50 protein-coding genes, 1 pseudogene and 1 riboswitch (2 of these 52 running past the window's edge) are annotated in these 57,016 nt (G+C 72.2%); of the genes and pseudogenes, 8 read left to right on the top strand and 43 right to left on the bottom strand.

Going from position 1 to position 57,016, the window contains the following annotated elements:
• The 3 genes and pseudogenes from ACFWZ5_RS05545 to ACFWZ5_RS05535 all read right to left on the bottom strand — a co-directional run.
• A protein-coding gene (locus tag ACFWZ5_RS05545) for an FUSC family protein (protein WP_384789568.1) crosses the window boundary here: on the bottom strand, positions 1-728 show its start. 769 nt of this gene lie to the left of the window's left edge; 728 of the gene's 1,497 nt are visible here — the first part of the coding sequence; it begins with the start codon at positions 726-728; the stop codon falls past the left edge of the window.
• Positions 729-924: 196 nt separating this feature from the next.
• Positions 925-1,092: pseudogene (locus tag ACFWZ5_RS05540) on the bottom strand (MFS transporter); the annotation flags it as partial.
• 47 nt (positions 1,093-1,139) lie between these two features.
• Positions 1,140-1,643, bottom strand: a complete 504-nt coding sequence (locus tag ACFWZ5_RS05535) for a potassium channel family protein (protein WP_384789570.1) — start codon at positions 1,641-1,643, stop codon at positions 1,140-1,142.
• Positions 1,644-1,820: 177 nt separating this feature from the next.
• Between ACFWZ5_RS05535 and ACFWZ5_RS05530 the strand changes: the two genes are divergently transcribed.
• Complete coding sequence (locus ACFWZ5_RS05530) at positions 1,821-2,162, top strand: hypothetical protein (protein WP_384789573.1); 342 nt, start codon at positions 1,821-1,823, stop codon at positions 2,160-2,162.
• A gap of 105 nt (positions 2,163-2,267) precedes the next feature.
• Here ACFWZ5_RS05530 and ACFWZ5_RS05525 read toward each other — a convergent pair whose 3' ends face one another.
• Positions 2,268-4,247 (bottom strand): APC family permease, encoded by a 1,980-nt coding sequence (locus tag ACFWZ5_RS05525; protein WP_384789576.1) that lies wholly within the window; start codon positions 4,245-4,247, stop codon positions 2,268-2,270.
• 236 nt (positions 4,248-4,483) lie between these two features.
• Here ACFWZ5_RS05525 and ACFWZ5_RS05520 point away from each other — a divergent pair, with 236 nt between their 5' ends.
• Entirely contained in the window at positions 4,484-6,196 is a 1,713-nt protein-coding gene (locus ACFWZ5_RS05520) for a hypothetical protein (protein WP_384890458.1), read from the top strand.
• Here the strand turns inward: ACFWZ5_RS05520 and ACFWZ5_RS05515 are convergent.
• The 30 genes from ACFWZ5_RS05515 to ACFWZ5_RS05370 form a co-directional block, all read right to left on the bottom strand.
• Positions 6,193-8,718, bottom strand: coding sequence for an NB-ARC domain-containing protein (locus tag ACFWZ5_RS05515; protein ID WP_384789582.1), 2,526 nt, complete (start codon positions 8,716-8,718; stop codon positions 6,193-6,195). The genes ACFWZ5_RS05520 and ACFWZ5_RS05515 overlap by 4 nt on opposite strands.
• Before the next feature lie 133 nt (positions 8,719-8,851).
• Positions 8,852-9,805, bottom strand: coding sequence for an NAD-dependent epimerase/dehydratase family protein (locus tag ACFWZ5_RS05510; RefSeq protein WP_384789585.1), 954 nt, complete (start codon positions 9,803-9,805; stop codon positions 8,852-8,854).
• The gene (locus tag ACFWZ5_RS05505; protein WP_384789588.1) at positions 9,795-10,283 is read right to left on the bottom strand and encodes a flavin reductase family protein; all 489 of its coding nucleotides are present in this window, start codon (positions 10,281-10,283) and stop codon (positions 9,795-9,797) included. The genes ACFWZ5_RS05510 and ACFWZ5_RS05505 overlap by 11 nt, the downstream gene beginning before the upstream one ends.
• The gene (rfbB, locus tag ACFWZ5_RS05500) at positions 10,277-11,242 is read right to left on the bottom strand and encodes a dTDP-glucose 4,6-dehydratase (protein ID WP_384789591.1); all 966 of its coding nucleotides are present in this window, start codon (positions 11,240-11,242) and stop codon (positions 10,277-10,279) included. Before rfbB ends, ACFWZ5_RS05505 begins: the two co-directional genes overlap by 7 nt.
• Positions 11,227-12,297, bottom strand: a complete 1,071-nt coding sequence (locus tag ACFWZ5_RS05495; RefSeq protein ID WP_384789594.1) for a glucose-1-phosphate thymidylyltransferase — start codon at positions 12,295-12,297, stop codon at positions 11,227-11,229. Before ACFWZ5_RS05495 ends, rfbB begins: the two co-directional genes overlap by 16 nt.
• Before the next feature lie 50 nt (positions 12,298-12,347).
• Entirely contained in the window at positions 12,348-13,175 is an 828-nt protein-coding gene (locus ACFWZ5_RS05490) for an NAD(P)H-binding protein (protein ID WP_384789597.1), read from the bottom strand.
• Positions 13,172-14,002, bottom strand: a complete 831-nt coding sequence (locus ACFWZ5_RS05485; RefSeq protein WP_384789600.1) for an SDR family oxidoreductase — start codon at positions 14,000-14,002, stop codon at positions 13,172-13,174. The genes ACFWZ5_RS05490 and ACFWZ5_RS05485 overlap by 4 nt, the downstream gene beginning before the upstream one ends.
• Before the next feature lie 54 nt (positions 14,003-14,056).
• Positions 14,057-15,172 carry an acyl-CoA dehydrogenase family protein gene (locus ACFWZ5_RS05480; RefSeq protein WP_384789603.1) on the bottom strand — a complete coding sequence of 372 codons (1,116 nt, stop codon included), beginning with the start codon at positions 15,170-15,172 and terminating at the stop codon, positions 14,057-14,059.
• A 29-nt stretch (positions 15,173-15,201) separates the two neighbouring features.
• The gene (locus tag ACFWZ5_RS05475; protein ID WP_384789606.1) at positions 15,202-16,986 is read right to left on the bottom strand and encodes an FAD-binding oxidoreductase; all 1,785 of its coding nucleotides are present in this window, start codon (positions 16,984-16,986) and stop codon (positions 15,202-15,204) included.
• Position 16,987: 1 nt separating this feature from the next.
• Positions 16,988-18,580 carry an MFS transporter gene (locus tag ACFWZ5_RS05470; protein ID WP_384789609.1) on the bottom strand — a complete coding sequence of 531 codons (1,593 nt, stop codon included), beginning with the start codon at positions 18,578-18,580 and terminating at the stop codon, positions 16,988-16,990.
• Positions 18,581-18,664: 84 nt separating this feature from the next.
• Positions 18,665-19,651 (bottom strand): Gfo/Idh/MocA family protein, encoded by a 987-nt coding sequence (locus ACFWZ5_RS05465; RefSeq protein ID WP_384789612.1) that lies wholly within the window; start codon positions 19,649-19,651, stop codon positions 18,665-18,667.
• Entirely contained in the window at positions 19,648-21,084 is a 1,437-nt protein-coding gene (locus tag ACFWZ5_RS05460) for an NDP-hexose 2,3-dehydratase family protein (protein WP_384789615.1), read from the bottom strand. The genes ACFWZ5_RS05465 and ACFWZ5_RS05460 overlap by 4 nt, the downstream gene beginning before the upstream one ends.
• Before the next feature lie 60 nt (positions 21,085-21,144).
• Positions 21,145-22,455 carry a lipopolysaccharide biosynthesis protein RfbH gene (gene rfbH, locus ACFWZ5_RS05455; RefSeq protein WP_384789618.1) on the bottom strand — a complete coding sequence of 437 codons (1,311 nt, stop codon included), beginning with the start codon at positions 22,453-22,455 and terminating at the stop codon, positions 21,145-21,147.
• A 20-nt stretch (positions 22,456-22,475) separates the two neighbouring features.
• Complete coding sequence (locus ACFWZ5_RS05450) at positions 22,476-23,072, bottom strand: dTDP-4-dehydrorhamnose 3,5-epimerase family protein (RefSeq protein ID WP_384789621.1); 597 nt, start codon at positions 23,070-23,072, stop codon at positions 22,476-22,478.
• 6 nt (positions 23,073-23,078) lie between these two features.
• Complete coding sequence (locus ACFWZ5_RS05445) at positions 23,079-24,338, bottom strand: nucleotide disphospho-sugar-binding domain-containing protein (protein ID WP_384789625.1); 1,260 nt, start codon at positions 24,336-24,338, stop codon at positions 23,079-23,081.
• A gap of 2 nt (positions 24,339-24,340) precedes the next feature.
• Positions 24,341-25,645, bottom strand: a complete 1,305-nt coding sequence (locus tag ACFWZ5_RS05440; RefSeq protein ID WP_384789628.1) for an NAD(P)/FAD-dependent oxidoreductase — start codon at positions 25,643-25,645, stop codon at positions 24,341-24,343.
• A 35-nt stretch (positions 25,646-25,680) separates the two neighbouring features.
• Complete coding sequence (locus ACFWZ5_RS05435; RefSeq protein ID WP_384789631.1) at positions 25,681-26,451, bottom strand: SDR family oxidoreductase; 771 nt, start codon at positions 26,449-26,451, stop codon at positions 25,681-25,683.
• Positions 26,452-26,461: 10 nt separating this feature from the next.
• Complete coding sequence (locus tag ACFWZ5_RS05430) at positions 26,462-27,928, bottom strand: FAD-dependent monooxygenase (protein ID WP_384789634.1); 1,467 nt, start codon at positions 27,926-27,928, stop codon at positions 26,462-26,464.
• A 5-nt stretch (positions 27,929-27,933) separates the two neighbouring features.
• On the bottom strand, positions 27,934-28,881 hold the full coding sequence (locus ACFWZ5_RS05425) for an aromatase/cyclase (RefSeq protein ID WP_384789637.1): 948 nt from the start codon (positions 28,879-28,881) through the stop codon (positions 27,934-27,936).
• 35 nt (positions 28,882-28,916) lie between these two features.
• On the bottom strand, positions 28,917-29,699 hold the full coding sequence (fabG, locus tag ACFWZ5_RS05420; RefSeq protein ID WP_384789640.1) for a 3-oxoacyl-ACP reductase FabG: 783 nt from the start codon (positions 29,697-29,699) through the stop codon (positions 28,917-28,919).
• A gap of 90 nt (positions 29,700-29,789) precedes the next feature.
• Entirely contained in the window at positions 29,790-30,050 is a 261-nt protein-coding gene (locus tag ACFWZ5_RS05415) for an acyl carrier protein (RefSeq protein WP_384789643.1), read from the bottom strand.
• 29 nt (positions 30,051-30,079) lie between these two features.
• On the bottom strand, positions 30,080-31,294 hold the full coding sequence (locus ACFWZ5_RS05410; protein ID WP_384789646.1) for a ketosynthase chain-length factor: 1,215 nt from the start codon (positions 31,292-31,294) through the stop codon (positions 30,080-30,082).
• Entirely contained in the window at positions 31,291-32,547 is a 1,257-nt protein-coding gene (locus ACFWZ5_RS05405) for a beta-ketoacyl-[acyl-carrier-protein] synthase family protein (protein ID WP_384789649.1), read from the bottom strand. Before ACFWZ5_RS05405 ends, ACFWZ5_RS05410 begins: the two co-directional genes overlap by 4 nt.
• A 49-nt stretch (positions 32,548-32,596) precedes the next feature.
• Positions 32,597-32,926 (bottom strand): TcmI family type II polyketide cyclase, encoded by a 330-nt coding sequence (locus ACFWZ5_RS05400; protein WP_384789651.1) that lies wholly within the window; start codon positions 32,924-32,926, stop codon positions 32,597-32,599.
• 105 nt (positions 32,927-33,031) lie between these two features.
• Positions 33,032-34,030 carry an acyltransferase domain-containing protein gene (locus ACFWZ5_RS05395; protein WP_384789654.1) on the bottom strand — a complete coding sequence of 333 codons (999 nt, stop codon included), beginning with the start codon at positions 34,028-34,030 and terminating at the stop codon, positions 33,032-33,034.
• Positions 34,031-34,043: 13 nt separating this feature from the next.
• On the bottom strand, positions 34,044-35,090 hold the full coding sequence (locus ACFWZ5_RS05390) for a ketoacyl-ACP synthase III family protein (protein ID WP_384789657.1): 1,047 nt from the start codon (positions 35,088-35,090) through the stop codon (positions 34,044-34,046).
• Between the two features lie 14 nt (positions 35,091-35,104).
• Positions 35,105-35,296: a ferredoxin gene (locus tag ACFWZ5_RS05385; RefSeq protein ID WP_384789660.1), complete on the bottom strand. Its 192-nt coding sequence runs from the start codon at positions 35,294-35,296 to the stop codon at positions 35,105-35,107.
• 58 nt (positions 35,297-35,354) lie between these two features.
• Positions 35,355-36,545 (bottom strand): cytochrome P450, encoded by a 1,191-nt coding sequence (locus ACFWZ5_RS05380; RefSeq protein ID WP_384789663.1) that lies wholly within the window; start codon positions 36,543-36,545, stop codon positions 35,355-35,357.
• A 30-nt stretch (positions 36,546-36,575) separates the two neighbouring features.
• On the bottom strand, positions 36,576-38,060 hold the full coding sequence (locus ACFWZ5_RS05375; protein WP_384789666.1) for an FAD-dependent monooxygenase: 1,485 nt from the start codon (positions 38,058-38,060) through the stop codon (positions 36,576-36,578).
• Positions 38,061-38,221: 161 nt separating this feature from the next.
• A complete protein-coding gene (locus ACFWZ5_RS05370) occupies positions 38,222-39,778 on the bottom strand; it encodes an acyl-CoA carboxylase subunit beta (RefSeq protein WP_384789776.1) in 1,557 nt (518 codons plus the stop codon).
• A gap of 277 nt (positions 39,779-40,055) precedes the next feature.
• Between ACFWZ5_RS05370 and ACFWZ5_RS05365 the strand changes: the two genes are divergently transcribed.
• The gene (locus ACFWZ5_RS05365) at positions 40,056-40,922 is read left to right on the top strand and encodes a hypothetical protein (protein WP_384789669.1); all 867 of its coding nucleotides are present in this window, start codon (positions 40,056-40,058) and stop codon (positions 40,920-40,922) included.
• Positions 40,923-40,951: 29 nt separating this feature from the next.
• Here ACFWZ5_RS05365 and ACFWZ5_RS05360 read toward each other — a convergent pair whose 3' ends face one another.
• The 3 genes from ACFWZ5_RS05360 to ACFWZ5_RS05350 form a co-directional block, all read right to left on the bottom strand.
• Positions 40,952-41,962, bottom strand: coding sequence for a sensor histidine kinase (locus ACFWZ5_RS05360; protein WP_384789672.1), 1,011 nt, complete (start codon positions 41,960-41,962; stop codon positions 40,952-40,954).
• 1 nt (position 41,963) lies between these two features.
• Positions 41,964-42,224, bottom strand: coding sequence for a hypothetical protein (locus tag ACFWZ5_RS05355; RefSeq protein WP_384789675.1), 261 nt, complete (start codon positions 42,222-42,224; stop codon positions 41,964-41,966).
• Between the two features lie 113 nt (positions 42,225-42,337).
• The gene (locus ACFWZ5_RS05350) at positions 42,338-43,009 is read right to left on the bottom strand and encodes a response regulator transcription factor (RefSeq protein WP_384789678.1); all 672 of its coding nucleotides are present in this window, start codon (positions 43,007-43,009) and stop codon (positions 42,338-42,340) included.
• 775 nt (positions 43,010-43,784) lie between these two features.
• Here ACFWZ5_RS05350 and ACFWZ5_RS05345 point away from each other — a divergent pair.
• Positions 43,785-44,288 (top strand): Lrp/AsnC family transcriptional regulator, encoded by a 504-nt coding sequence (locus ACFWZ5_RS05345; protein WP_384789681.1) that lies wholly within the window; start codon positions 43,785-43,787, stop codon positions 44,286-44,288.
• A 25-nt stretch (positions 44,289-44,313) separates the two neighbouring features.
• Positions 44,314-45,000 (top strand): HAD family hydrolase, encoded by a 687-nt coding sequence (locus ACFWZ5_RS05340; protein WP_384789684.1) that lies wholly within the window; start codon positions 44,314-44,316, stop codon positions 44,998-45,000.
• A 525-nt stretch (positions 45,001-45,525) separates the two neighbouring features.
• Here the strand turns inward: ACFWZ5_RS05340 and alaS are convergent.
• From alaS to tsaD, 3 genes are read right to left on the bottom strand one after another with little or no spacing between them, the layout of a single operon-like run.
• Positions 45,526-48,186, bottom strand: a complete 2,661-nt coding sequence (alaS, locus tag ACFWZ5_RS05335; protein WP_384789687.1) for an alanine--tRNA ligase — start codon at positions 48,184-48,186, stop codon at positions 45,526-45,528.
• 23 nt (positions 48,187-48,209) lie between these two features.
• Positions 48,210-48,782 carry a GNAT family N-acetyltransferase gene (locus tag ACFWZ5_RS05330; RefSeq protein WP_384789690.1) on the bottom strand — a complete coding sequence of 191 codons (573 nt, stop codon included), beginning with the start codon at positions 48,780-48,782 and terminating at the stop codon, positions 48,210-48,212.
• Positions 48,782-49,915, bottom strand: coding sequence for a tRNA (adenosine(37)-N6)-threonylcarbamoyltransferase complex transferase subunit TsaD (gene tsaD, locus ACFWZ5_RS05325; RefSeq protein WP_384789693.1), 1,134 nt, complete (start codon positions 49,913-49,915; stop codon positions 48,782-48,784). The genes ACFWZ5_RS05330 and tsaD overlap by 1 nt, the downstream gene beginning before the upstream one ends.
• A gap of 137 nt (positions 49,916-50,052) precedes the next feature.
• Positions 50,053-50,270, top strand: a riboswitch (cobalamin riboswitch).
• 154 nt (positions 50,271-50,424) lie between these two features.
• On the opposite strand from tsaD, the gene metE reads away from it, so the two are divergent.
• On the top strand, positions 50,425-52,749 hold the full coding sequence (gene metE / locus ACFWZ5_RS05320; RefSeq protein ID WP_384789696.1) for a 5-methyltetrahydropteroyltriglutamate--homocysteine S-methyltransferase: 2,325 nt from the start codon (positions 50,425-50,427) through the stop codon (positions 52,747-52,749).
• Positions 52,750-52,789: 40 nt separating this feature from the next.
• On the opposite strand, the gene ACFWZ5_RS05315 is transcribed toward metE, so the two are convergent.
• Genes ACFWZ5_RS05315 through ACFWZ5_RS05305 form a run of 3 tightly spaced genes read right to left on the bottom strand, consistent with a single transcriptional unit; the run spans position 52,790 to position 55,023 of the window.
• The gene (locus ACFWZ5_RS05315) at positions 52,790-53,362 is read right to left on the bottom strand and encodes a TetR/AcrR family transcriptional regulator (RefSeq protein WP_384789699.1); all 573 of its coding nucleotides are present in this window, start codon (positions 53,360-53,362) and stop codon (positions 52,790-52,792) included.
• Positions 53,363-53,378: 16 nt separating this feature from the next.
• Positions 53,379-54,791 carry an amidase gene (locus ACFWZ5_RS05310; RefSeq protein WP_384789702.1) on the bottom strand — a complete coding sequence of 471 codons (1,413 nt, stop codon included), beginning with the start codon at positions 54,789-54,791 and terminating at the stop codon, positions 53,379-53,381.
• Entirely contained in the window at positions 54,778-55,023 is a 246-nt protein-coding gene (locus ACFWZ5_RS05305) for a hypothetical protein (RefSeq protein ID WP_384789705.1), read from the bottom strand. The genes ACFWZ5_RS05310 and ACFWZ5_RS05305 overlap by 14 nt, the downstream gene beginning before the upstream one ends.
• A gap of 147 nt (positions 55,024-55,170) precedes the next feature.
• Here ACFWZ5_RS05305 and ACFWZ5_RS05300 point away from each other — a divergent pair, with 147 nt between their 5' ends.
• Both ACFWZ5_RS05300 and ACFWZ5_RS05295 read left to right on the top strand, forming a co-directional pair.
• Complete coding sequence (locus ACFWZ5_RS05300; protein WP_384789708.1) at positions 55,171-56,073, top strand: MBL fold metallo-hydrolase; 903 nt, start codon at positions 55,171-55,173, stop codon at positions 56,071-56,073.
• Between the two features lie 84 nt (positions 56,074-56,157).
• Positions 56,158-57,016: the 5' portion of a chitinase gene (locus ACFWZ5_RS05295; protein WP_384789711.1), read on the top strand. 203 nt of this gene lie beyond the right edge of the window; 859 of the gene's 1,062 nt are visible here — the first part of the coding sequence; the start codon lies at positions 56,158-56,160; its stop codon lies off the right edge, out of view.

The following is a 57,016-nucleotide window of genomic DNA, read 5'->3' as shown; positions in this document are numbered from 1 at the left end:
ACGACCGTACCGGCCACGCGGCGGAAGCCCCGTACGAGGGTCTCGCCGCGCGAGGTGGTGTTCACGAACACCCACCAGGTGGCGCCGACGGCCCAGTACCAGCGCTCGTGCGACAGGGCCTGGCCGAGCGCCAGGGCGAAGGCCGCCCCGACGGTCGCCTGGACCGCCTGCCGTGTCGTCGCGCGGGCCAGGCCCCTGCCCGCCTCCGGAGCGGGCGCCACCGCCGGCGGAAGCCCGCGCTCGTAGCACCACAGACCGAACCGGACGGCCGACGACGCGCACAGCGAGAGGCCCACGGCGGCGAACAGCTCGGGCAACTGGCCGACCTGCGCGTGCAGGAACTGCGCCGCGAAGAAGGTCATGAAGGCGAACACGCCGAGCGAGTGCCCGCGCGGCCCCCACCGCCGTGCGTAGACGCCGGCGCCGGTGACGGCGAGGAACGCCGCGTCCCGCACCAGCGGCAGGTCGTGCAGCGACGCCGCGAGCGCGAGGACGGGGAAGCCCACGGCGGGCAGCAGCAGCGTGGTCACGGCCTGCCCGCGCACCGTCGTGTCCATGACGGTGAACAGGGCGAGCAGCGCCGCGAGGCCACCGATGATGGCCGCGACGAGGGAGTGCCCGACCAGGCCGCACAACGCGACGGCGGCTCCGATACCGAGCACGGCCCGACAGGCGCTGCGCAACCGCAGTCGACCTGGATCGGGCGCGACGAACACTGTCTTCAGCACCAGCGTGGTGACCCCTCTCCGTACCCGTTCCCGCACCGGCGATTTCCCGCCTGCATGACAAAGGCGCCGCGGGATCCGCAGCGCCATCGACGGGTACATCACATCATCAAGAGGCCCGATGGCTCAACCTGACCTGGTTCGACTGAGCCATTGGCATACTTGGACGTCCACATATTCCGCCATGAACAAGCCAACGGGTCAGCTCACACCCGCACGAGCGGCCGAGCCAGTACGTGCCGTTGATCGCGAGGTCGGTGCGGCCCCGGTAGCGGGCCGGGATCATCTCGTCGATCGCGGAGTTGATGGCCGCGTACTCGCCGCCGATGCCGAGCGCGATCACCATGCGGGTGTGGAACCGCGACCAGGGCAGCCGGTCGATGCGGGCGGGCACCGCGCTGCGGATGACGCCGTTCATGAAGTGCCTCCGTCGGGGTCGCCGTCGTGGCGGGCCTGTTCGGTCACCAGGCGTTCCAGGCGGTCGAAGCGGGCGTGCAGGGCCTCGGCGGTCTCGTCGCACAGGTGGTGCGCGGCCCGCTCGGCGTCGCGGGCCAGGTGATGGCGCCGCTTCTCGTCGCGCCCGACGAACCAGGTGGCCAGGGCGGCGGTCACCATGCCGTACGTGGTGATGCCGACGACCATCACGACCGTGCCCACGACCCGGCCCCACAGGGTCACCGGGTAGAAGTCGCCGTACCCGACCGTCGTCGCGGTCTCGACCGACCACCACAGGGCCTTCGGGTACGACGTGAGGTTGGCGTGCCGCGCGCCGTGCTCGGCGGCGACGACCGCCCACGAACCGACGAGCATCGTGACCCCGAGCACGGCCGTGGCCACGCCCGCCGCCCGCACGTGCAGCGAGCGCCCTTCCCGGCCGAGCAGCAGTTCGACCGCCCTGGTCCAGAATCCCGGCAGCATGGCCGGATTCTGCGCGGCGGGCGGCACCGGCCCGGTCCGGACGCGCGGCCCGGCGCCACGGGTCATCCCTTCGGCGGGCCGGACCCCGCGCCGCCGAGTTGCCGGACCTCGGCAGCCGATGTGATCTGGACAGAGCGACGAGCCACGGGGGAACACGCCGACCGGAGGACCGAGCGCATGACGGCGGAGCCCATCACGGAGACCTTCGCGTTCGCCTGCGGCGACTGCGGCCACGTCTGGAAGGCCTCCTTCCAGGTCGTGTTCTTCACCGACCCGACCGGCCAGAACACACAGGAGTACGTCGACGAGGCGGGCAGGGCGATCAGGACGCCGCTGTCCGACGCGGTGTGCCCCCGGTGCGAGGGGCGCAAGGTGCACGTCATGGCACCCGAGTTCGTGGACCGCGCGAACGCCGCGGAGCACGCCGAGCGCCCGCAGGGGCACCACCACCTGAGGCTCCCCCACCGCCACCACGACGCACCGCACGACGGGCCCACCGACGTACCGCCGTCCGCCTGACCCACGCCCCGGGAGACATCCGCGATGAACCCTCCGTACCGCCCCCGAACCTGACCGGGACTGACGTCTGACCGGAGCTGATGTGTGACCAGGGCTGACGTCGCCTCAGCCAGCCCCCTCCCGCGGCGGTCGCGCGCCCTTGACGCCGGGCCTCACCCGGTAGGGCAGCACCGTCACGGCCACGGACGGCAGGTCCTCCAGGACGTGGGCGAGGTGCTCGGCGGTGCCGCGGTGCAGCAGCCGCCCGAGGACCGTGCGGTAGGCGCGGTGCGGGATGAGGAGGGTGAGGGCGGTGTGCCCGTCGACGGTGGTGTCGGCCGCGAGGCCCATCACGGCCCGCTCCAGGCGCCGGTCCGGGCAGTCGACGATCTCCAGGGGTACGTCCGTCGCCCGGGTCTTCGACCACCGCGCCGCGAGCCGCTGGGCGCGCGGCGTGTCGACGGCGACGTGCACGGCCCGCACCTCGTCGGGGCGCAGCTCGTGCGCGTACCGCAGCGCCTGGAAGACGGCCGGGTCGAAGGCGTCCACCAGGATCTGCACCACGTGCCGCTGCCGGCGCGGCCGGTCGCTCTCCTCCGCGGGCGGCAGCGCCTCCAGGGCGGCGGCCTCGGCGCGGTACTCGCGGTTGATGCGTACGAGCAGCCACACGCCGAGCGGGAAGACCACGACGACCAGCCAGGCGCCCTCGGTGAACTTGGTGACCGCGAAGATCAGGACGACGGCCGCCGACACGACCGCGGCGGTCGCGTTGACGGCGATCTTCCAGGACCGGCCGGGTTCCCTGCGCCGCAGGTGGTAGGCGGTCAGACCGGCCCCGGCCATGGTGAAGGCGGTGAACACGCCGATCGCGTAGAGCGCCACCAGCTTGTCGACGTTGGCGTTGGTGACGAGCAGCAGGGTCAGGGACACCGCGGCCAGGCAGACGATGCCGTTGGAGAAGACGAGCCGGTGGCCGCGCCGGGTCAGCTGCCGGGGCAGGAAGCGGTCCTCGGCGACGAAGCTCGCCAGGTACGGGAAGCCCGTGAAGGGCGTGTTCGCCCCGGTGTAGAGGATCAGCGCGGTGGCGAGCTGCACGAAGACCAGACCCGCCGTGCCCGCCCAGCCCTCCCCGAACACGAAGTGCGCCTCCTGCGCGATCACCGTGGGGGTGCCGTCGGTGTACGGGATCGCGTGGGTGAGGTGGGCCAGCCAGGACACCCCGAGCACGAGGACCCCGAGCACACAGCTCATCGTGATCAGCGTGCGCCGGGCGTTGCCGCCCTGGGGCTCGCGGAACACGGAGATGCCGTTGGAGATCGCCTCCAGGCCGGTGAGCGACGAGCCGCCGTTGGCGAACGCGCGCAGGACCATGAACAGCGAGGCCCCGTACAGCCAGCCGTCCCCCGACTCCCCCAGCGGCACGGCCCCCGCGGCCCGCACGTCGGCGTGCGGCAGCTCCCCGAGGGCCCAGCGGACCGCGCCGACCACCATCATCAGGCCGACCGCGGTCATGAACAGGTACGCGGGCGCGGCGAAGACCCGGCCCGCCTCCCTGAGGCCCCGCAGATTGCCGTACGCCAGGATGAGGACCACGCCGACGCTGAAGGGCAGTTGGAGGTGGTCGATGCCGGTCCAGTCGTCCCCGACCAGGTGCGCGAGCGAGATCAGCGCGTTCGTGCCCGCCGAGACCTGCACGGCGACCGTGACGACGTAGTCCACGAGCAGCGCGACGGCGGCGATCTGGGCGACGTCCGGGCCGAAGTTCTCCCGCGCCACCACGTAGGAGCCGCCCGCGCGAGTGTAGATCATGACGACGTCGCTGTAACACAGCGTCAGCAGGACCAGGATCAGCAGGATCGCGCCGGTCACCGGCATGAGCAGTGTGAACGCGGCGACGCCGACGACGGGGACCAGGACGCGCAGTATCTCCTCGGAGCCGTACGCCGACGAGCTGACGCAGTCCGAGGCGAGCACGCCGAGCGCGGTGCGGTTGTCGAGCTTCTCCTTCCGGATGCGCGCGGTGACCAGAGGCGGACCGAGCAGCAGCCGCTTCAGGCGGTAGGAGAGCGGTTCCGGGATACCTGCGGCACGGTCGGTCGTGGACATGTGACCATGACACCGGCGGGCGCTCCCGAAACCGAGCGGCCACCCCGCCCGAGGGCCGATCGAGCGACGGCTTGATCGCATCATCGTTACCGTGTACCTGCCCATCCCGAGTCCACTCGCCCGAGAGGTTGCCAACCCCGTTGAACTGCGATAGGGCGACCGAACCGCGAACCGCGAACCGCGAACCGCGAACCGCGAACCGCGAACCGCGAACCGGCTGACGGGCGGCGGGGGCCGTGGTGTTCGGTAGCCGCCCCCTGCGCGTCCCCGTAGGACAGGACGCCCACCGCTGGAGCACGTTCCAAAGCGAACGGCTGCTCGTCGTCGCCGCCCGTACGGTCACGTCGACCGTGCGCGTCCTCGAGTCGCTGCCCGCCCTCGTGCGCGGGGACAGCCGCGTGGCCGTCGTCTTCGCGCACGACCCCACGTCCGCGTTCAGCGACGGTGTGCTCGGACTCCTGCACGACGCCGGCTGCCGGGTCATGCCGTGGGAGCAACTGGGCCGCGCCGCGCCCGACCTGATCCTCACCGCGAGCGAGAACATCGACGTGCCCGAGGGCGACTGCCCGGTCCTGGTGCTGCCGCACGGGGTGGGGTTCCAGAAGTACGTGCCGGACTCCCGCAGTTCGGGCGAGCGCCTGTCCGGCGTCGTACCGGACGCGCTCCTGGAGTCCGGCCGGGCCTGGCTCGCGATCTCGCACGCGTCCCAGGAGGAGCAGCTGCTCGCCACGTACCCCAAGGCCGCCGGGCGGACGCTGCTCGTCGGCGACCCGTGCTTCGACGAGCTGCACGGCAGCGCCGCGCGCAGGGCGGCGTACCGCGAGGCCCTGGGCGTCACGGAACGGCAGCGCCTGGTCGTGGTCAGCTCCACCTGGGGACCGACGTCGCTCCTCGGCCGCCATCCGGACCTGCCCGCCCGGCTCCTCGCGCAGCTGCCGTACGACAGCCACCGCGTCGGCGTCATCGCCCACCCCAACGTGTGGTCGGCGCACGGGGCGTGGCAGCTCAGGACCGCGCAGGCCGCCGCGCTGGACGCGGGCCTGCTCCTGCTGCCGCCCGTGCACGCGTGGCGGCCCGCGCTCGTCGCGGCGGACGTCGTCGTCGGGGACCACGGTTCGGTGACGCTGTACGGCGCGTCGCTCGGCACGCCGGTGCTGCTCGCCGCGTTCGGCGGCGACGCGGTGCCGGGGACGGCCGCGCACGACTTGGCGGCCGCGGCGCCCCGGCTCGACCCGGACGCCGACCTGCGCCGACAGATCGAACACGCCGCCCACGCGCACACGCCGCAGCGGTACGCCGATGTCGCCGCGCGGGCCTTCGGCGAGCCGGGGCAGGCGCTTGCCCGGCTGCGTACGGCCCTCTACCGGCTGCTCGGCCTCCCCGAACCGGACTCCGCACCGCCGTCCCCGCAGCTCCTGCCCGCCCCGGACCCGCCCGCCGAGCCGGTCACGTCCTGGCTCGTGACCACGGAGGTCACCCCGGTCGGCGAGGACGGCGGGCAGCCGGCCGTCTCCGTGCGCCGGTTCCCCGCGACCGTCGCGGGGCCCGTCCCCGAAGGGCCCTCGGTGTTCACCCATCTCGCGTGCGCGGACGACGAGGACGACCGGCACCTCACCGAGAGCGCTTCGGTGCTCCTCCACCATCGGCCCGCGGCGACGGCGGTCGGCGCGGTGCGCCGCCTCCAGGAGGCGCTGGCCCGGCTGCCCGGCGCTCTGCTGGCGGTGACGCCCGTGCGGGGCGGCGGCTTTCTGGCCGGGCTCCGGGACGGACGGGTCGTCGAGGCGACGGTCACGGGCGCCGCGCCGGACCCCGGTCTGCCCGCGGCGGTCGTCTACGCGTGCCTGCGCGCCGGGCGCCCGCTGGACGACGCGACGGTGACGCTCCGGGTCGACGGGGCACGGGACGCGGACGTCGCGCTGCGCCTTCGCCCCTCGTTGCCGCTGCGCTAGGGAGCGTCGTCCCCGCGTGCGAGCCGCTGCCGCAGCCGGTCCGCCGCGGGGTCGCCGCCCGCCTCGTAGATCTCGGCGGCCTCCGTCAGCCAGGCGCGCACGTCGGCTCCGGGGCCGCCGGTCCGTTCGGTGATGTCGGCGAGGCGCACCAGGGCCTGCGCCTTGTAGTGCGTCGCGTCGCGGGCGTCCAGGACGCGGACCGCCTCGCGCAGTTCGCGTACGGCCGACTCGGTGTCCCCCAGGTGGTCGTGGACGGCGCCGATGGCCGCCGTGGCGCGCGCCGCCATCCGCAGGTCCGGTTCCCGGCCGGCGAGCAGGTCCCGGCGTGCGTCGCGCAGGGTGGTGAGCGCGAGCGCGTGGTGGCCCGCGGCGTCGTGGGCGCAGCCGAGGAAGAAGGCCGCGATGGCCGCTCCGCGTGGTTCCTCCGCGCGTTCGTTGAGTGCGCGTGACGTCTCGTACGCCGCGACGGCCCGGAGCGGGTCGTGGCGGTCCCAGTACCGGCCGTAGAACTCCTGCACCGAGGCGCGCACGACGAGGTGGTCCGCAACCTCCGCGCAAGCCACGGCCGCTTCGAGCTCGGCCCGTGCCAGGTCGTCCTCGCCGAGGTCGAGCAGCGGCCGGGACAGCAGGCTGCGCAGCCGCGCCTCCGCGGCGGGCTCCACCGCGGCGGCGGCCGCCGCCGCGCCGAGTTCGAGCGACTCCCGCCACGCGCCGAGGTAGCGGTGGTGGAGGAACAGGGCCGAGAACGCCTCCGCGAGCGCCCACACCAGCGGATGGAACCCGTGCCGGGCCGCCGCCCGCAGCACGGCGAGCACGGCGTGGCGCTCGGCGTCCAGCCACTCCAGCGGGGGCGGTCCTGCCGCCGGTCCTTCTGTTGTGGCGAAGGGGTCGGTGCTGTCGCGCAGCAGCTGCGACAGGTCGGCGATCCGCAGCCGGTTCTGCCGCAGCGCCCGGTCCGCGAAGGCGGTGAGCGCCAGATAGTGCGTGCCCACGCGCAGGGTCAGCGCGGCTTCCGCGGTGGCCGGTTCCTCCGCGGCCGCCTGCTCCCGGGCGTGCAAGCGCACCAGTGCGTGCATGCGGTACCGGCCGTCGTCCGTCCGCTCCAGGAGGTGCGCGGCGACCAGCGCGGACAGCAGGGGCCGCACCCGCTCCACGTCGAGCTCCGCGGCAGCGGCGGCCACGCCCGCGTCGGCGGTGCCCGTCGGGAGCAGGCCCCAGAGCCGGTAGAGCCGGGCGGCGTCCGGCGGCAGCTGTCGGTAGGCGGGACCCAGGGCGGTGGACACCGAACGCTCCTCCCCGTGCAGGGACATTCCGGCCAGTCTTGCGGCTTCGTCGTCCAGCTCCGCGGCCAGCGACGCCATGGTGAGGGCGGCGTCGGTGAGCAGCCGGGCCGCCACGACCTGGAGGGCGACGGGCAGGCCGCCGCACAGCTCCACCAGGCGCTCGGCGGCGGCCCGTTCGGCCGCGACGGCCTGCTCGCCGCAGCGGTCGGCGAGCAGGGCGAGGCCTCCGTGGGCGTCGAGCGGCTCGACGGAGATCAAGCGGGCTCCGTCCAGGGCCAGTTCGCCGAGCCGTCCGTGGCTCGTGACGAGGACGGCGCTGCCCCGGCCCTTGGGGATCAGCGGCCGCACCTGCGCGGGACCGCTGACGTCGTCGATGACGACCAGGACGCACCGGTCGGCGGAGCAGGACCGGAACAGGCCCGCCCGCTCGGCGAGCGACGCCGGGATCCACGCGTCCGGGACGCCGAGGCCGCGCAGGCACCAGGCCAGGGCCTCGGAGACGTCCGCGCCCAGGGCCGCGGCGTCGCCCACCTGGCGGCGGAGCGCCGCGTAGTCCACGTACAGCTGCCCGCCGGGGAACCGGTCCCTGGCCCGGTCCGCCCAGTGCCAGGCCGTCGTCGTCTTCCCCACGCCGGGCATCCCGTCGAGCGCCGACACCCTGACGCGCCCGGACCCGTCGTCCTCGACGGCGAACGCCTGGTCCAGGACGGCCAGTTCGGCGGACCGGTTGCTGAAGGCGAAGGTCAGCGCGGGCACCTGGTCGGGCCGGACCACGGTTCCTGACGGCGGCGCGGGCGGGACGTGGAAGGTGATGCTGTGGACGTGGGCGGCCTGGACGACCGGGCCGTTGACCACGCCGCCGCTGATGGTGTTGGCGTGCGCGGGGGGTGTGTCGTGCCGGGGCGGGGCCGCGAGGTCCGCGAGGAGGCGGCGCAGTTCGTCGGCCGCGGCGGGGTCGGCCTGCAGCACGGCGAGCAGGCGCAGCCGCCAGGCGTCCTCGATGCGGGCGGCGGCGGTCGTGTCGCCGGCCGCGAGGGCGTGCTCCAGGCCGGCGCGGGCTTCCTGGAGGTCCGCCTCGGCCTCCGCGGTCTCCGCCGGGCCTCGTCGGCCGAGGAGCCGGACGAACCGGGCGAGGCGGGACTTCGCCCCCTCCCGTGCCTCCGATGACGCCGCCGACGCCATGAGCCCCACCACCGCGCCCGCTCCCTGCGCCGCGAGTGCCGCCAACTCGGCTTCCACACCGTCCCCTTCACGTCGCTTCCCGCCGGACCGGTCGGACCGGTCACGCGGGTCGGGTCGGGACCCCACCGTAGAGAGATCTTCGCGCCTTGGACACCCGGCTCACCGCGTGCCGCCCGTGGCACGAACCAGATCACGAGACGCCGGGGCGTGTCTCCCACATGTCCCGCAGGGACCGGCGGACGGAGGTCCTCGGGGCCCAGCCCAGAAGGTGGTGGGCGAGGCGGATGTCGGCCTGGGTCCAGTCGCCTCCGTTCGAGCGCACCGGGCCGCCGGTCAGGTCGAGCACGTCGGCGTCGTGTCCGGCCTCGACGACGAGCAGCTCGAGCATGCGGCGCATGTCGAGGGCCTCGCCCCGGCCGATGTTGACGATCCGGCCGACGAGCGAGGGCGAGGCTTCCGCCGCGCGGACGACCGCGTCGGCCAGGTCCCGTACGTCGACGTAGTCCCGCGCGGCCGCGCTCACCTTGAGCCGCAGCCGACCACCGGCCGGAAGGTCGCGCAGGCCGCGCACCACCGAGCCGAGGAAGCTGTCGGCGGCCACACCCGGACCGAACACGTTGACCGCCCGCAGCACGACGCCCTCCACGTGGCCGGCCCGGGTCGCGCGCAGCACGGCGTTCGAGCCGGCCAGCTTCGACCGTCCGTACGGACTGTTCGGACGCGGCTCGTACCACTCGTCGATCACCGTGCCGTGCGGCACCGGACCGTATTCGTGGATGGAACCGATCTGTACGAAACGGGGCGGTGCGGGCAGCAGGGCGGCGGCGTCCAGCAGGCGCTGGACGAGGTCGACATGGGCCCGCTGGTTCTCCGCCGTCGTGGCGAGCCAGCCTCCGGTGGCGTTCACCAGGAGCCGCGCACCGGCCGTGGCCAGGATCTCGGCGATCTCCGCACCGGAGGTCGCCGAGAGGTCCCGTTCGACGAAGAGGCGCCCGGCGGTCGCCGGTGGACGGTTCCTGGCGATCGCGAGGACCCGGTAGCCCGTCTCCTCGAAGGCCGAGGCGACGAGCGAGCCGACGCAACCCGTGGCGCCCAGGACCGCGACGACCGGTCGCGGTCCGTCAGCAGCAGCGTCATTCCGCACGTGCTCGCTCCCTCAGGCCGGCGTAACGGCCGGAATGGAATATCAGCGGGCTCACGTCCGCTCCGATGGACCAGTTCGTCGCCTCGGCGACCACCAGTTCGTGGTCGCCCTCGATCTGGACCGTTCTGATCCGGCAGTCCAGCCAGCCGAGTCCGTCGACCGGCACGGGCCGCCCCGCCGGGGTCCGGACCCACTCCACTCCTGCGAACCGGTCGGCGCCGCGTGCCGAGAAGGTGCGGCAGACCTCCTCCTGGGCATCGCTGAGGATCGTGACGGCGAAACCGCCCGTCGCCCGGACGGCCGGCCAGGTGGTCGAGGTCAGCGCCGCGCACAACGCGATCAACGGCGGGTCCAGCGACACGGAGGTGAAGGAATTCACCGCCATGCCCGCCGGCCCGCCGTCCGTCTCCGCGGTCACCAGCACCACTCCGGTGCCGAAACGTCCGAGCACGTCGCGGAAACCGCGCTGGGTCAGCACTGGTTCGTCCCCTGCCACCAGGAGGTGTTCGTGGTGTACCAGCGGACGGTCTCGGCCAGCCCCTCCTCGAACGGGACCCGGGGCGCGTAGCCGAGTGCCCGCAGTTTCGCGTCGGTCAGGGAATACCGGCGATCGTGACCAGGGCGGTCCGGGACCTTCTCCACCTTGCCCCAGCCCGCTCCGCAGGCAGCCAGGAGCCGGTCCGTCAGCTCCAGGTTGGTCAACTCGCGCGTGCCCGCGATGTGGTAGACCTCGCCGACCGCGCCCCGCTCGGCCGCGACCTGGATGCCGGAGCAGTGATCGGTGACATGGATCCAGTCCCGCACGTTCCCGCCGTCCCCGTAGAGCGGCACCGTGCCCCCGGTGAGCAGTCGGGTCACGAAGAGCGGGATGACCTTCTCCGGGAACTGGTAGGGCCCGTAGTTGTTGCCGCACCGCGTCATGACCACGGGCAGCCCGTGGGTGACGTGGTAGGCGCGCGCGAGCAGATCGCCGCTCGCCTTCGAGGCGGCGTACGGCGAGCTCGGCTCCAGGGGCGCGGTCTCGTCCCAGGAGCCGGAGTCGATGGAGCCGTACACCTCGTCGGTGGAGACATGGACGACGCGCCTGACCCCGGCGTCCAGACAGGCGTCGAAGAGCCGCTGCACCCCGAGCACGTTGGTGCGCACGAAGTCGGCGGCGCCCGCGATCGAGCGGTCCACGTGGGACTCGGCCGCGAAGTTCACCACCACGTCGTGTCCCGGCACCACCTTCTCCAGCAGGGCGGAGTCGCCGATGTCGCCGTGCACGAAGGTGAACCGCCCGTCCACCGGCGCCAGGTTCGCGAGGTTGCCCGCGTAGGTGAGCAGGTCGAGCACGGTCACCCGGGCGTCCCGCCAGGCCGGGTAGGCGCCGGTGAGCAGTTCTCGTACGTAGGCCGATCCGATGAAGCCGGCGCCGCCGGTCACGAGTACGCGCATATCTGCACCTTGCTGTGATCGCCGAGGACCAGGCGATGCGCCCGGGGCGTCCGCGGCGCCGGGGTCACCTCCACCTCGTGGCCGATGAGGGATGCCTCGATGCGCCGCACCCCGCGGATCGCGGCTCCGCGCAGGACGACGGAGTACTCCAGTTCGCTGTCGATGATCTGGCAGTCCTCGGCGACTGAGGTGAACGGCCCCAGGTAGGAGTCCTGCACCACGCTGCCGGGCCCGATGACGGCCGGACCCACGATGCGCGAGTTGCGCACCACGGCGCCGGGCGCCACCGTCACCCGGCCGATCAGCTCCGAGTCCCGCACCACACCGGCGAGGTCGGGTTCCATCGCCTCCAGGACGAGTCGGTTCACCTCCAGCATGTCGGCGACGTTGCCGGTGTCCTTCCAGTAGCCCTCGGTGACCGTCGCCGCGACCGGGTGACCGGCGTCGATCAGCCCGGAGATGGCATGGGTGATCTCCAGCTCGCCCCGGTCCGAGGGGGTCAGCCCGGCCACGACGGGATGCACCGCGGCAGTGAACATGTAGACCCCGACCAGCGCCAGATCGCTCTTGGGCTTCTCGGGCTTCTCCTCAAGGCCGATCAGCCGCCCGGCGTCGTCCAGCTCCGCCACGCCGAACGGACGCGGATCGGCGACCCGGGTCAGCAGGATGTGAGCGGCGGAGCGCTCCTCGCGGAAGCGGTCCACCAGCTCCGAGATGCCGCCGATCAGGAAGTTGTCCCCGAGGTACATGACGAAGTCGTCGTCGCCCAGGTACGCGCGGGCGATCAGCACGGCGTGCGCCAGGCCGAGCGGGGCCTCCTGCGGCAGGTAGGTGACGTTCAGGCCGAAGGCGGATCCGTCGCCGACGGCGCGCCGAATCTCCTCGGCGGTGTCGCCGACCACGATGCCGACGTCGGTGATGCCGGCTTCCGAGATCGCCTCCAGGCCGTAGAAGAGCACGGGTTTGTTCGCCACCGGTACCAGCTGTTTGGCCGATGTGTGCGTGATCGGCCGTAGCCGCGATCCCGCACCTCCGGCGAGGACCAATGCCTTCACTTCATCTCCCCTTTCCGTTCCACCGCACTGACGTCCGCACAGGGCCGAGTTCACGGGCGGAACGCGGCCGCGTTCTCCCTCGCCCACTCGGCGAAGCTCCGCGCCGGCCGACCCGTGACCGCCGACACCGTGTCGTGGACCTGGACCTCGGCGGGCTTAGGGCTGCCGAGGAAGTCCAGCGTGGCGTCGACGATGTCGGCCGGCATGTACGCGGTCATCTCCGCCCTGGCCTGCTCCGCGCTGATCTCCTCGTGCCGCAGCGGTCGGCCGATGGCCCGGCCGATCTCGGCGACCTGCGCCACGGGCGTGATCGCCGCGGGGCCGCTCAGCGGGTGGACGGCACCGTCGTGTCCGTCCTCGGTGAGCGCGACCCGGGCCACCGCCGCGATGTCGGCGGGGTCCACGGCGGCCAGCCCGACGTCCCTGAACGGCGTGCGCACCACGTCGCCGTGGGCGAGCTGTGCCGCCCACGCCCTGGTGTTGGACATGAACTGGCCGGGACGCAGGGACGTCCACTCGAGGCCGGAGTTCTGAGCCGCGCGCTCGGCCTCGGCGTGCAGCCGGCCGATCATGGAGTCCGGCCGGGTCTCCACCGCGATGGTGGACAGCACGACGACCCGGCGCACCCCGGCCTGCTTCGCCCGGTCCAGGACTTCGGCCTCCTCGCCGCACCTCATCAGGAAGAGGGCCTCCACCCCGGACAGCGCCGCAGTCAGTGACTCGGGGTCGCTCCAGTCCCCCTGGGCCACCTCCACACCAGCGGGGAATCCGGCCTTCGCGGCGTCCCGGGTGAGGGCCCTGACAGGAATGTGGGCGGTGCGCAGCTGCCGTAGCAGCGCACCGCCCACATTGCCGGTGGCTCCGAAGATCAGAATCACGCCTTCTCCCTCCGGAACGCGTCGGCGTGGTCCGATACCCACTGAGCGAAGGTGAGCCCCGGCCTGCCCAGGTAGACGTCGACCGGGGAGATCGGATGCGGTTGGCCGACCAGCTTCGCGAACATCCGCAGCCGGGCCTCGACGGCGTGCGGGGGAATGCCGACCTTGAGCCACTCCCCCCGCGCCTCGTCGTGGGTGAGCTCCTCGAAGCGGACCGGCTCGCCGAGGACGTCGCCGATGACGCGGGCCCGATCGGCGTAGCTGAGCGATTGAGGCCCGCTGAACAGCGGGGCGGCGCCGACGAGTTCGTCGGTCAGCAGTGCCTTGGCGGCCACCGCCGCGATGTCCTTCTCGTGCACCGGGGCGGTCTGTGCCTGTCCGAACGGAGACCTGGCCACGCCGGTGGCGCGGATCTGCCCGGCCCACTCCAGCGCGGTCGCGGCGAATCCGCCGGCCGGCCGCAGGAAGGTCCACTCCAGGCCGGACTCCTCGATCTGCCGCTCCAGATCGCGGTGCCTGACGGCGATCTGGTTCTTCGGATCGTCGTCCAGCACCGAGTACGACGACAGCGCGACGATGCGCCGGACCCCGGCCTGCTTCGCCCGCGCGATCACCTCGGCGGGACCGTCGGGGAACGCGGCCGTGACGAGGAAGACCGAGGTCACTCCGTCCATGGGCAGGTCGGCGGTGGCCGCGACCTCGGCTTGCCCGGGCAGGCCCGCCCGGTCCGGGTCGCGGGTCAGCGCCCGCACCTTCCGGTCGGCCGCGAGAAGTTCGGCCACCAGTGGCCGGCCGACGCGGCCAGTGGCTCCAGTCACCAGGATCACAGCTGTCTCCTCGTTGTTTCTGTGCTGTTTCTGCACGGGGGTTGCGGCGCCGGGTCAGGACTGCCCGGCCGTCAGTCCCTGGACGAATTCCAACGCGGCGGGTTCGAACTGCATCACGGCGTGGCCGGCGACCGAGTGCACGTCCCGCCAGAACCGCTGCAGCGGATGGCCGTCCTCCTGCGCCCGGGTGCCGCCGATGCGCGTCAGCCGGTCGGTGGCGTCCACCAGCATGCCCAGCGCCTGTGCGCCGTCCCTGCGGTTGCGGCGCACCAGCTCGGGTGTGACGGCGCCGCCGTCCAGCACGGCGGCGGCCCGCTCAAGCAGCAGCTGGGCCGCGTCGATCTCCGCGGCCGCCCTGGCCAGTTCCACCTGGTAGGCCTGGCCCGCGGCGGCCCGGGGTCCGGTCGGGGCGATCGCGATGAGCTGCGTGGCCACCGCGAGCGCACCCCGGGCCGCTCCCAGCACCGGGGCGACGAAGGTCTGCCCGTTCACCGCGACGTTGGGCACCGGCGGACGGGCCGCGCCCGCGACCACCCCGCGCATCGCGTCCTCGCGCAGACAGACCCGGTGTTCGGGCACGAACACGTCATCCAGGAGGAGCGTGTGGCTGCCGGTGCCACGCATCCCGAGGGAGTTCCAGGTGTCCTCGAAGGTGTAGTCCTGGCGTGGCACGGCGAACAGCCGCATCGGCTGCCCGCCGGACTTCGGCCCCGGGGCCGGGCCGGTGAGCAGCGCCCAGTCGGAGAACTCGACGCCGCTGACGTAGCTCCAGGACCCGGAGAGCCGGAACCCGCCGTCCACCGCGACCGCGGTACCCAGCGGCTTGATGACGGCCACCATCAGCGTGTCGGGGGTGTCGCTCCAGATGTCGGCCTGGGCCTGCTCGGGCAGGCAGACCGCGTACCGGGCGGAGTAGGCGGACAGCGAGGCCAGCCAGGCCGTCGAGGCGCACTCCTCGCCGATGCGCGTGATCGCTGAGGTCAGCTCGGCGTAGCTGCCCTCCGCGCCGCCCCAGCGGGTGGGCACCAGCCACCGGGCGAACCCGGCGGCCACCACCTCCCGCATCAACTCGGGGCTCACTCGCCGCTCCGCGTCGGTCTGAGTGGCCTGCGCCCCGGCGAGTTTGGCGACCTCGATCACTGCCGCAGACGTCTCTGTCGTGGATGACATGTCGATCCTTACCTCATTTCGTAGGCCGTTCAGGATCGGGTGGGTTCACCGCCCCTGGACGGTGGGATGTGGTGATTGACACGGAAGAGGTCGTTCGGGTCGTACTCGGCCTTCAGCTCGGCCAGCCGCCGGTAGTTCGCCTCGGTGTAGGCCAGCCTGACCCGCTCGGGGGCCGAGTCGTAGTCGAACAGGAACCCCGGGAGCATGGCGCCGGTGTCCCAGTGCCGCAGCCGTTCCAGCACCTCGTCGATCGTCTTGCGCGCGGCGTCGGCCTGCTCGGCCGGAGCCGGCAGCCGGGTCCACAGGTGAAAGGCCGCGCCCTGGGTGCTGGCCGCGTGCGGGTGGCGCGGCGCCCGGTCGAGCGCCCCGCCCAGGTAGCGGAGCTCGATGTTGGGGAACGGGCCGTCGCCGGGCACCGCCGGATCGATGAACGAGACCAGCTCCTTGACGGCCTCGTCGTCGAGTTCGCGCAGCAGCGCGCTGCGTAGGTGTGCCATGACGGGGAACTTGGGGTCGTGGTAGATCTCGGTGATCTTCGAGTACGGCAGGGCGCCGCAGGTGTCCTTCTCCGGGCCGAGCGCGCGCAACGGCTCGATCAGCCGCGCGCCCTCGGCCACGTCGCCCGTGTGGACAAGGCGGAACTGGACGTGCGAGCGCCCCCGGAACTCGTCGGGCAGCTGCGGCGCGTCGGGGAAGCGCAGCAGCGCCATCGTGGCCGACATCTCGTCCGGCTGTTCCTTGAGCCAGGCCAGGTAGGAGCTCACCACGTGGGCGGCATGCTCGGGGTCCTCGCCCGGGTAGTAGAGCTCACCGGCGTAGACGGTGCGCAGCGGCAGCAGCTCGATCTCGGCGGCGACCACCACGCCGAAGTTGCTCTTGCCGCCTCGTACCGCCCAGAAGAGGTCGGGTTCCTGGGTGGGCGAGACGGTGCGCAGCCGGCCGTCGGCGGTGACGAGGTCCAGCGAGCGGACGTAGTCGGCGGCGAAGCCGTAGGTACGGCAGGTCAGCGGGAGCCCGCCGCCGGTCAGATAGCCCATCACCCCGACCAGTTCGGAGGAGCCGTTGAGCGGCCCGAGGCCGTGCTCGGCCGCGGCCTCGACCACCGTGTCCCACTGCAGCCCGGCTCCGATCCTGGCGGTGCGGGAATCCGGGTCCACCGACAGTTCGCGCAGCTCCCGGGTAACGATGAACACGGCTCCGTCGGAGGGCACCGACTTGCCGTGTCCGGTCGACTGCACCGCGACCGGGCGTCCCGTCCGCGCCGCGAACCGGACTGCGGAGGCCACGTCGTCGCCGTCGTGGGCGATGACGACGGCCGCGGGCCGATGCTCGACCGTCAGCAGCCAGCCGGAGATGGTCTCCTCGAAGCCCTCGTCACCGGGGTAAAGGGTGCGCCCGCGGACCGGCGTGGCCAGGCTCACCACGTCGTGCCAGGCCGCCGGCTCGTCACGGACGCGGTCGCCGGTGAACTCGGCCGATGTGGTGTGCACCAGCGCGCCGTCGGCGCCGTACACCTCGGCGTCGGCGCTCCCGTGGTAGCGGGCGCCCTCCAAGCGGGCCTCGACACGGATCCGCACATGGCCCGACTGACCGGAGGCGGCGGTGAAGGTCTCGGTGAACTCGTAGGAGAACCGGTCGGGTTCCCCCGTGCTCCAGACCCCGGTGCCCACGCTGACGGGAGTGCGCAGCGCGACCGTGCCGTCGGTCGCGAAGGAGAGGGTCCAGTGGTCCGTCTCGCCGTCGCGGTGAACCTCACCGGTCCAGACGCCCACGGGCGTTCGGACCGCTTCGGCCGAGTTGTTCGTGTCGTGCATGTCAGCTTCCCGCCTTCTCGAAGGACTCCGCCGCGTCGTCGCCCGTCTCCGGGACCGGCGGAGGGGCCGGCATCCCGGCGTTGCGCAGCAGGGCCGCGGCGCCCACGGCCAGCAGCACGGCGAGCACCGAACCGACGATCGCGATCGCCTGCAGGCCGTCCACGAAGGCGTCACGGGCCACCGAAAGCAGCCGGGATCCGACCTCGGCCGGCAGCTCGTGCGCGACTTCCACCGCGGCGGCGAGGGTGTCCTTGGCCGTGTCGCCGCTCGCGGCGGGCACCCCGTCGGGGAGGGAGTCCTCCAGATGGGTGCGGTAGACCGCGAAGCCGACACTGCCGATCACCGCGATGCCCAGGGCGCTGCCGAGCTCGGTGCCGGTCGAGGCCATCGCGGACGCGGCACCGGCCCGCTCGGGCGGTGCGGATCCCACGATCAGTCCGGTGCCCATCGAGACCATCGGCCCGAGCCCGAATCCGATGACGGCCGCTCCGGTCACCGCGATCCACAGGTCGGAGGGACCACTGACCTGGCTCAGCACCACCATGCCGAGCGCGCTGACCACCAGGCCGCCGGCGAGCAGCATGTTCATCTTGATGCGGCCCGCGAAGGCCGGGGCCCCCATGGCGCCGATCATGACCGCGACAGTGGTGGGGAGCGACCAGAGGCCGGCTTCGAGCGGGGACAGCCCGCGCACCAGCTGCAGGTACTGCATGACGAAGAACTGTGAGGCGGCGGAGAGCAGGGTCGCCAGGACGAGCATGCTCAGGGCGATGCCGAACAGGCCGTTGCGGAACAGTGCGAGGTCGACCAGCGGCTGTTCGATCCGGCGCTGGCGGGAGACGAAGAGGAACGCCAGCACCACGCCGAGGACGATGGCGATGCCCGACTCGACCTCCAGGCCGTCCTCGGCGATCCGCTTGAGGCTGAAGACCAGGGCGAGGATCCCGACGATGGACATGATCGCGCTGAGGAAATCAGGGCGGGCGACCGACTCGTCCCGGTACTCGGGCAGCACTAAGGGGCCGCACACGATCAGCAGCACCATGATGGGGACGCCGAGCAGAAAGACCGAGCCCCACCAGAAGGCTTCCAGGAACGCGCCGCCGACCAGCGGTCCGATCACCGTGCCGAGGCCGAAGAAGCCGGTCCAGGCCCCGATCGCGACACCCTGCTGCTTGGGATCCCGGAACATGATCCGGATCAGGGAGAGGGTGGACGGCATCAGCGTGGAGCCCGCGATGCCCAGCAGCGCCCGAGCGGCGATGAGCATCACCGGGTTGACCGCGAACGCCGTGAGCACCGAGGCCACGCCGAAGGCGGCCGCGCCGAGCATCAGCAGCCGCCGACGGCCGATCCTGTCACCGATCGCGCCACTGGTGATGAGGCAGCCGGCAATGATGAATCCGTAGATGTCCACGATCCACAGCAACTCGGTGTTGCCGGGCCGCAGATCGGCGGTGAGCGCGGGCAGTGCCAAGTGCAGGACGGTCAGGTCCATGGCGATGAGTAGGGTGGGGAGCGCGAGAACCGCCAGCCCCAGCCACTCCTTGCGGGTCGCTCGCGGCGCTGCCGTCGAATCGACTTCGGTACTCAACGGGAGTCTCCTTGGCGTTGTCTGCGGAACGCTGGACGACGGAACCGTAGAACCTCAAGCGAAGTTGAGGTCAAGGCCTGGCGGCTACCCCGGGAGCGATCCCGTGGACACCTCGCGTATTCGCTTCAGCAACTGCGCTTGCCGCAGACAGTCGGGGTCCTGGTAGGCGCCGTCCCGTACCGCCGCCGCGAAAGCGTCCACGGCGTTGGCGACCTGGTCGTCGACGGCGAGCCGGAGTTCCTCCACGCTCGACCCGCGTGCCACCCTCAGCACCGGGACATGGTCCGCGGGCGGAGTGAAGGCCCGGTCCACGGTGATGTCGCCCTCACTGCCCCGCACCTGATACGACGACAGGTAGGCGTGCTCGAGGCCGAAGGCGAGCTGCGCGGTGGCCCCGGACGGGGCCGCAAGCAGGGCGGCCCCCGAGGTGTCCACCCGACGGGCGGCGCCGGCCGTCAATACCGCGCCCGCCACCCGCAGTTCGGGCCCGAACAGGTGGAGGGCCGCCCGGACCGGGTAGACACCCACGTCCCACAGGGCGCCGCCGCCCAGCTCGGGCCGGTAGCGGATGTCGCCCTCGGGGAGCGCGGGGACGGTGAACGTGGCACACAGGGACCGCGGCTCGCCGATGACACCCGCGGCCAACAGGCGTCTCACCTCGCGATGTTGGGCATGGTGCACGAACATCACGTTCTCCATCAGCACCAGACCGCGCGCGGCGGCCTCGTCGAGCAGCCGCTCGGTCAGCGCCACGTCCGTGGTAAGCGGCTTCTCCGCCAGTACGTGCTTGCCCGCCCGCAGCGCCGCCGCCACCCACTCGGCGTGCAGCCCCGTCGGCAGCGGCACATACACCGCGTCCACGTCGTCGCGGTCCAGCAACTCGGCGTAGCCGCGTGCCGCTCGGCAGCCGTACCGGCGGGCCTGCTCCGCCGCCCTGGCCGGGTCCCGGCTGGCGATCGCCGCCAGCTCGACGCCGGGCCTGGCGGCCATCGCCGGCATCATCCGGCGCAGCGCGATGTCGGCGCAGCCGAGCACGCCGATCCGCACCGGCGCTGCCGCGCGCCCGGTCACCGCTCCCCCGCCAGCATGCCGTTGAGACACGCGAGCAGACTGCGGGCTTGCACATTAACGTAATTGCTATGGCAAACGAGAGAGGTCAGCTGACCCACCGTCACCCAGACGAAGCCGGGCGGCGGCTCTAGCGGAACCTGAGTCTCCGCGGGCTCCACCACCAGGTAGCGGCTCACGGCGTTCAGGAAGCGGCCGCCCTCCTCGGAGTGCACCGCCTCGTACCTCACGGTCGCCGGGGCGGCGGAGAGCACCAGGTCGAGGAAGTCGGGGCGGTCCTCGGGCGGCAGGTCGTCATGGTTGCCCGGCACGCACTGCACGGTGGGTCCCAGCTCCACCGCGTCCAGGAAGCCCGCCTCCGCCCGGGCCCGCATCAGCACATGCAACACCCCGTCGATCCGCCGGGTGACGAAGGCCGTGACGCCCAGGCCCCGCGGCTCGATCAGCGGCTGGGTCCACCGGCTCACCTCGCGGCTGCCGGCCTCCACGGACAGCGCCACCACCCGGAAGAACCGGTTGTCGGGTCGGTCGATCGCGTACGCGCCCCTGACCCACCCGGGCAGCCCGGCCAGCGGCACCCGTTCCGCCCGTACGCCTTGCCGCGCGCGCTCCTGCGTGAACCACGACAGCAGCTCGACGTCGGAGTTCAGCGCCCCGGCCTGCCGGGACCGGGCCAGCGCGGCCACGAACGGGTCGCTCGCCCGCTCGAGGTCCACGCCTCCGACCGGGGCGCAGGCCAGCACGGTGCGGGCGTCCATGTTGACCACGTTGTCCAGGTGCAGCAGCTCGCCGATCTGCCCGAGGGTGAGCCAGCAGAAGTCGCCGTGCGGCTCGATGTCCTCGTCGACCTCGACGATCATGTTCCGGTTGTTCTTGCGGTGGAACCAGGCGCCGTGCTCGGACTGCAGCACATCGGCGAGGACCCGCCCCCGTCCCGGCTGCACGAAGTACTTCAGGTACCGCACCGGCGCGCCCCGGTGGACCCGGGTGTAGTTGCTGCGGGTGGCCTGCACCGTCGGCGACAGCTGGAGCAGGTTGGGGTTGCCGGGCTCCATCTTGGCCTGCATGAGGCAGTGCAGGACCCCGTCGAACTCCTTGACCAGGATGCCGAGGATGCCCACCTCGGCCTGCTTGATGATCGGCTGGTGCCACTCCCGGCGCGGCCCGACCTCGGTGGTGACGTGCAACCCCTCGACGGTGAAGAAGCGGCCGCTGTCGTGCACCAGGTTGCCGGTGTCCCGGTGGAAGGACCAGCGGTCCAGCTCGGCGAAGGGGATGCGGTCCACACGGAACGCGTGCGCCCGCCGGTGCTCGGCCAGCCAGCCGGAGAACTCCTCGGTGCGCATCCCCGCGCCCTGCGTGACGGTGAGCGATTCGGCCAGCCTACGGGGCAGTTCGACGTCGGCGCGGGGGCGCAGCAGGGCGTTCTGGGACATGGGAGGACTCCCTAAGCAGGTGAGGGTCGTGGTCGAAGTGGTGTCGCGGGAGCGGCACGCTCAGCCGCGGGCGGCCACGAACTCCTGAATCGAGGCGATCACGAAATCGAGCATCTCTTCGGTGAGCCCGGGATAGACACCGACCCAGAAGCTGTGGTCGGTGACGATGTCGCTGTTGGTGAGTGCTCCGACCACCCGGTGCGGCTGATCGAGGTAGGCCGGGTGCCTGGTCAGGTTCCCGGCGAACAGCAGCCGGGTGCCGATCCTGCGGTCCTCCAGGAACGCGACCAGCTCGCCCCGGGTGAAGCGGGCCTTCGGGTCCACGGTGATGACGAACCCGAACCAGCTGGGGTCGCAGCCCGGGGCCGCCTCGGGCAGGAGCAGCCCGGGGGTGCCGTCCAGACCGTTGCGCAGCCGCCGCCAGTTGCGCCGCCGCGCGTCACAGAAGTCGTCCAGCTTGGCGAGCTGGGTCAGCCCCAGCGCGGCCTGGAGGTCGGTCGCCTTCAGGTTGTACCCCACGTGGGAGAAGACGTACTTGTGGTCGTAACCCTCCGGCAGCATGCCCATCCGGTACGAGAACCGCTTGAGGCACTTGTTGTTCTCGCCCGGCTCGCACCAGCAGTCCCGGCCCCAGTCGCGCATCGACTCCACGATGCGGGCCAGCGCCAGGTTCGAGGTGAGGACACAGCCGCCCTCGCCCATGGTGAGATGGTGTGCGGGATAGAAGCTGACCGTACTCAGATCGCCGAACGTACCGGTGAGGCGCCCGTCGCAGAGCGAGCCGACCCCGTCGCAGTTGTCCTCCACGAAGAACAGCTCGTGCTCGTCGGCGAGTTCGGCGATCTGCCCGGCGGGGAACGGGTTGCCCAGCGTGTGGGCCATCATGATGGCCCGGGTGCGCGGCCCGATGGCCTCCGCGACCCGTTCGGCCGTGGTGTTGTAGGTACCCAGCTCCACGTCCACGAAGACCGGCACGAGACCGTTCTGCAGGATCGGGTTCACGGTGGTGGGGAAGCCCGCGGCCACCGTGATCACCTCGTCACCGCGCCGCAGCCGCTGGTCCTCCAGCGCGGGGGAGGTCAGGGCGGACAGCGCAAGCAGGTTGGCCGAGGAGCCCGAGTTGGTGAGGTGCGCCTTGCGCCGCCTCAGTTTGCGGGCGAACCGCGACTCGAACGTGCGGGAGCTGGGCCCGGCCGCGATGCGCATGCCCAGCGCGGCCTCGACCAGCGCTGCCCGGTCGTCCTCGTCCAGCACGGCGCCGGACGGCCAGATCTCCGTGACCCCAGGGACGAAGCCCGTGTCCTGCTGGGCCTCCCTGTGGTACTTCCGGGCCATTTCCAAGAGCTGCTGCCGCAGCTGCTCCGTCTCCATGTCTGCCCCCCATTCCGTCATCAGTGCCCGCTGGTGCTTTCCAGCGCGGCGTCCCGCCATGACGCGAGCACCCCGGCGACGAGTGCCTCGCACATCCCCTGCGCCCGTGCGTCCTTCTCCGACATCAGCGGCGGTTCGGTGGTCCCCCAGGGGAGCGCCAGGTCGGGGTCGAGGGGGTTGATGTCGATCTGGGTGCCCGGCACGTACCGCGTGGAGACCACGTAGCAGATGCAGGCGTCGTCGGTGAGCGTCAGAAATCCGTGCCCGACGCCCTCCGGCACGAACACACACCGCCCGGACTCGGCGTCCATCTCGGTCACGTGGTGCTCCCCGAAGGCGGGCGACCCCACCCTCAGGTCGACGACGATGTCGCGGAGCGCCCCGCGCACGCACGTGACGTACTTGGCCTGCCCTGGCGGTACGGCCACCCCGTGGATGCCGCGCAGGGTGTTCCGGCGGGACACCGAGTAGTTGATCTGTGCGGGCCGGAACGGCCGCCCGGTGACCGCCTCGACCTCGTCGCAGCGGAGCGCCTCGAAGAACGAGCCCCGCTCGTCGCGGATCTGCTTCGGGGTGAACACGAACGCGCCGGGCACTCGGGTCTCGATCACGTCCATGTCCGGTCAGTCCCGGGTGCGGTACTGCCCGGCCAACCGCTCCAGGATCGGCACGATCTCACCGGGGCCCGGAGCGGCGGTCATGTCGGCGTACACAGCGGCGGCGCCCTGCCGGAACGACGGCTCGGTCAGCATCCTGGACAGCTCGCCGCCCACCTGCGCCGCGGTCAGCCCCTCGACGGGAAGGGCCACACCCGCGCCCCTGCTCTCCAGGTAGGGGGCGCTGCACAGGGCGCTGCCGATGTTCTCCTTGATGATCATCTGGGGCACCTGGCACGCGGCGGCGGCGAAGAGCGTGCCGAAGCCGCCGTGGTGGATGATCGCCGAGCAGGTCGGCATCACCTGGGTGAGCGGGACGTAGTCCAGGATCCGCACGTTGTCGGGGACCTTCATGTCCTCCCCCAGCTGGTCGGCGTTGACCGTGGCCACCACCTCGACGTCCATGTCGGCCACCGCCTCCAGCACGGCCACGATCCGCTCGTCCCGGCCGGCGAAGACCGTCCGCGCGGTGATGCCGAGCGACAGACAGACCCGGGGCCGCGACGGCGGCTGCACCAGCCAGTCCGGCACCGGGGCCGACCCGGTGTACGGCACCCAGCGCATCGGCAGGGTGCGGTGTCCCTCCGGCCTGGGCAGCTGCCGGGGGATCGGATCCACGGTGAGGTCGCCCAGGAGCATGTCCTCGGAGAAGTCGTAGCCGAACCGCCGGAACACCGGCGCCATCAGGTCGGCCAGCGGGTGCGTCCGTATGTCGCCCCGCGACAGGCGTTCGGCCAGGCGCCACTGGGCCAGGCCGAAGTAGTCGGGACCCCACATCAACCGGGCGGACGCGGCCCCGGACTCACGTGCCGCGACCGACCCGATGGGGCTGGCCGGGTCCCAGATCACCAGGTCCGGGCGCCAGTCCCGGGCGAACTCGACCAGGTTGTCGGCGAGTCCCTGTCGTCCCTCGGCGTCCGGGTGGTAGCGCGTCACGTTCAGTGCCACGTAGGGCGCGACCGACTCCCAGAGCAGGCCGTGGTCGGATCCCGGCTCGAATCCGAGCGCCTCGGTGAAGCGGTCCCGTTCCTCCTGGGGGAAGGACGGCGGCGCCGTGGCCGCCTCGCCCAACCGGACCGCGGTCAGACCGGCCGCCGTGATCCGCTCCGCCATCGACGTGTTGCCGGCCAGCCTTACCTCGTGCCCGGCGCTCTGCAGCGCCCACGCCAGCGGAACGCTGGGATAGAGATGGGCCGTGAACGGTGCCACGGAAAAGAGAACCCGCATGGTCACTTCCTTCTCATCGTTCGTGATGTGTCGTGATCGTCAAGAGGGACAGCGCGGCCGGACCCCGTCAGTGATCGATCAACCACCGAACTCGCCGCGGGAGCTGCCGAGTCGGCGACGAGCGTGACGGCTTCGTGCCAGGTCGCCCGGCGACGGATCAGAGCGCGGAGCCTCATCGTCAGCGCCCGCCGGTTCACCACGAGGGCGCCGACCAGGCGGTCCTCGTCCCGGTAGAGCGCCACGCACCGGCCGTCGGAAGGATCGCCGAACACCTCGGTCTTCTCGGCCTCGGGCAGGCCGACGAACTGGAGGCGGGTGCCGTACCAGTCCGACCAGAAGTACGGAACCGTCTCATAGGTCTCCGGGGGCGCGACGGCCACGGCGTTGCGCGCCGCCACCGCGCCCTGCTCCGCCGCGCTGGTCCAGTGCTCCAACCGCATACGGCGCATCAGGGCCCGGTTGTGCCAGCGGGCGACGTCCCCCGCGGCGTAGACGCCGGGACTGTCCGTGGCGAGGGTCTCGTCGCAGACGACACCGTCACTCAGCTCCAGGCCGGAGCCCTCGAGCCAGCCGGTGACGGGATCGGCACCGACGCCGATGACCACCACGTCCGCCGGCACGACGCCGCCGTCCGCCAGCAGCACCCGTTCCACCCGGCCGTCGCCCTCGACGCCGGTCACCGTCACGCCGCAGCGGACCGTGGTGCCGTGGCGGGCATGCAGCCGCGCGCACAGCGCGCCCATCTCCGCTCCGAGCGCCCGGATCAGCGGTGCGGGCCGGGCTTCCAGGACGGTCACCGGCAGCCCGCGTGCACGTGCGGCCGACGCCACCTCCGAGCCGATGAACCCACCGCCGATCACGGCCACGCCGCTGCGCGCGTCGTCCAGCGAGGCACGCAGCGCGCGGGCGTCGTCCGCCGTACGCAGGCAGTGCACGCCGTCGAGGCGGTCGACACCGCCCGGCCGACGGGCCCGGGCGCCGGTCGCGATCACCAGAGCGTCGTAGCCGAGGGGGGCGTCCCCCACGGTGACGGTGCGCCCCGCGGTGTCGAGTCCGGTTGCCGGGGTTCCGAGCATCAGCTCGACCCCCAGGCCGTCGACGAGGTCGCGGCGTTCCCTGAAGGTCGGCAACGGCCGCACGCCGCCCCGGCCGAGAAAGGTCTTCGACAGCGGGGGGCGGTCGTAGGGCAGGTGTTCCTCGGCTCCCACCAACACGATCCGCCCGTCGAACCCGGCCGTGCGTGCCGCCTCCACCGCACGCAGGCCTGCGAGCGAGGCCCCCACCACGACCAGTCGCCGCTGCGCCACGACTTCCTCCTCTGTGCGTCGGTGATGCGCTGGGCCTACAGGCTCTGGCCGAGTAGGGTGCCGCCGGTGGCGTCGATCCACGCACCGGTGATCCAGCGGGCCTCCTCGGAAGCCAGGAAGCCCACGACATCCGATATGTCCTCCGGTTCACCGAGCCGGTCGAAGGTCGAAAGACGGGCCAGCAGCTCCCGGAGTCCGGGGGCCTGCAGGAAGGGATCCCCGGTATCCACCACACCGGGCGCGACGGTGTTGACGGTGATGGCGCGCGTCCCCAGGTGGCGGGCGAAGTGCAGGGTGATCATCTCCAGCGCGGCCTTGCTCATCGCGTGGGCCACTTCCTGCGGGTTGGCGAAGCGGGTGAGCCCGGTGGACACGTTGATGATGCGGCCGCCGTTCGGCATCATCGGCAGCGCTCGCTGGACGGTGAAGAACGGGGCCTTGGCGTTGACGGCCATGAGCCAGTCGAAGTCCTGCGGGCTGACCATCTCCGGCGGCATGGTGCTCAGGATCGCCGCGTTGTTCACCAGGATGTCGAGGCGGGCGTCGCCGGCGTGCTCCTTCAGCCCGCGCTCCAGGCCCGCGAACAAGGTGTCCACGTCGTTGGGCACGCCCAGTTCGGCCAGTACGGGGAAGGCCCGGCCACCGGCGTTCGCGATGGCTTCGACGGTCTCCGCCACGCCCTCGGTGTCGGTCCCGGAGTGCACGGCGACCAGCGCGCCGTCCCCCGCCAGCCGCTCGGCGACGGCTCGGCCGATGCCTCGGCTGGATCCGGTCACCAGCGCGGTACGCCCCGTCAGATCCGCCATCTGCTCCTCCTCATCTCGACAGCGGCACGCCGAACCAGCGCCGCAGGGCCTCTTCGACGGACGTCCCGTCGGCATCGGTCCAGACGACATGGCCGTCCGGACGCAACAGCACCGCCCCGGCGTCAACCGACGGTGTGCCGGTGGTGGCCGCCACCGGTTCGGCCACCACCGCGTCGACCCGGTCCGCCCACCGGTCCGCGGCCTTGGCCCACCGGCCCGCGCCGAGGTCGAGCAGCACGCCGTGCGCCGGGTGGAGCAGGCGCGCGGTGTCGGTGCGGCCCGCCCGGGTACGCAGCCCGGTCGGCGGCATGCGCAGGCCGAGCAGCGGATCCTGGCCGGACCCGGTGTCGTAGCGGACATCCAGGCCGCTGACCATCGAGGCCAGATGCCCTCGCACGGAGTCCAGCTCCATGAGTTCCGCGAGGAGTTCACGCACGGGACGCACCTCCTGCGCCCCGAGCAGGACCAGCGCCTGGGCTCCGATGTTGGCCAGGACGCGACGGCCCACGGCGTGCCGCTCACTGTGATACGTGTCCAGCAACCCGTCGGCCGCGTCGCCCCGCAGCTCGGCAGCCAGCTTCCACCCGAGGTTCACCACGTCCTGAAGGCCCAGGTTCAACGCCTGGCCGCCCACCGGCATCTGCACATGTGCGGCGTCGCCCGCCAGCAGGATCCGGCCCTGCCGGTAGCGGGCGGCCTGCCGGGCGGTGTCGTCGAAGGCGTTGACCCACAGCGGTGTGCCGGCGCCGATGTCCTCACCGGTGACCGTGGCCCACTCCTTGACCACCTCCGCGAACTCGGGCTCCCCGACACGCCGGGCCGGCCGGGCGCCGAACCGGTGCACCATCACCCGGGTCACTCCGCCCGGCAGGCGGCCCGCGACCGCAAGACCGCCGGGCAGCCGCTCGAAGCGACGGTCGGGGATGTCGACGCCGGCCACATCGCAGCGCAGCATCTCCCGGCCCGCCGGCCGGCCCGGAAAGTCGAAGCGGGCCAGTCGGCGCACCGTGCTGCGCTCTCCGTCGCAGCCCACCAGGAAGGCGGACCGGATGCGCGACGAGCCCTGCTCAGCGGCCAGTTCCGCCTCGACGGCGTCCCCGACGGCAGTCATGCCCGTCAGCTCGCAGCCACGGAGCACCACGGCGCCGAGATCGCGGACCCACTCCTCAAGCAGGGGTTCGAGCCGGGTCTGCGGCACCTTCCACAGACCGGCGTACGGACTGGGCAGCGCGGAGAAGTCCAGCGGGATGCCGCCGAAGTGTCCCTTCGGCTCCCGCGGCCGTGCGCCAAGACGCTCGAGCAGCCCCCGCTGGTCGAGGACCTCCATGGTGCGGGCGTGCAGGGTCGACGCCCGCGACTCGGTGGTGGGCCGGGCGAGCCGCTCCACCACCGTCACGTCCGCGCCGCCGAGCCGTAACTCGCCGGCCAGCAGCAGTCCCACCGGGCCGGCACCGACGACGATCACCTGTGTGTCCATGGGGATTACGCCCGTGCCTCGGCGTAGTCCGTGGCATGCCCGAGGGTCGCCAGGCTGTTGTTGCCCAGCGCGTTCCGCACGAACGCCTTGGCGTCGGCCACGCTCGCCCCGGGGCCGAGGACCGCGGCGATGCCGGCCGGGTCGATCACGACGGTGTGCTGGGAGGTGGCGGCGACGCCGTCGTCGTCCTCCTCGATCCGCCAGAACCCGGTGTGCAAGGACATCAGTGCCGGCAGGGAGATCTGCTTGTAGACGATGCGGTGGTGCGGGAAGCACACGCGGATCGACTTGGTGGTGTGCAGGGACCCGTCCTTGGTCCTGGTGTCCATCTCCAGGACCTGGAGCCCCGGCGTTTCCTCCTCCAGGAGCACCCGCGCCACGTGCGGCAGCCGCTCCTCCCACAGCTGGGCCTCGTCGAGGAAGGCGTAGACGTCCTTGCCGCGGCCCTTGATCCGCACCGTGTCCTCGAACGACACCAGCAGGTCCTCCCCGGTCGCCAGCGCGGACTCCAGGTTGGTCTTCAGCGCGGCCAGTTCGGCGCGGCTGTTGCGGTCCACCGCCCGGTCGATCCAGGCCAGCCCCTCGGGATCGTCGTCCACCGCTCGGTAGTCGTGCCGAAGCCGGACTCTCGACCGGCCCTCCTCCAGCGACTCGATGATCCATGCCCCGCCCATGGCCGCCACGGGCGGGGCGGAGACCTCCTGCCGGAAGTCGATCCGCTGCGCGGCCGGGTCCAGCACACGGCGCGAGGCCCAGCTCTTGACCTGGTCGTTGGCCGTGGCCCAGATCCGGATCCGCTCATGGGCGCCCGCACGTTCCACGATGTCCACGTGGATCGTGGGCGGGAACACGCGCGGCCAGTTCTCCACTTCCGCGATCATGCGGTACACGTCGGCAGCCGAAGCGTCGACCGTCACCTCGTGCTCGACCTCGCGCACACCTGTGTGAGACATCCTGCACCTCCGTGGGTTTCGCCGCCCGAGGCGGATCAGAAGTTGCCGAGCCCGCCGCAGACGTTGATCGCCTGCGACGTGATGGACGCCGCGATGTCGGAAGCCAGGTAGCCGACAAGCCCGGCGACCTCCTCGGGAGTCGAGTAGCGGCCCAGCGGGATCTTCGACACGAAGCGCTGCAGGATCGCCTCCTCCGTGGTGTCGTAGAAGGCGGCGTAGCGGGTGCGGACGCCCTGCGCCGTGGGGGTCTCCACATAGCCGGGGCAGACCGCGTTCACCGTGATGCCGGTGGGGGCCAGCTCATTGCCCAGCGCCTTGGTGAAACCCACCACGCCGTGCTTGGACGCCGAGTACGCGGCGCCCAGCACCACTCCCTGCTTGCCCGCGGTCGAGGCGATGTTGATGATCCGTCCCCGCTTCCTGTCGCGCATGCCGCCGGCGGTCAGCACCTCGCGCGTCATCAGGAACACGCTGTTGAGATTGGTGTCGATCACGTCGAACCACAGCTCGTCGGGGAGCTCGGCGGTCGCCCCGCCACCGCCGCGTCCGGCGTTGTTCACCAGCACGTCCACCGGCCCGAAGCGGTCGACCGCGGCGGCCACGAACGCACGGATCTGCTCGAGGTCGGTGACATCGCAGGGGCCACCGTCGATCTCGATGTCCTTCCCAAGGCGCCGGACCGTCTCCTCGACGGCATCGGGCTTGCGCGCGCAGATGAAGACCCTGTGTCCCTGGAGGCCGAGGGTCTGCGCGGCGGCCAGACCGATCCCGCTCGTCGCGCCGGTCACCAGGGCCACGCGCTTGTGTTCCGCTGTCATGTCTTCTCCTCCTGTGAACTCGGCGAATGACAGCGCCGCCGCCGTACGAAGGGGTACGACGGCGGCACCGGGCGGTGTCTTCGCCCTGGGTCAGACCGATCCGGCGGTCAGCCGCCCGTTGATGACGCCGAGCAGGTCACGCGGGGTCTCCACGTCGGCGAGGGTCTCGTCGTCGATCTCCACGTCGAACTCGCGCTGGATCCGGCTGCTGGTCTCCAGCAGGGCGAGCGAGTCGTACCCGAGCTCGTCGAAGGTGGTGTCCAGGACGTTGCCGTCCCGGCCGAGCTCCTCGTCGGCTCCGGCGGCTTCGCGCAGGATGCGCTTCAGGTCGTCGATGGTGACTTCAGCCATGTGGCCTCTTCCCTTCGGGTAGTGGTGTTTCACTGGGCGGCACGGACGACGACGGCCGAGTTGAAGCCGCCGTGGCCGCGTGCGACGACCAACGCCGTGCTCACCGGTCCGGGCCGGGGTTCTCCGACGACCAGGTCGAGGCCGTAGTCCTCGGCCGGTGACACGTTGATGGTCGGCGGGATCAGCGCGTCGCGGATCGCCAGCAGGGCGGTGGCCACGTCCAGCGCTCCCCCACCGGAACTGAGCCGCCCGGTCATCGTCTTGGGTGCGGTCACGGCGACGTTCCGCTGCCCGAAGACCGCGGTGATCGCCTCGGCCTCGACCCGGTCGAGCTCCGGCACGGCCGCGGCGTCGGCGAACACCACATCGATGTCCGCGGCGTCGACGCCCGCGTCCGCCAGCGCCAGTTCGATCGCCCGGCGCAATGCGGGCGGCCGTCCCGCGCCGGGGCGCGGGTCGAGGGACGCCCCGTGCCCGGCGATCTCGCCGTACACGCGGGCGCCGCGGTCCTGGGCCGACGCGGCGTCCTCCAGGATGAGCATCGCCCCGCCCTCGCCCGGCACATGTCCGGTGGCACCGGCGTCGAACGGCAGGTAGGCCCGGTCGGGGTCGTCGCTGGTGCTGAGCCGGCCGCTGGCCAGGTGAGCGACCCAGCCCCACGAGCAGATCGAGGAGTCGACGCTGCCGGAGACCATGAGCCGGGTGCCCTTGCGGATCTGCCGGCGCGCCTGCGCCAACGCGTCCAGGCCGCCCGCCTGTTCACTCACCAGCACCCCGCTGGGCCCGCGCATGCCGTTGCGGATCGACAGCTGGCCGCTGTTGACCGCGTAGAACCACGCGAAGGACTGGTAGGCGCTGACGTACTGTCCGCCCTTGCTCCACATGTTGCGCAGCTCACGCTCGCCGAACTCGTATCCGCCGGCCGAACTCGCCGTGATGACGCCCATGTCGAACTCCGGCCACTCGGCGGGACGGACGTCCGCGTCGGCCAGCGCCCAGTCGCCCGCCACCAGGGAGAGCCGGGTCATGTGGTCGGTCTGCGGCAGCATCCGGCCGGACAGGTACGCGGCGGCGTCGAAGCCCTTGATCTCGCCCGCCAGCCGCGCCGGATACGACGCGGGATCGAACCGGGTGAGGCGTCCGATGCCACCGCGCCCGGTGCGCGTGGCGTCCCAGAAGGGGGCCGTCCCCAGGCCGTTGGGCGCGGCGACGGCCATCCCGGTCACCACGACGGGCGCGCTCACGCGGCCCTCCGCAGCACCATCGCACTCTGGAACCCACCGAAGCCACTGCCGACCGTCAGCACCGCGTCGGTGCGGTTCTCCCGTGCGGTCAGCGGCACGTAGTCGAGGTCGCACTCGGGGTCGGGCTCGTGCAGGTTCGCGGTCGGCGGCACCACGTCGTTCTCGATCGCCAGCACGGACGCCGCGATCTCGATGGTGCCGATCGCCCCCAGCGAGTGACCCACCATCGACTTGATGGAGCTCACCGGGGTGCGGTACGCGTGGTCCCCGAGGCTCCGCTTGAAGGCGGCGGTCTCGTGCCGGTCGTTCTGCTTGGTACCGGATCCATGCGCGTTGATGTAGTGGATCTCCTCGGCGGTCATCCGGGCCTCGGCCATGGCCGTCCGGATGGCCTCGGCCATCTCCCGGCCGTCGGGGCGCAGTCCTGTCATGTGGTGGGCGTTCGACCGGGTGGCGTAGCCGGCGATCTCCGCGTGGATGTGTGCGCCCCGGCGCCGCGCCGTCTCCATCTCCTCCAGGACCAGCATCGCGGCGCCCTCGGCGAGCACGAACCCGTTGCGGGTGGCGTCGAAGGGCCGGGAGGCGTGCTCGGGGTCGTCGTTGCGCGGGGTGGTCGCCTTGATCGCGTCGAAGCAGGCGACCGTGATGGGGGAGATCGGTGCGTCGGTCGCGCCGGCGAGCATGATGTCGACCGTTCCCTCACGGATCAACTCGCAAGCGTAACCCACCGAGTCCAGGCCTGACGTGCACCCGGCCGACACCACGGTCGCCGGGCCCTCGGCGCCCGCCCGCCACGCCACCTCGGTGGCGAACGAACTGGGCACGAAATGGTCGTACAGGTGGGGCACCGCGTAGGCGTGGTCCACCACCTCCAGGCGACCGCCGTCGCTGGTCACCCGGTACTCCGCCTCCAGGCTCATGGTCGCGCCGACCGCGCTGCCGACCGCGACCCCGATCCGGGCCGGGTCGAGCTCGGCGAACTCGAGGCCGCTGTCGGCGACCGCCTCGTCGGTGGCGACCACGGCCAGCTGCGCGGCCCGGTCCATCCGCCGTATCTCCTGCGGGCCCAGGCGGTGCGCCTCGGGCCCGAAGTCGATCTCGGCGGCCACCTGCGAACGAAACGGTGTGGGATCGAAAAAGGTCAACGGCCTCGTCGCGGTACGGCCGTCGACCAGCATGTTCCAGAAGTTCTTCACTCCGACGCCGCCCGGCGCCAGTACACCGATGCCCGTGACTCCTACTCGACGCGCCATGGGCCTGCACCTCCGTCCAGTGAGATCTGCGAGAGCCGACAGCGCGCGTTCAGGTGGCCGCGGTCCAGTGGTAGAACCGGGTCGCCAGGGCGTCGTCGGGGGACCGCCAGGTCTGGGGGTCGTAGGGGTCGATGAAGGGGCGCAGGTCGGAGCTGATCCCCTGGAAGAGCGGGTGCGAACGGGCCTCGCCGATGGCCTTGTGGCCCTCCTCGGAGTCGAAGCCCTGGAGGTGGAAGTACAGGCCCTGGTAGCTGAACAGCTCCCGCCGGCGCGTGCCCATCAGGTGCGGCATCTCACTGGCGTCGAAATCGGCGAAGAGACGGACGACGTCATCGGCCGACTCGGGCTTCATCCGCGCGACGATCAACGTGCTGTACATGGCGTCCTCGCTTATGTGTACGTGATCCATCAGGGGCCCATCAGAGGGCCCATCAGGGGGGTCCATCAGGGGTTTGCGGAGCGGCGGGCCGGGAGCGCGGCTCCTTCATCCGCGCGACCGTTCCCGGGGCCCGGCGTCCTCCGCGAGCCGCTCCAGGCCGGCCTGCCAGACCGACCAGACGTCCCGGTTCCGCGCCGGCAGCAGCGCGCACACCTCGCTCCGGCCCTCGCGCACCGAGGGGTGGTGACGGGCGACGACGGACAGACTCCTGGGTCCGGCGTCCGCGAACAGGAACGTGCCGTCGGCGGGCAGCGCCATCAGCGCCGACCAGAACAGGACCGGGCCCGACATCAGCCCCGCCCAGAAGGCGGGATCCAGCGCGTCGCCCGGCTCGACCGTCGAAGCGGTCCGCGCCGACATCACGGGGATGCGCGGCGCGCTCAGGTTCTCGGCCCCGATCGCCTTCGCGAACACGGCAGCGGCAGGGTCGAGGACCGGCGAGTGGAACGGCTGCAGGGCCTTCACCCGCCGACAGGTGAGCCCCGAGTCCCTCAGGAACCGCTCGGCCAGGGCGAGTTCTCGCTCCGCTCCCGCCAGGATCGTCTGTGCGGGGGCGTTGACGGCGCCGACGGCAAGGCCCCGCTCGGTCCAGGAGGGGTCGAGCAGCGGTGTGAGGGCATCCGGCGCCGCCGCCACCGCCAGCAGCCCGCCGGGTGGGGCGTCGTCCAGGACCTCGGAGCGGGCGCGCATGATGCGGGCGGCGGCGGCGAGGTCGTAGACCCCGGCGAGCGCCGCCGCGGCGAGTTCGCCCACGCTGTGCCCGAGCAGCAGCGCGGGCCGGATGCCCCGGCTCTCCAGGACCCGACCGATCGCGTAGCCGACGGCGAACAGCAGCGGTTGCGCCCGCGGACCGTCGTCGATCGGGACCTTCGGCACCTCGGCCAGCCAGTCGTCGCGCAGAGTCCGCCCCTCGCCCCCCATGTGGGCGAAGAACTCGTCCATCACCGCGGTGAAGACCGGCTCCCGCTCGTACAGCGGGACGGCCATGCCCTGGTACTGCGCTCCCTGCCCGGGCAACAGCAGAACGAGCTGACGTTCGCCCACGGGACCTTCCTCTCTATCGGGGCCTGACATCCGTGGCCCAGTGCGGGCGTTCGAGCACCTCGACGACCGCGCACGACCAGCTGAACCCCGCGCCCACCCCGAGCAACAGGCAGCGGCTGCCCGGCCCCGCCTTGCCGGAGGTGACCAGGTGGTCAAGGCCGGCGAACTGGTCGCCCGCGCCCAGGTGGCCGACGGTGCGGCTCCACGGCCATGTGGTGCGCTCCGGATCGGCGCCGAGCGGCCTGAAGTAGCTGGCGTTCAGCCGTCTGCGTCCCATGTGCGGCAGCACGAACCAGTCGATGTCGGCCAACTCGATCTCGGCGTCGGCCAGGGCCTGCTTGAGCGCCTGCCGCTGCCCCGCCGTCACGCGCGACACCGTGAAGGACTTGCCGACGGACGACAGGAAGGCCCGTTTCTGCGTCTCCATGTCGATGACCGGGCGCGTGCTGAACGGCGCAGGACCGAAGGCGTCGTCACCACGGTGCATCCCTTCCAGGTCCGACCGCGAGACCGTCACCACGCTGCGCAGCCTGGCGAATCCCGCACGGCGCGAGAGCACCAGCGCGGTCCCGCCGTCGGCGTAGACGGTTCCGGGGTCGCTGTTCCAGCGGTCGAACCCGGGGCGGCCGAACCGATCGCCCGTGGTCAGCAGCGCGGCGGTACGTCCCTCCCCGGCCAGCAGGTAAGGGGCGGCGAGTTCGATCGCGCCCATCCCTCCATTGGACACCTGGTGGATGTGCATGGCGGGGCAGTCGTTGCCGACCGCCCTCCGGTGTACGTAGGACGCGGGGGCCCAGAGGTCGTGCCCCTGGTGGTAGAAGCACGCGTGCAGGAGCAGGTCGATCTCGGCGGGACCGTGCGCGGCGCGGTCCAACGCCGTGCGTGCGGCCTCGGCGGCCATCTGAGGACCCGACTCCTCCCCCGCGACGGTCACCGACGTCATGTCGACGGCGGCCGCCATCGCGGGGGTGCAGAGTCCGTCGGCCAGGGCCTGTTCCACGCTCACGGCGTGCGGCAGCCATGCCGCGCACCCCGCCACGAACAGGTCGTCAAACATCATCGGCGTCCCCCGGTTCAGCTGGTCTTGAGGGCGCCGACCGGGCAGATGCGGACCGCTCCGGCCGCCCGGGCCTCCTGCCCCGGCGGCACCGGCCCGTCGAACAGCACCTCGAGGTCACCCTCGTCGTTGAGGCGGAACAGGTCGGAGGCGGCGTCCTCACACAACCCGTGTCCCTCGCAGCGGGCACGGTCGACGGCTATCTCCACTGTGTTGTCTCCTTGCGCGTCGGATCGGGGCTGGTCGGGGCTGATCGGGCGGCGGTCGTCAGGCGGGCTTCAAGGTGGTGGGCAGGGCGGAGATCGCCCGGATGGTGTTGTGCACCCGGTAGGAGGGCTCACCGACCTCGATCGACTCGACCTTGTCGGCCAGCGCGGTGAGCAGCGCATGGCCCTCAAGGCGGGCCAGGCCCTGCCCCAGGCAGCCGTGAATCCCGTGGCCGAACCCGACGTGGGTGCCGGCGTCGGGACGGGTGATGTCGAACGTGTCGGGCGAGTCCCAGTACCGCTCGTCCCGGTTGGCCGAGCCGTAGAGCATCAGCACCCGCGAGTCGGCGGGCAGCAGGACGCCACCCATGTCGTAGTCACGCGTCACCACCCGGGACAGGCCGCGGATCGGCGTCTCGTAGCGGATGACTTCGTTGAGCGCGTTGGGGATCAGCGAGTGGTCGTCACGGATGGCCCGCCACTGCTCGGGGTTCCGGCCCAGCAGCAGCATCGCGCTGGACAGCGCCGAGACGGTGGTGTCCAGCGAAGGAACCAGGTAGTCCCCGACCAGCGCGGGAAGCAGCTGCTTGCTGACCGTGCCCGCCTGCGCGGCCGCCACGAGGTCCGCTCCCCAACTGCCCGGGCGCAGCCTGCCGGGCTGGACGATCTCGGACATCCAGCCCCACATCCCGGCCAGCGTGGGGATGTCGGCCTTGGCGCGGTCGTTCATGGGGCCCAAGGTGTTGAACCCGGCCGAGGCCCAGCCCAGGAAGTGTTCCCGTCCCTCGGTCGGCCAGCCAAGGAGGTCGGGGACGACCGACAGCGGGAAGAGCTGGGCGAAGTCGACGACGGCATCGAAGGAACCACGTTGCAGGAGGCGGTCGACGAGGTCGTCGGCGAGCTGCTGGAACTTCTCCCGGTGCCCGCGCAGCGCCTTGGGCGTGAGCGGTGCCGCCATGACGCCCCGCACATGGTCGTGGTACGGCGGGTCGCTGACCAGGGCACTGCCCTTCATCTTCTGGTTCAGCTGCTCGTTGAGCGCGACACCGGACCCGGAGACGAAGGTCTCGTGGTCGTGCAAGCTCTCGTACACCTCCTGGTACCGCGACACCGCGAACACGCCGTATCTCTCCAGCCACGCCGCCGACCCGAGATCGCGGAGTTCCTTGTAGGCCTCGTACGGAGAGAGGACCACCGCCTCGTCCCACAGGTCGATGTCGGTCCGGGGTACCTCAGAGCTGATCAACGTCACGATGGGCTTCCCTTCCTGGAATGCGGAGTCTCACCCGGCCACCGCGTCGCGCGGCGCTCCGAACCACCGACGCAGCGCTTCCCCCGGTCCGGCCCCGTCGTCCGGGGCGCACCAGGCGATGTGGCCGTCGGGCCGCACCAGCAGCGCCTCGACGTCGGTGAGCGGGTCACCCGGCGCGGCGTCGGGCTGCGTGGCGACGACGGTGTCGACCCGGCCGTCCCAACCTGCGGCCTCGGCGCGGACCTTCGCGCCGTCGGCGAAGTCGAGCAGTACGCCGTGCCCGCGTCGCAGCAATTCGAACGTGCCGACCTTCCGGTCGCCGACGATCAGTTGGCGGTCGGGCAGGCGCCGGCCCAGCATCGGATGGCTGCCGGGCCCCACGTCGTAGGTGATGTCCAGGCCGCTGACCATGCCGGTGAGGTGCCGTGCCACCTGCTCGTAGTCCATCAGTTCGGCCACGACCTCCCGGAGCGGCTCCATCTCGCTGCCGCTCAGATACAGCAGCCCCTGCGCGCGGGTGTTGCGCAGCAGGCCGACGCCGGCCGGGTACCGCTCGTCGTGGTAGGTGTCCAACAGGCCGGGCGGAGCCCAGCCCCGCACCTCGGCGGCCAGCTTCCAGCCCAGGTTCACCGCGTCCTGTACGCCGAAGCTGAGGCCTTGGCCGCCGGCCGGCAGATGGGTGTGGGCGGCGTCTCCGGCGATCAGTACCCGGCCCTGCCGGTACCGTGTGACCTGCCGGGTGGCGTCGCCGAACGAGCCCACCCACCGCGCCCGGCCGTGCTCGATGTTCTCCCCGGTGATGCGCTGCCACGCGGCCGCCACCTCGGCGAAGGCGGGCGGTTCGGTGCGTCGGCGGGGCGGCGCCCCCTGCTCGCAGACGATGATCCGGTCCACCCCGTCGCCCACGGGGGCGGACATGACCATGCCCCTGGGCAGCTTCTCCCCGATCGGCCGTGCTCGCAGCCCGCAGCCGACGACATCGGCCAGGAGCATCTCCCGGGTCGCGTCGGTGCCGGGGAACTCGAAGCCCGCCAGCCGACGCACCGTGCTGTGTCCGCCGTCGCAGGCCACCACGTACGAGGCGCGGAGCCGCTGGGCGCCGTCGGGCCCCTGGACGTCGACGCCGACGACGTCCTCGGACACCGCCAGGCCGGTCACCTCGTGGCCACGGCGGATGTCGGCGCCCTGTTCGACGGCCCACTCGAACAGGATCGACTCGGTGCGGTACTGGGGGATGCCACGGGCACCAAAGTGGCCTCCCTCGATCACTGTGTAATCGAGCGGGACTCCACCGAAGTGGCCGCGTGGGCTGGTCTCGACCTCGCCGAACCGCTCCATCAGTCCGCGCTGCGCGAAGACCTCCATCGCCCGTGCGGTGAAGCCGAGCCCGCGTGACTCGCCCGTCGGTTCGGCGAGCCGCTCCAGGACGATGACCTCGACACCTGCAAGCCGTAACTCCCCGGCCAGCATGAGGCCTACAGGTCCGGCCCCGACTACGATCACTGCAGCGTCCATGCAAACCACTCCCCGGTGTGCGTTCGCACACTGCGTTCCGATAGCTGATTTCCTGTAACTGTGCGCCGGTGACTGTGTGCCGATGACTGTGTGCCGATGACTGGAAGACCGCGGTAAGGAGAAATGCGCTCCGGAACTGCGTCACACAGAGCGCACCACGGTCACTGCGGCGCGTTTCCGTGCTTGCGTTGCGGCAGGTCGGCGTGCTTTCCCCGCAGCATGGCCAGAGCGTCGATCAGAACGGGACGGGTGACCCGTGGGTCGATCACGTCATCGACCAGGCCGCGCTCCGCGGCGTAGTAAGGGTGCATCAACTCGCTGCGGTATTCCTTGATTTTCTGTCGGCGTACCGCTTCGGGGTCATCGGCGGCGGCGATCTCCCGCCGGAAGATGACGTTGGCCGCGCCGTCCGCGCCCATCACGGCGATCTCGTTGCCGGGCCAGGCGAAGGACAGGTCCGCACCGATCGAGCGCGAGTCCATGACGATGTAGGCACCGCCGTAGGCCTTGCGGAGGATCATCTGCACCCGCGGCACGGTGGCGTTGCAGTACGCGTACAGCAGCTTCGCTCCGTGCCGGATGATCCCGCCGTGCTCCTGGTCGACCCCGGGCAGGAAGCCCGGCACATCGACCAGGCTGACCAGCGGAATATTGAACGCGTCACAGAACTGGACGAACCTGGCGCCCTTCGCGCTCGCGTGGATGTCCAGCACACCCGCCAGATGCGACGGCTGGTTGGCGACCACGCCCACCACGTGCCCGTCGAGCCGGGCCAGCGCGCACACCAGGTTCGCCGCCCAGGCCGAGTGGATCTCGAAGTACTCCCCGTGGTCGACGATCTCCGCAAGCACGTCGCGGACGTCGTACGCATGGCTCGGATCGGCCGGGACCACGTCGAGCAGCGCGTCGCCGCGGCGGTCGGCCGGGTCTTCGGAGCGGTGGGCCGGCGGCAGTTCGCGATTGTTGGCCGGCAGCATGGTCAGGAGGTAGCGGACGTCCTCCAGGCAGCTCTTCTCGTCGTCGTAGGCGGAGTGGGCGACGCCCGACAGGCCCGCGTGCAGGTCCGCTCCGCCGAGCCCGTTCTGCGAGATCCGCTCCCCGGTCACGGCCTCGACCACGTCCGGGCCGGTGAGGAACATCTGCGCGGTCCCGCGGACCATGAAGACGAAGTCGGTGAGGGCGGGCGAGTAGGCCGCGCCGCCGGCGCACGGGCCGAGCATCACGCTGATCTGCGGCACCACGCCGGACAGCCGGGCGTTGCGACGGAAGATGCCGCCGTAGCCGGCGAGCGCCGTCACACCTTCCTGGATGCGCGCTCCGGCGCCGTCGTTCAGGCTGACCAGCGGAGCTCCCACCGTCCCTGCCAGGTCCATCAGCTTGTGGATCTTCTGCGCATGCGCCTCGCCGAGCGCGCCTCCGAAGATCCGGAAGTCGTGGGCGTAGACGAACACCTTCCGGCCGAACACCGTTCCCCAGCCGGTGACCACACCGTCGGAGTACGGACGCTTCCGTTCCATGCCGAAGCCGGACGCCTGGTGCCGCCGCAGCGGTTCGACCTCGTTGAACGACCCCTCGTCCAGCAGCAGTTCGATGCGCTCGTACGCCGTCAGCTCGCCTTTGTCGTATTGCCGCCGGGTCGCGGCGGGGTCCTGTCCCTGCCGACTGGTCTCTTTGAGTTCGCGCAGTACGGCGAGACCGTCGCGCGGCTCCGCACTCATCTGCCCTGTCGCTGCCACTCCGCTCTCCCCCACTGGAATCGGCGTCTTTCAGAGACAGTTGTTGGGACGTTAGCTCATATACTCTTCGGCGCCGACCGGAATAACAAGTCAGGCCCGCTATAAGTTTTCACGAAGAAGGACTTTGGGAACCTTAACCAGACTTGGTGAAATCACGCCAAGAAACGTCAAGGAACGTCAAGAAGCTCTGAGCCAGAGTTAACGCAGTTCTTGTACAACCGCCTTGTCGCGGTGGCGGCCTCTCTCTAGCCTGAGCCGCATGGGACATTCCATCTGCCAAGTACCGCGATGCAGCCGCGAAATCCCCGAGTACGCGCGGCTCTGCCGTGGCTGCACCCGCAAACTCGTCGGTGACCTCGCCGGGCTTCCCGCGTTGTACGACGAATGCGGCCGGCTCCTCGGCGGCTCCGAGCAGCGCGCCGCTGTCGGACGCACCTCGGGCGGGCCCATGCCCGGACTTCCGTTCAACACCGCCGCCGCCGATGCCCGGGGCGCCGTCCGTTCGGTGCTCGGCTCCTGGAGCGGTCTGGTGGCCGAGGAGCGGGGCATAGCCCGGCCGCAACGGACGGTGGCCGGGATGAGCACCTTCCTGAGCCGTCACATCGGCTGGCTGTGCGGCCATGAGGCGGTCACCGAGTTCGTGCAGGAGATCGCACGGCTGGTCGGCACCGCCCGCCGAGTGGCCCGCCCGGACGGGCGCCGCCGCGTCCGGGTCGGCCGGTGCGTGGAGGACGGCTGTCCCGGCGAGCTGGTCGCGCTGGTCCGCGTGGATGACTCACCCGCTGAGATCGTCTGCCTGGCGGAGGCGGAACACCGGTGGGGCGCCGGTGACTGGCTGCGGCTGAGCCGGCGGTTGGACCGTCCCGTGACGTCTGCTGGGACCGCCGCCCCTTCCGCCGCCCCTTCCGCCGCCCCTTCCGCCGCCGCGGAGACTCCCGCCGCGGCCCGGTCCGCCGGATGGCTGAGCGCGAGCGAGGTGTCCCTCCTGTGGAAGCTACCGACCGGCAGCGTCTACCGGCTGGCCGCTGAACACGCCTGGAACCGCCGCGTCCGGGCGCGTCGCACCTACTACGACGCCGCCGACGTGGAACGCACCTTCGCCGAACGCGCGGCCAAAGCCGGCTGACCCGGTGCACGAGCCCCCGCGACGGCCGTTCAGCGACCCGCTCTCGGGACGCCCTCCTGGCCGTCGAGCGCTCCGACATCCGCGTTGATGAGAGGGAACGAACAGCGGGCGTCCACGCCCCGGCCGCCAGGAGCCTCCTCCAGGGCGAGGCGGCCGCCGTTCGAGCCGACCAGCATGGCGACGATCGACAGGCCGACCCCGCGCCCGTCGCCCCGCGCGTGGTCACCACGCCATCCGCGCAGGGTGGCACATCCCCGTTCCTCGGCCGTCATGCCGAGTCCCTCGTCGATCACGCGCAGGGTTGTCTCGCAACGGCCGACCTCCACCAGGACGGTGATGGTGCCACCAGCGGGCGAGTGCCGGACGGCGTTGTCCAGCAGGATGTCCAGCACCTGTTCCAGCATGCCGTGCCGGCTCAGGATGACCGGCTCGCCCTCGAGCAGCGTCCTGATCCGCATGACGTGCCGCTCGGCGACATCGGTCCACGCGCCCACCCGTTCGAGCACCACCTCGCACATGTCGACCTCCGTGGGCGGGCTCGCCTCGATCAACCTGGCGATCTCCAGCTGCTCCGTCAGCGTGCCGTGCAGGCGCTCGGCGTCCGCCATGGTGCGGGCGTACAGTCGCTTGCCGGGCTCGCCCACATGCCCGTCCAACCCCTCCAGCCTGATCTGGAGCAACTGGAGCTCGGTCCGCAGCTGATGGGCCACGTCCGCCAGGAAGAACGCGTTGCGCTGCCGGGCTGTGGCCAGGTCGTGCACGGATTCGAGCAGGTCGCGCAGCTCGGCCGGGACCTGGTACACGGCCAGCCGTTCGATGTCGCCGCGCTGCAGCTGCCGTATCGCCTCGGCGAACGCGCGGCCCGGTCCGAGGGCCCACTTCGTCAGGGGCGCGGCCAGCGCGCCGACGACTGGCAGCGCACAGACCCCGATCGCGCCCAGCACGCCCCAGTGCCCGACGAGCAGCCCCGCAGACAGTACGACGGCAGACAGCGTCAGCAGCGCCAGCGCCAACTGGCTGAGGAAGACGCGCGACGCCATGTCAGCCTCCCTGGCCGACGGGCACCGCCACGGCGGCGTGCGACCAGGAGATGGTGGCAGGGACCACGGGGACGGCACACCCGGCATGCCCGAGCGCACGGCGCGCGTCGCTGCCGCCCGACCCGTCCTTGCCCTCGCCCCCGTGTTGCCGTCCCGCGCGGCCGTCCCCCGCCGCGGCCCCGTGCCCGACGACCGCACCCGGCCTCCGCGCCCTCGTCGCCACACCGGCCGGCTCGTCCGCCGGACCTACGTCCTCGCTCATCACGCCACGTCACCCTGTCTTCCGACCCGCCTGACCACGGGCCGCGCCGATCGCCACCAGCCGGAAGGCGCTGCCGCCTGCCCGGCCGAGTTCATGTCCGTCCGATTGGTTGATCAGCCGGTCAAGCGGAATCCCACGCCGCGCACGGTCTCGATAAGACCTTCCACACCCAACTTCCGGCGCAGTCCGGCCATGTGCACCCCGAGCGTTCTGGTGTCGCCCGCGCTGTCGTGACCCCACACCTCCCGCATGATCTGCTCGCGGGTGAAGGTGCGCCCAGGGTCGTAGGCCAGGAATGCGAGCAGGTCGAACTCCTTACGGGTCAGCGAGATCTCCCTGCCGCCCACCAGCACCCGCCGGAGCCGCAGATCGAGGCTGACCTCGCCGAGCTGCTTCACGGAGTCCGAGTCCGAATCCCCGCCCGACGAGGCTTCCCTGGCGCGCCGGGTGACCGCCTGGATGCGCGCGGTCAGCTCGCGGACCCGGAACGGCTTCACCACGAAGTCGTCCGCACCCATCCGCAGGGCAAGCACCTGGTCCAACTCGTCGTTCCGGCCACTGACGATGATGATCGGCACGGTGTGATGCGTCCGGATCATCTGGCAGACCGCGAAGCCGTCGATATCCGGCAGCAGGAGATCGAGCAGCACTACGTCCACCCCGGCACAGAGGTCGAGCGCCGCTAACCCACGGCCGACGGCGACGGTTTCCATCCCCTGCTCGAACAGCCGGTCCGATAACTCGGCTCGGCACTCCTCGTCGTCCTCAACGAGCAGGACACGCATGCATTCCCCCTGATGCGTCTCAAATGATCAAAAGTATCGTGAATGCCCAATAAGAAAGGAACTTGCAGTTGGCCGACTACCGATCGGTTCTCCCCCGAACCATGACAAGTCACCGACGATCACCTCAAGCGTCACCCGCGAACTTCATTACTGACTCTCCCCCGCGGCAAGGGTTTGCATGAGCATGCACGTCTCACCAAGAGTCTGGGCCGACCTATCTCTTGCGGTATCTCACACCCCAGCGCCCCGCACCACGAAGCACTTGCACGTTGCAAACGAAAGCGTAAGTTCACGTCCTGGAGAAACAGCGGAATATTGGTATGACGCACTCGTCCCCCCAAGTCTCGGCATAGATGAACGGGCAGTCGTCGTGCCGGGTGTCCACCGGACCGCGCAACAGCGGGCTTCACCACCCCGACGAAAGCGCCACCCCGCGGCCACCGGCCCGCCCTTCACCCGGCCCAGAACGCAGAACGGTCCACTGCGTCGGCGGACCATCACACAAGATTGAGGACGAGCGCGGTTCGAGGGCTGTTTCCGTACGGCGAACCACCCAGTTTCGATGGCGGCTAAATCGTGTAATCCGAGAATCCTGGTTCGGATTCCGCCCCCGGACGTGACGCCGCACGCGTGCACGCCTCCACGGCACCTCCCAGGAAGCCCCGGGCAGGTGCCGCCGAACGGGCAGGCCACAGCCCCGCACAGCGTCGGCTTGAACTGCACCGTTGGTACAGTCTCCGCCGATCAGCCCGCGCACCTGGGAGACCATCGGACCATGGCCGTCGATGAACTGGACACCCGCATCCTGCGGCTCCTGCTTGAGCAGCCGCGTACGAGCGTCCGGGAGTACGCGCGCGTGCTCGGGATCGCCCGGGGCACGCTGCAGGCGCGGCTCGACCGGATGGAGCGGGACGGGGTGATCACCGGCACGGGGCCTTCGCTCTCGCCCGCCGCGCTCGGCCATCCGGTGCTCGCCTTCGTCCACATCGAGGTCATGCAGGGGCATCTGGACGAGGTCGGCGACTCCTTGGCGGCCGTGCCGGAGATCATCGAGGCCTTCTCCATCACGGGCGGCGGCGATCTGCTGACGCGCGTGGCGGCGCGGGACAACGGCCATCTCGAGGATGTGATCCAGCGCCTCATCCAGATGCCGGGCGTGGTGCGCACCCGTACGGAGATGGCGCTGCGCGAGCGCGTCCCGCACCGGCTGCTTCCGCTCGTCGAGTCGGTGGGCCGGGCGGAGGCCGCGCGGAAGGGACCGGCCGCCACGCCGTCATGATCGACGGCTTGGCATCCTTGACCGCATGAGCGCCTTGAACCACACCTCGGTCATCTTCGATCTCGACGGCACCCTCGTGGACAGCGAGCCGAACTACTTCGAGGCGGGGCGGCAGCTGCTCGCCGGGCACGGCGTCACGGACTTCACCTGGGAGGACCACGAGAAGTACGTGGGCATCTCCACCCAGGAGACCCTCGCTCTCTGGCAGGACCTGTACGGCCTGTCCGCGCCGCTCGACGAGCTGCTCGCGGAGAAGAACCGCCGCTATCTGGACCTGGCCCGCACGTCCACGCACGTCTACCCGGAGATGGCGGCGTTCGTGGAGCTGCTGCACGACGCCGGGGTGCCCATGGCTGTCGCGTCCGGCTCCTCGCGCCCGGCCATCGAGGCGATCCTGGAGGGGACCGGGCTCGACGCGCACCTCAAAACGATCGTCTCGGCGGACGAGGTCGCCCACGGCAAGCCCGCACCCGATGTCTTCCTGGCCGCCGCGGAGCTGCTCGGCGCGCGGCCCGCGGACTGCGTGGTCCTGGAGGACGCCGTGCCGGGCGCGCTGGCGGCGCGGGCCGCGGGCATGCGCTGCGTCGCGATTCCGTACGTCGCCGCGCAGGCGGACGATCCGGCGTTCGCGGCGGCGGACCTGCTGCTGCGCGGCGGGCAGCGGGAGTTCTCGGCGCGGGCCGTGGTGGAGTGGCTCAGCTCGGGTCGCTGACGTCGGCTGGGACGGGGCACCGGCCGGGTCCCGTGCAGGCGCCGAGCGGACGCGTCAGCGCGTTGTCCGCGAGCTGTTCGGTGAGGTGGGCGGTCCAGCCGGTGGTGGCACGGCCTGGCGCGGGGCCGTGTGCGGCGCGGCGACGCGGGTCGTCCCGGGGTCGGCGGCGCGGGCCGCGACCCGGTCGGTGGCGTGCTGGGGACGGCCCCCGCGCCGCCACCTCCATCGCCCCGGGCTGCCGCATCCGCGAACGGCGCGCCTGCGCCCAGCGCGCCCGCCCTCCGGAGAGCAGGCGGGCGGGCGCCCCGCGATCGCCCCGGACCGGCGCACGCATGCGCCCTATCCGGTGGTCACGGACAAGGGGCCCACCGAAGCCGGAGCTCCGGCGCCCGCTCCTCCGTGAACGCCGTCATCCCGTCCTTCCGTCCTCCCCGGTCCTCCGGTCGCCGCGCCGCTCGGGCCTCGAAGCCGCCCGAGACGCCGCCCCTCGGCCCCCGCCGCCGCCCCTCGGCCCCGCGCCGCCCCTCAGCCCCCGAGCCGCTCCCGCACCACGCCAGCCAGCCCGGACACCGCCCGCGTCAGCTCGGCCGCCGGCACCCCGCCGCCCTGCGCCACCTCGTCCGAGCCGCCGCCGCGCCCGCCAAGGAGGCGCTTGACCAGGGCGGACGCGGAAAGGCCCGCGGCACGGCCCGCCTCGTTCACGGCCACGGCGAGGACCGGCTTGTCGCCGGGCAGGGTCACGGCGGCGACGCCGGGGCGCTCGGCGGGCAGCCGTCCGCGCACGTCGAGGGCCAGCGCCCGCGCGGCCCCCGCGTCGCCGTCCACCGTCGCGGTGGCCACGTGCGCGCCCGCCACCTCGACGGCCTGCCCGGCGAGTTCGGCGGCGCGGGCGCCGCGGGCCGCCTGCTGAAGGCGCTGGTTCTCGCGGTCGGCGGCCTTGAGCCGGTCGAGCAGCGCCGCGATCCGGTCCGGGAGTTCGGCGCGCGGCGCCTGCACCTGCTCGGCGATCCGGGCGACCAGGTCCCGTTCGCGCGCGAGATAGCCGAAGCCCTCGATGCCGACGGCGGCCTCCAGGCGCCGCATGCCCGCGCCGACCGACGACTCGGCGGTGAGCGCGACGACGCCGACCTGAGAGGCGTGCTCGACGTGCGTGCCGCCGCACAGCTCGCGCGACCAGGCGCCGCCGATCTCGACGACGCGGACCTGCTCGCCGTACGTCTCGTCGAACAGCGCGAGCGCGCCGAGCTCCTTGGCCTGAGGGAGCGTCATCCACCGCACACCGACGGGCAGGTCACGGCGCAGGGCACGGTTGGCGGCCTCCTCGACCTCGCTGCGGACGGTGGTGGACAGGCCGCCGCGCCAGGGGAAGTCCAGGCGGAGGTAGCCGGGGCGGTTGTAGGAGCCGGACTGCAGGGCGGTCGGGCCGAGGACCTCGCGCAGGGCCGCGTGCAGGACGTGCGTGCCGGAGTGGGCCTGGCGGGCGCCGAGCCGCCACTCCGGGTCGACGGCGGCGTGCACGGCGTCCCCGACGGCCAGTTCGCCCGCGGTGACGCGGACCTGGTGGACGACGAGGCCGGGCAGCGGCCGCTGTACGTCGAGGACCTCGGCCTCCGTGGCGGCGCCGGAGAGCCGGCCCGCGTCGCTGTCCTGGCCGCCGGACTCGGCGTAGAACGGAGTGCGGTCGAGGACCGCCGTGACGATCTCGCCGTCCCGGGCGACGGGCACGGGACCGGCGGGGCCGAGCAGCGCGAGGACGCGGGAGTCGGTGGCGAGGGCGTCCCAGGCGCGCCAGTCGGTCGGCCCGTGCTCGTCCAGGACGGACCGCAGCGCGGAGGTGTCGAGGGCGCCGCCGGACTTGCGGGCGCGCGCGTCGGCGCGGGCCCGCTCCCGCTGCGCGCGCATGAGGGCCGTGAAGCCCTCGCGGTCGACCTCGACGCCCTGTTCGGCGGCCATCTCCAGGGTGAGGTCGATGGGGAAGCCGTAGGTGTCGTGCAGCAGGAAGGCCTGCGGTCCCGACAGGTGGCGGCCGCCGTCCGCCTTGACCCGGGCGACGGCGGTGTCGAGGACGGTGGTGCCCTGCTTGAGGGTGGCGCGGAAGGCGTCCTCCTCGCCCTGGGCCTGGTCGGCGACGCGCGCGTAGGCCGCGGCGACCTCCGGGTAGCTCGGCGCCATGCGGTCGCGGGCGACGGCGAGCAGATCGGTCAACGACGGGTCGCCGTAGCCGAGTTGACGCATGGAGCGGACGGCGCGGCGCAGGATGCGGCGCAGGACGTAGCCGCGGCCCTCGTTGCCGGGGGCGGTGCCGTCGGCGAGGAGCATCAGGGCGGTGCGGACGTGGTCGGCGACGACGCGCAGGCGTACGTCGTCGGTGGCGTCGGCGCCGTAGTGCACGCCCGCGAGCTCGGCGGCCCGGTCGAGCACGGGCCGGGTCTCGTCGGTCTCGTACAGGTTGTCCACGCCCTGGAGGAGCGTGGCCATGCGCTCCAGGCCCATGCCGGTGTCGATGTTGCGGCGCGGGAGTTCGCCGAGGATCGGAAAACCGGTCTTGCCGGTGCCTTCGCCGCGCTCGTACTGCATGAAGACGAGGTTCCAGAACTCCATGTAGCGGTCCTCGTCGACGGCGGGGCCGCCCGCGCGGCCGAGCGCCGGGCCCCGGTCGTAGAAGAGCTCCGACGACGGGCCGCACGGCCCGGGCACGCCCATGTGCCAGAAGTTGTCCTCGTCGCCGCGCGCCACGATCCGTTCGTCGGGCAGGTCGGCGACGCGCCGCCACAGGCCGCGCGCCTCGGTGTCGGAGTGGTGCACGGTGACCCAGATCCGCGCCGGGTCGAGTCCGTAGCCGCCGTCGGACAGCGGCCGGGTGCTCAGCTCCCAGGCGAAGGCGATGGCTTCTTCCTTGAAGTAGTCCCCGAAGGAGAAGTTGCCGTTCATCTGGAAGAACGAGCCGTGTCGTGTGGTCTTGCCGACCTCCTCGATGTCGAGGGTGCGCACGCACTTCTGCACGCTGGTCGCCCGCGGCCACGGCGGTGCCGCCTCGCCGGTCAGATACGGCTTGAACGGCACCATGCCCGCGTTCACGAAGAGGAGCGTCGGGTCGGGCGTGGGCAGCGGGGCGCTGGGGACGACGGTGTGGCCGCGCTCGGCGAAGAAGTCGAGGAAGCGGGTGCGGATGTCGGCGGTACGCAAGACGTGCTCCGGGCTGGGGTGGGTCACAGGGGCGGGAGGGCGGTGGTGCGCGCGGGGTGGTCCGGGCCGAGGAAGGCGACGGTGCCGTATCCGTCGGGCGCGGGGTGGGTGACCTGCCGCCAGCCGAGCCGCTCGTAGAAGCGGACGGTGGCGTCGGCCTTGACGGAGGTGAGCAGCCAGCAGCGTCCTTCGGGCGCCGCGCGGGTGACCGCTTCGAGGAGCGTACGGCCGAGGCCGCGCCCGTGCGCGGCGGGCGTGACGGCGAGTTCGTCGACCTCCCGGCCGCCGCACAGCCACGCGGTGGTGCGCTCGGTGCCGAGCGCGGCGGTGACGCGCGGGTAGCCGCGGTTGTCGGGCAGCGGGGTGGTGGACGTCCAGGCCGTGGCGAAGCCGAGCACCCGCTCGCCGTCGAGCGCCACGGCGCCGGTGAAGCCGGGCCGGGTCACGTCACCGGCGAGCCGGTCCAGGTAGGCGTCCGCGTCGGCGGGCGTGCTGTGCCAGGGCTCCTGGGCGAAGGCGGCGGCGTGGACGGCGCGGAGGCCGTCGCGGTGGGCGAGCAGGTCCGGGCCGGGGAGGCGGTGCACGACGGCGGCCATCAGGCGGCCCCTGCGGCCGTCGTCGCGGGGTGCGCTCTCGCGACCGTCGCCGCGGGGTGCGCCCTCGCGACCGTCGTCGTGGGGTGCAGGGCCGCGTGCTCCAGCGGCGCCGACGGGTCGATCGAGACGTCGAGGGGTGCGGGCTCGGCGCCCGCGCGCACCAGCAGGTCGCCCACGGCGGCGATCATCGCGCCGTTGTCGGTGCACAGCTTGAGGGGCGGCACGCGCAGGGTGATCCCGGCCGCGCGGCAGCGCTCCTCGGCGAGCGCCCGCACCCGGGAGTTGGCGGCGACGCCGCCGACCACGACGAGCGTGCCGACGCCGTGCGCGGTGCAGGCCGCGACCGCCTTGCGGGTGAGGACGTCCGCGACGGCCTCCTGCAGCGCGGCGGCGCCGTCGGCGACCGGCAGTTCCCGGCCGCGGTGGCTCTCGGCCCAGCGCGCGGCGGCCGTCTTCAGACCGGAGAAGGAGAAGGCGTACGGGTCGTCGCGCGGCCCGGTCAGCGGGCGCGGGAAGGCCACCGCGTCCGGCGAGCCGTCGCGTGCCGCGCGGTCGACGGCGGGGCCGCCGGGGTAGGGCAGGCCGAAGACGCGGGCCACCTTGTCGAAGCACTCGCCCGCCGCGTCGTCCAGGGTGTCCCCCAGGTGCATGATCGGGTCGCGGGCCAGGTCGCGTACGAGCAGCAGCGAGGTGTGGCCGCCGGAGACGATCAGGACCACGCAGGGGTCGGGCAGCGGGCCGTGCTCCAGGGTGTCGGCGGCGACGTGCCCGGCCAGGTGGTGCACGCCGTACAGCGGCACGTCGAGGGCGTAGGCGAGCCCCTTCGCCCCGGCGAGGCCGACCTGGAGGGCGCCGGACAGGCCGGGGCCGGTCGTCACGGCGACGGCCCCGACGTCGCGCATGCGCAGGCCCGCCTCGTCCAGGGCACGGCGGACGACCGGGTTGAGCGCGTGCACGTGGGCGCGGGCGGCGATCTCCGGGACGACCCCGCCGTAGCGGGCGTGCTCGTCCATGCTGGACGCGACGGCGTGCCCGAGCAGCCGCCCGGCACGCACCAGGCCGACGCCGGTCTCGTCGCAGGACGACTCGATGCCGAGCACGACGGGCGAACCCGTCGAGCCTTTCGTGACCATGCCTCTGCTCCCCGCGACTGGACGCCTTCTTGCCTCTTCATAGTAATTGCAAGTACTTCGCAATAAGACTGCTGGAGGAATCAGCCCGTCCGGCGCCTGAGGACGAGGCCGAAGGCCTATCAACGCCCCGCGTGGGTAGGGTGAGCCCCGCAACAGGTTCGCCCTGCCGGCCAGGCAGCGGCGTCGCAAGAGGGAACCCGGTGAGAATCCGGGACTGCCCCGCAGCGGTGAGCGGGAACGACCGCCGTCATACGCACTGGGTCCATCACGGACCCGGGAAGCGACGGCCAGTAGGTGACCTCCCCGGAGGTCGCGCCCGCGAGTCCGAAGACCTGCCCGTTGCCCGTGCGCGACCCGTCGCGCGCGGCTCACCGGTGACCTCGTGGGCGGGTCGGCGTGCACGGCAGGCGGACGGGCACCTCGGTGCCGTGATCCGCCCGTTCCGCGCTCCCTTCGCGCCCGCGGCCGTCCCCGGCCATGGCACACACACGCTCGCGAAGGAGAGTTCTGTGACAGACAAGCCCGCAGCCGCGGCAGCACGGGCCACCGTGTACGGCTACCCCCGCCAGGGCCCGAACCGCGAACTGAAGAAGGCCGTCGAGGGCTACTGGAAGGGCCGCGTCGACGCCGACGCCCTGAGGGAGACGGCCGCCGAGCTGCGCCGCGCCAACTGGGAGCGGCTCGCCGACGCCGGGATCCACGAGGTGCCGACCGGCGACTTCTCGTACTACGACCACGTCCTGGACACCAGCGTCCTGCTCGGCGCGATCCCCGACCGCCACCGCGAGGCCGTCGCGGCGGACCCGCTGGACGGCTACTTCGCGATGGCGCGCGGCACCGCGGACGTGGCGCCGCTGGAGATGACGAAGTGGTTCGACACCAACTACCACTATCTGGTGCCGGAGTTGGGCCCGGACACCGTCTTCGCCGCCGACTCCGCGAAGCAGGTCGCCGAGCTGAAGGAGGCGCTCGCGCTCGGCCACGCCGCGCGGCCGGTGCTCGTCGGCCCGGTCACGTACCTGCTGCTCGCCAAGCCCGCGCCGGGCGTCGACGGCGCGTTCGAGCCGCTGACGCTCCTCGACCGGCTGCTTCCCGTGTACGCGGAGGTGCTCGCCGACCTGCGGGCGGCGGGCGCCGCGTGGGTGCAGCTGGACGAGCCCGCGCTCGTCCAGGACCGGACACCGGCCGAGCTGAACGCCGCCGCCCGCGCCTACCGCGACCTCGGCGCGCTGACCGACCGGCCGAGGCTCCTGGTCGCCTCCTACTTCGACCGGCTCGGCGAGGCCCTGCCCGTGCTCGCGAAGACGCCGGTGGACGGGCTCGCCCTGGACTTCACGGGCCCGGCGGCCGCCAACCTCGACGACCTCGCGCGGGCCGGCGGGCTTCCGGGCAAGCGCCTGGTGGCGGGCGTGGTCGACGGCCGCAACGTCTGGATCAACGACCTGGAGAGGTCCCTCGCCACGCTCGGCACGCTCCTCGGGCTCGCCGACCGCGTGGACGTGGCCGCGTCCTGCTCGCTCCTGCACGTGCCGCTCGACGCCGCCGCCGAGCGCGACATCGACCCGCAGGTGGCCCGCTGGCTCGCCTTCGCCCGGCAGAAGACCGCCGAGCTCGTCACCCTGGCCCGCGGCCTCGCCCACGGCCCCGACACCGTCGCGGCCGAACTCGCCGCCAACCGCGCCGACCTGGCGTCCCGCGCCGGTTCCGCCCTCACCCACGACCCGCGCGTGCGCGCCCGCGCCGCGGCCGTCACCGCCGCCGACGCCCGCCGCTCGCAGCCGTACGCCGAGCGCGCCGCCGCCCAGCGCGCGAGCCTGCACCTGCCACTGCTCCCCACCACGACCATCGGCTCGTTCCCGCAGACCACCGAGTTGCGCACGGCCCGCGCCGACCTGCGCGCCGGGCGCATCGACGAGGGCGGGTACGAGGAGCGCATCGAGACCGAGATCCGGGCCGTCCTGGACTTCCAGGAGAAGGCGGGCATCGACGTCCTGGTGCACGGCGAGCCCGAACGCAACGACATGGTGCAGTACTTCGCCGAGCAGCTGACCGGCTATCTCGCCACGCGGCACGGCTGGGTCCAGTCGTACGGCACCCGCTATGTGCGCCCGCCGGTGCTCGCCGGTGACATCTCGCGCCCTGAGCCGATGACGGTGCGCTGGACGGCGTACGCCAACTCGCTCACCGACCGCCCCGTCAAGGGCATGCTGACGGGCCCGGTCACGATGCTCGCCTGGTCGTTCGTCCGCGACGACCAGCCGCTCGGCGACACGGCGCGGCAGGTCGCGCTCGCCCTGCGCGACGAGGTCGAGGACCTCGAAGCGGCCGGGACCCGGGTGATCCAGGTGGACGAGCCCGCGCTGCGGGAGACGCTGCCGCTGCGCGCCGCGGACCGGGCCGCGTACCTGGACTGGGCGACGGAGTCCTTCCGGCTCACCACGGGCGGCGTCCGTCCGGACACGCAGATCCACACGCACATGTGCTATGCGGAGTTCGGCGACGTCCTGAAGGCCATCGACGACCTCGACGCCGACGTCATCAGCCTGGAGGCGGCCCGCTCGCACATGCAGGTCGCCGACGAGCTGGCGTCGGCGGGCTATCCGCGCGAGGTGGGGCCCGGCGTGTACGACATCCACTCGCCGCGCGTGCCGAGCGCCGCGGAGGCGGCAGCCCTGCTGCGCAAGGGACTTGAGGCCATTCCGGCCGAACGCCTGTGGGTCAACCCGGACTGCGGCCTGAAGACGCGCGGCTGGCCGGAGACCAGGGTGTCCCTGGAGAACCTGGTCGCGGCGGCGCGCGAGGTCCGCGGGGAGCTGGCGGCGCGCGAGTCCTGAGCCGGTCGAGGAGGCCTGAGCGGGTGTGGCGGACTCCCGCTCAGGCCGTCGCCCCGTCGTCCAGGGCCCTGTCCACCAGGTCGCGCGCGTACGCCGCCGAGAGTCCCTGTGGGCGGAACAGGATCCGGTACATCATCGGGGCGACCACCTGGTCCATGAGTGCCTCGCGCTCGGGGAGGCCGCCCTCGCCGCGGCCGGTGGCGCGGGCGAGGACGAGGTCGAGCTGGTCGGCGGCGTAGGCCGAGCACTGCCCGGCGTTGCCGCCGTCCGGGTCGCCGAGGAGCGCGTCACGGATGTAGGCGCGGCCCGCGGTGGACGCCATCTCGTCCAGGAACTGCTCGGCCCACGCCGCGAGGTCGGCGTGCAGGCTGCCGAGGTCCGCGGGGTCGGTCTCGGGCCGCAGCCGTTCGACGGCGACGTCCGAGAGGAGTTCCTGGAGGTCGCCCCAGCGGCGGTAGATCGTCGACGGGGTGACCCCGGCGCGCGCGGCGACCAGCGGAACCGTCAGCACGTCGCGGCCCCGCTCGGCCTCGAGCTCGCGCACGGCGGTGTGCACGGCCGCCTGGACGCGGGCGCTGCGGCCACCCGGCCGCGCCATGGGCTTGGGACTCATGCGGCTCACCTTAACGCTAAGGCGTTGCTTCTACTGCGGCCGCCGGGGCGAGCCGGCCCGCGTCCGCCCGCGTCAGCTCGTACGCCCGCCCGGCCCGCAGCACCGCCCGCTCCCCCAGCGGCCGCCCGATCAGCTGCATCCCGATGGGCAGGCCCGCGCGGTCCTGGCCGACGGGCACGGTGAGCGCCGGGGCGCCGGTGATATTGGCGGGTGCGGAAAGTCGTACGTAGCTGTCGGACACCGCCTCGACCGACCCGTCGCCCCAGGTCACCGACTGCTTCCCGGCGGGCACGGCCGTGAGCGGCACGGCGGGCGCGGCGACGACGTCGACGCCCTCGAAGAGCCGCGCCCACTGCTGCCGCATCAGCGTCCGGGCGCGCTGGGCCCGCAGGTAGTCGCCCGCGTGGAAGAGCTCCCCCGCCTCCAGGAGGACCCGCACGTCCTCTCCGTAGCGTCCGGGTTCCGAGCGCAGCGTGTCCTCGTGGTATGCGCTGGCCTCGGGCACCATCAGGCCCCACTGAACCGCCTGGACGTAGCGGGTCAGCGGGATCTCCACGTCGACGAGTTCGGCCCCGAGGTCACGCAGGCGCGCGATGGCGTCCCGCACGGCGGATTCGACGTCGGGGGCGACCCGGTCGAAGTAGTAGGTGCGCGGGACGCCGACGCGCAGTCCGGTCAAGTCGCCCTCGGCGTGCGGGGGTTGGGTGAGCGGTCCGGCGGTGAGGCTCGCCGGGTCGCGCGGGTCGTGGCCGGTGAGGGCGTCGAGGACGAGCCTGGCGTCCCGGACGGTGCGGGTGAGGGGGCCGACGTGGTCGAGGGACCAGGACAGCGAGGTCACGCCGTGGCGCGGGACCAGGCCGTACGTCGGCTTGAGGCCGACGACGCCGTTGAGGGCGGCGGGCACCCGGATCGAACCGCCGGTGTCGGTGCCGAGCGTGAAGGCGGCCTGTCCGGCGGCGACGGCGACGGCCGAGCCACCGCTCGAACCGCCCGCGATCCGGCCGGGGTCCCACGCGTTGCGCGTCTGAGGCGTCGTCAGGCCGTAGGCGAACTCGTGCGTGTGGGTCTTGCCGAGCAGCACCGCTCCGGCGGCGTCCAGGCGGGCCGCGACCGCGCTGTCCTCGGTGGCGACGTGACCGGCCCGCACGCGCGAACTGGCCGTCGTGGGCCACCCCTTGACGTCGATGAGGTCCTTGAGCGCGAACGGGACGCCGTGCAGGGGGCCGCGCGGGCGCCCCGCGGCGATCTCGCGTGCGGCGCGCGCCGCCGCCACGCGGGCCCGGTCGGGGTCCACGCGGACATAGGCGCGCAGGTCGCCGTCGGTCGCGGCGACGCGGCGCAGGACGGACTCGGTCAGCTCCACGGGCGACAGGTCCTTCGCGGCGATCGCGGCCGCCGCGTCGGCGAGGGTCAGCTCATACGGCTCCATGACCGGCCTCCTCTCCCGGCGCGTACGACGACACGGCGGCGCCCGACGAGGCGGCGGCGTAGGCGAACGCGGGCGGCACCTCGCCGAAGTCCAGCTCGCGCAGCGTGCTGACGACGGCGTGGATGTGCTGAGCGGTGGCGGTCACGCCGTCGAGGCGGTCGCCTTCCAAGGGGAGCCCGGCGCGCAGGGCCCATCGGGCGACCTCGTGCGGTGCGAGGTGGACAGCGGTCATGGCGGGTCCTTTCCGGGGCCAGGCCCCCGAGGCGCGCTAAACGCTAAGTGTTTGCGTTAGCCGACAGTAGCGGCTAGCGTCACCTAACGCAAAGCTTTTGCTTTTACATTCACTGTCCACCCCTCCCCTCCCTCCCGAGAGGCCCCCATGACCTGGCTCCTGGGCGACATCACCGTCCACCGCGTCCCGGAAATCACCCTCCCGCCGCAGACCGGCCCCTGGCTGCTGCCCACCGCCACCCCGGACCTCGTGGCCGCCACCCCCTGGCTGCGCCCGGACTTCGCGGACGGCGCGGGCACCCTGCGCCTGGACAGCCAGAGCTTCGCGCTCACCGTCGGCGGCCTGCGCGTCCTGGTCGACACCGGGATCGGCAACGGCAAGCAGCGCGCCAACACGGCCTGGCACGACCTGGACACCGACTACCTCGACCGCCTCACCGGCACCGGATTCCCGCCCGACTCCGTCGACCTGGTGGTCCTCACCCACCTGCACGCCGACCACGTCGGCTGGAACACCCGCCTGGACGACGGGACATGGGTGCCCACGTTCCCCAACGCCCGGTACGTGACCAGCCGCAGGGAGTGGGACCACTGGGCGTCCGCCGACCTGGAGGCACCCCGGCGGCAGATGTTCCGCGACTCGGTGCACCCCGTCGCGGACGCGGGACTGCTCGACCTGGTGGACGTCCAGGAGGAGCCGGTGGAGATCGCGCCGGGCCTGCGCCTCCTGCCCACACCCGGACACACCCCGGGCCACGTCGCCGTCGAGCTGCGCGGCACCGACGCCACCGCGCTGATCACGGGCGACGCCGTCCACCACCCCGTACAGCTCGCACACCCCGCCGTCACGAGCTGCGTGGACATCGACCCCGCCCTCGCGGAGCGAACCCGCCGGGCCCTCATCACCTCGGTCGCGGACACCGAAACCCTGCTGTTCGGCACGCACTTCGCGCCCCCGACGGCGGGCCGCGTCCGCACCGGCGACGACGGCCACCGCCTCGACCCCGCCGACGCCCAGCACCTTGGCCCCACATTGGCCCAGACCTATTGACGACAGGTCTATACCTACTTACCGTCTGCCGCATCACCTGCACTTCCCCCCACCCGTAGCAAGGCCTCCCCGAGGGAGCACGCGATGATCGGTCGGACGGTACGTCTGTTGGGAGTTGCTCTGGCACTGGCCTTCGCGGCACAGTTGCCCGCCGCGGCGGCGCCGGATACGCCCCGAGCCCCACAGGGCGACACCTGCGCGGTGAAGCCGAAGCCCGCGGGCAAGGTGCTCCAGGGCTACTGGGAGAACTGGGACGGCGCGTCCAACGGCGTGCACCCGCCGTTCGGCTGGACCCCGATCACCGACTCCCGCATGGGCGCCCACGGTTACAACGTCATCAACGCCGCCTTCCCCGTCATCCGCTCCGACGGCACCGTCCTGTGGGAGGACGGGATGGACGCCACCGTGAAGGTCGCCACGCCCGCCGAGATGTGCCAGGCGAAGGCGGACGGCGCCACGATCCTGATGTCCATCGGCGGCGCGGCGGCGGGCATCGACCTGAGTTCGAGCGCGGTGGCCGACCGCTTCGTCCAGACCATCGTGCCGATCCTGAAGCAGTACAACTTCGACGGGATCGACATCGACATCGAGACCGGCCTCGTCGGCAGCGGCAACATCAACCAGCTCTCGGCGTCGCAGTCCAACCTCATCCGCATCATCGACGGCGTGCTCGCGCAGATGCCGCCCGAGTTCGGCCTGACGATGGCCCCGGAGACCGCGTACGTCACCGGCGGCAGCGTGACGTACGGCTCGATCTGGGGCGCGTACCTGCCGATCGTCAAGAAGTACGCGGACAACGGCCGCCTGTGGTGGCTGAACATGCAGTACTACAACGGCAGCATGTACGGCTGCTCCGGCGACTCCTACTCCGCGGGCACCGTCCAGGGCTTCGTCGCGCAGACCGACTGCCTCAACAAGGGCCTCGTCATCCAGGGCACCACGA

It is taken from the genome of Streptomyces sp. NPDC059003 (genome assembly GCF_042740445.1).
GTDB lineage: Bacteria > Actinomycetota > Actinomycetes > Streptomycetales > Streptomycetaceae > Streptomyces.
This window is presented reverse-complemented; position numbering and strand designations above follow the sequence as displayed.

Coding starts and splice junctions, on each gene's coding strand:
- ACFWZ5_RS05460 (WP_384789615.1), bottom strand. CDS start 21,084: ATGTCCCAGAACGCCCTGCTGCGCCCCCGCGCCGACGTCGAACTGCCC.
- ACFWZ5_RS05475 (WP_384789606.1), bottom strand. CDS start 16,986: ATGCACGACACGAACAACTCGGCCGAAGCGGTCCGAACGCCCGTGGGC.
- ACFWZ5_RS05450 (WP_384789621.1), bottom strand. CDS start 23,072: ATGGACGTGATCGAGACCCGAGTGCCCGGCGCGTTCGTGTTCACCCCG.
- ACFWZ5_RS05330 (WP_384789690.1), bottom strand. CDS start 48,782: ATGGCCGCCGTCGTGCACCGCCTCCCCGGCCCGGACCTGCTCGCCCAC.
- ACFWZ5_RS05535 (WP_384789570.1), bottom strand. CDS start 1,643: ATGCTGCCGGGATTCTGGACCAGGGCGGTCGAACTGCTGCTCGGCCGG.
- ACFWZ5_RS05355 (WP_384789675.1), bottom strand. CDS start 42,224: ATGAGCGAGGACGTAGGTCCGGCGGACGAGCCGGCCGGTGTGGCGACG.
- ACFWZ5_RS05375 (WP_384789666.1), bottom strand. CDS start 38,060: ATGGACGCTGCAGTGATCGTAGTCGGGGCCGGACCTGTAGGCCTCATG.
- tsaD (WP_384789693.1), bottom strand. CDS start 49,915: ATGGTCACGAAAGGCTCGACGGGTTCGCCCGTCGTGCTCGGCATCGAG.
- ACFWZ5_RS05305 (WP_384789705.1), bottom strand. CDS start 55,023: ATGACCGCTGTCCACCTCGCACCGCACGAGGTCGCCCGATGGGCCCTG.
- ACFWZ5_RS05480 (WP_384789603.1), bottom strand. CDS start 15,172: ATGTCATCCACGACAGAGACGTCTGCGGCAGTGATCGAGGTCGCCAAA.
- ACFWZ5_RS05445 (WP_384789625.1), bottom strand. CDS start 24,338: ATGCGGGTTCTCTTTTCCGTGGCACCGTTCACGGCCCATCTCTATCCC.
- rfbB (WP_384789591.1), bottom strand. CDS start 11,242: ATGCGCGTACTCGTGACCGGCGGCGCCGGCTTCATCGGATCGGCCTAC.
- ACFWZ5_RS05400 (WP_384789651.1), bottom strand. CDS start 32,926: ATGTACAGCACGTTGATCGTCGCGCGGATGAAGCCCGAGTCGGCCGAT.
- ACFWZ5_RS05300 (WP_384789708.1), top strand. CDS start 55,171: ATGACCTGGCTCCTGGGCGACATCACCGTCCACCGCGTCCCGGAAATC.
- ACFWZ5_RS05390 (WP_384789657.1), bottom strand. CDS start 35,090: ATGATGTTTGACGACCTGTTCGTGGCGGGGTGCGCGGCATGGCTGCCG.
- rfbH (WP_384789618.1), bottom strand. CDS start 22,455: ATGGAGACGGAGCAGCTGCGGCAGCAGCTCTTGGAAATGGCCCGGAAG.
- ACFWZ5_RS05315 (WP_384789699.1), bottom strand. CDS start 53,362: ATGAGTCCCAAGCCCATGGCGCGGCCGGGTGGCCGCAGCGCCCGCGTC.
- ACFWZ5_RS05415 (WP_384789643.1), bottom strand. CDS start 30,050: ATGGCTGAAGTCACCATCGACGACCTGAAGCGCATCCTGCGCGAAGCC.
- ACFWZ5_RS05350 (WP_384789678.1), bottom strand. CDS start 43,009: ATGCGTGTCCTGCTCGTTGAGGACGACGAGGAGTGCCGAGCCGAGTTA.
- ACFWZ5_RS05370 (WP_384789776.1), bottom strand. CDS start 39,778: ATGAGTGCGGAGCCGCGCGACGGTCTCGCCGTACTGCGCGAACTCAAA.
- ACFWZ5_RS05430 (WP_384789634.1), bottom strand. CDS start 27,928: ATGGACACACAGGTGATCGTCGTCGGTGCCGGCCCGGTGGGACTGCTG.
- fabG (WP_384789640.1), bottom strand. CDS start 29,699: ATGACAGCGGAACACAAGCGCGTGGCCCTGGTGACCGGCGCGACGAGC.
- ACFWZ5_RS05365 (WP_384789669.1), top strand. CDS start 40,056: ATGGGACATTCCATCTGCCAAGTACCGCGATGCAGCCGCGAAATCCCC.
- ACFWZ5_RS05345 (WP_384789681.1), top strand. CDS start 43,785: ATGGCCGTCGATGAACTGGACACCCGCATCCTGCGGCTCCTGCTTGAG.
- ACFWZ5_RS05310 (WP_384789702.1), bottom strand. CDS start 54,791: ATGGAGCCGTATGAGCTGACCCTCGCCGACGCGGCGGCCGCGATCGCC.
- ACFWZ5_RS05435 (WP_384789631.1), bottom strand. CDS start 26,451: ATGGCGGATCTGACGGGGCGTACCGCGCTGGTGACCGGATCCAGCCGA.
- ACFWZ5_RS05525 (WP_384789576.1), bottom strand. CDS start 4,247: ATGTCCACGACCGACCGTGCCGCAGGTATCCCGGAACCGCTCTCCTAC.
- ACFWZ5_RS05530 (WP_384789573.1), top strand. CDS start 1,821: ATGACGGCGGAGCCCATCACGGAGACCTTCGCGTTCGCCTGCGGCGAC.
- ACFWZ5_RS05340 (WP_384789684.1), top strand. CDS start 44,314: ATGAGCGCCTTGAACCACACCTCGGTCATCTTCGATCTCGACGGCACC.
- ACFWZ5_RS05405 (WP_384789649.1), bottom strand. CDS start 32,547: ATGGCGCGTCGAGTAGGAGTCACGGGCATCGGTGTACTGGCGCCGGGC.
- ACFWZ5_RS05360 (WP_384789672.1), bottom strand. CDS start 41,962: ATGGCGTCGCGCGTCTTCCTCAGCCAGTTGGCGCTGGCGCTGCTGACG.
- ACFWZ5_RS05425 (WP_384789637.1), bottom strand. CDS start 28,881: ATGTCTCACACAGGTGTGCGCGAGGTCGAGCACGAGGTGACGGTCGAC.